The organism is Pseudoclavibacter sp. 13-3 (genome assembly GCF_021168475.1).
GTDB lineage: Bacteria > Actinomycetota > Actinomycetes > Actinomycetales > Microbacteriaceae > Pseudoclavibacter_A.
Genome location: NZ_JAJOZT010000002.1, coordinates 56,928 through 114,598, shown reverse-complemented (window position 1 = coordinate 114,598; position 57,671 = coordinate 56,928). Strand labels below are relative to the sequence as shown.

The following is a 57,671-nucleotide window of genomic DNA, read 5'->3' as shown; positions in this document are numbered from 1 at the left end:
TCTGGCTCCCAGCTCCATCGCGGGACGACAGGTCAAACGAGACTCACACGGTGCCGAAGGACGCTGGGCTCATCTGTTCGACCCGATTCAATCGGGAGCTGTCATTCCCGTGGAGACCTTGGACGCTGTTGGCCCCTTCGATGAGGGCCTGGTCATCGATGGCGTCGATACAGACTTCAACTACCGGTGCCTCGAGCAGGGTCGTTCCCTACTCGCCGTAGACGGGACCGATCTCTCTCATGCGATCGGCGAGCCGACTCCCCTTGAGGTGTTTGGGCGCCCCGTGCGCATATTTGGGCACCAAGTCACCGTGGCCCGGCACAACCCACTCCGCATGTACTACATCACTCGGAACTCGATACTCGTCGCCCGGACGCACAAGCGCGGCATCGGCTGGCGGCGAGTCCTGCGGCGGCAATTCATGGATATTCCCTCAGTGATCTTGTCAGTCACGGTTGACAAGAACAGATCTGCGAACCGTCTGGCGGTTCGAGCCGCGCTTCGGGACGCCAGGCAAGGAGTCAAAGGACAACGCCCAGCAGAGACGACGCAGTGATCCTCACTCACGACCACGAGCTTTGGGCTGCAGCCGACTGAGCAGGCGATATGCACGAGAGGTGATGTGCCAACGTGCGGCCTGCTGCGCCCTGCGCCATCCCTGAGCGGCGAACTTTTGCTCGAACTCTCGGAACAGCTCCTCTTCCTCAGTGAATCTGCCGCCTTCACGGGCAAGCTCAGATGAGACAGACTTCTTGTGTCTGCGATAGGTGAAGCAGACTTCGTCGCTGATTATCATGCTGCCGCCGTCACCTATGACGCTCAAGAGCAGCCGCAGGTCAAGAGCTGTTTCCATGCCCGAGTCAAAGCCAAACCCTTGTACGCTGGCGGTTTTCCAGGCGATGGAGGGGAAGTACGCCCAGTCGCCTCGGAGCAGACTCACGGCAAGGGTCTCTCCCGACAGTATGCGCTCTGTTCCGCCTTTCAGGCGTGGCCTGATCGCCGCTTTCACTCGGTCTACGAGGGGTCTGACTTCTTGCCCGGTTTGATCGATCACGCTGACTCCGGGCTGCACAATGTCAGCATCAGGGGCGATACCCGTCAGCCGATCGAGTTCCTCGATGTAGTTCGGCAACAGCACATCGTCAGAGCCCAGCAAGATCGTGTACGTCCCGGCAGAGAGCTCCAACGCCTTCTGGAAGTTCAGGGCCAACCCCAAGTTTTTCGGGTTACGGATGTATGTGATTCGCGGATCGTTCAGACCCTTCGCCCAACGGCCTGCAGATTCGTCAGGATATGCGTCGTCAAGAATGGTGAGCGACCACCCAGTGGCTGTCTGCTGACGAAGCACGCTCTGCACGGCCTGCTGGAGAAGCGCCTTCGGGCCATAGTAGGGCAGCATGATGGCGAACTTGATGTCACTCATGAGCGTCGTACCCTGCCTGGCCCTTCCTGCGGAACAAGGGCGCAAGAGCCCGGCTGACCGTCAATTCACGCACCGATCCAACGTCCAGAAACCCTTCCTGCTGCTCATGCTGGAGCCACTTCGAATACTCGATGAGGCCATCTCGCAGGAAATGCTGCTGGGCTTCCAAGAGCTGTGGAGAATAGCTCGAAAGACGCTCGCTCAGCGTGCCCACCATAAGGTCGCGCCAGCCGGTACCCATTCGAAAGACTGCTCGCGTCATAGCTACAGGAGAGCCCGATCGTTCATACTTGCGGGCGATGCCCCGGAGTATGCCCAGAGTCTTCAACGGATCACTGCGTCGCTCTTGGAGGCTTTGCTCTCCGATGACGTTGCCACCATGCTGAACATAGTCTTGAAGCGTCTCGTCGATGACCGCCACGGAGCCCAGTGCACCGGCACAGGCCGCAACCCAGTGATCATGTACCTCTGAACGTGAAGACAGACCCGGGAATGGGAGTGCAAGTGTTCGGGCCTCTGGGCAAAAGAGCATCATCGCACCGGAGAACTGATTGATCAGGAGAAACTCAGACAGCGACACCGCCCGACGGTCGGTCTTCTCCTTGATAACTCTGCCGCTCGGATACTGGACGATTCGGGCTTGTCCGGACACCAGCGAGTGCTGGTCGAGAGCAGGAATGAGCTTCTCAAGCTTTTCAGGGTACCAATAGTCGTCCTGATCGCTGAAGCCGTACCAATCTGCGTCATCTGGACAAGCTCGCAGCGCTCTCTCGAAGTTGCGATAGAACCCCACGCGCTCGTCAGACCCTGATACAGAGAAGCGCGAGTCATTGTCAGTGGACTCGCGGACGAGCTCAAGAACTTGATCAGGTTCGCCGTCTGCAGATATGACACAGACAAAATCCTCAACAGACTGTGCCTGCAGAGATCGAAGCTGACGAGCGAACAGCTCTGGATCAGGTTTGTATGCTGCTAGGGCAATCGCGCCTGTCATGCCTCACCATCCCTCTTCTCGTTCGGTACTCCGAATCGGCGTTCCCTCTTCAGCTCGATCATCGCGCTCGGTGCGAGAATCGAGAAAACAGCAATCTCGCTGACCACGAATCCTAAGGCTACTCCCAGCGCTCCCCACAGATGCCCCCCAACGAGCATGGCCGGGACAGAGCAGATCGCGGCAGAGGCCGTTGCAACCAACACGGTCGAGGTCTTGCCTGCAGGGATCAGAACATTGCGATTCAGCGGGGTAGAAACAGAAATGAGCAGAAAGACTACACCATAGGCCATGAGTACTGGTCCCGATACCGCTACCTCGGTGCCGAAGGCAACGCGGGTGAGCCACGGCCCGAGCAGTGTCAGACCGAGGAATCCCACGATTCCGAGAATCAGATGAGCCGCTATGCCCATCCATTGTCTGCGCAGACGAGTGCCCCGCTGGTCGGTTTCGAGCACCCAGCTCTGCAACGTGTTGCCAAGCACCATGACCGCCATCGTCGCCAACCTGTAGAGCTTGTCAGCAGAAGTCATCTCTGCAGTTGCCGCGACACCGGCTGCAATAGCTGCCGCCGTCACAGGTGCCGCAGTGTAGAGCCCACCGGCCAGCTCGATGAGCGCAGGCTGTCCGTTCACCCTGAACGCGTGACGAACATCTCGGAACGCCGAGTCAACTCTCGGTAGACCACGCCCCAAGACGTGTCGGTGGAACAAAAGCAGCCCGATCAATGGCCCAGATGCTATCCCGATCGGATACCACAGCAGGTTCCCCGTGAGGATTATGACGACAGCCGACACGATCATGCAGACAACGGTGGGGATCGTCTCGAATCTCAGAATGAGTGAAGGTTTCCCTTCCCCCACCGCGAACCAGGCGAAGGACATGCCGGTGATCATCGCTGCCACCGTCATCATAAGACAGAGAGTTGTGACCTGGGCATCCATGTCGAGGGTCAGCGACAGAGCGACACAGCTCACGATGGATAGAAGCACCAGCAGTGCAGGACGAGTGAGCAGACTCTCCTGATAGATTCTCAGCCTGTCTGCAGACGATTTCGCCAAGGCGATTCTCGCACCGCCCACAGTATTCCAGCCGTAGCTCACCGCGATGCCGCAGAACGACCCCACTGCCTGTCCAAGACCAATAGCGGCCCACCCATCGACACCGGCCATGCGCGAGACGACAGGGAGAAGAACAAGCGAGCTGAGGGAGCCAATCAGCGGGAGTGTGCTGAATCCAAAGAACCTCTGCAGCAACTTCCCTCTGGAGTCCCCTCGTCGCTCAGCCATCAGCAACCTTCAATGCGCAGCAGCCTTGCACTCCCCATTTGATAGAGCGTCTGAAAATCAGATGATGTGAGATCTTCGAAGCCTTCATAGCCATTGGCGAATGTTGTATTCAGCGTGTTCCCATTCCCAAAGTCTAAGACGTAATAGGCCTGCAAACTCCGGACGGCCTGGCACACGGCAGGCATACTATCGATATCGTCGAGCGAACGGCGAAGAACTTGCTCCTGCTCAGTGGGAATATTCAAGATTGCTGACTCCGTCACTCTGCGATCGGCAAGCGCATACGCAAAGGCAGCACCCGTGCCCGGATTCACAATAATCGTTGCACCTTGTGGTACCAGGTCGCCGACTTTCTCGAGTACCGCTCTCTCATCCCCTGTCAAGATCTCTGCGTCTCCAGTGTTGCGGAAGAAGGGAGTTACCTTACCCGCCGTGGCTTGAACAACGTGGATCTGCGTCAGCCCGACGGTGAGAATGGCGAGAATCGTCAGCGCCAGCGCCTTCACCGCTGCAGGACGAATCCAATCAAGAAGCACCGCGATTTTGGTCGACCAGGTAGTCACAGCATCGAAGCAAGAGACCAGTCCAAGTATGGCCAGCGGGACCGCTGTTATCGCAGTCAAAGCGGCCACGCGATACTGATCCGTATAGAACCCTCCGGTGAGAATCTCACGAATGACCTGCTGCAGGCCCGGATCGAAAGAGGCTGTGAACACATACATGACACCCGTTGCGGCCCACCAGAGAACCAATACCCTCCTGTGAAGCGTCCAGGCCTTCCACCCTCCCCACAGCACGGCGAAGCTGACGACCAGGGCAAAAGCATGCCCTACGGGTGCGTTGCCCAGCCACTCTCCGAAGCCCTGCGCCATCGTCACTCTGCCTTGATGCCGGGATGAGTCAGCAACTGGAGTCCGCAATTTCCACCAGAGAAGGGAGAAGAGCAGGACAATTGTCACCGCTGCGAAAGCGTGAACCCATTTCTGTCTCAGGTCTAATCCGGGGTAGCGTCGAAAGAGGCTGAAAACCCCTGCAATCGACATCAGCAGAGCACTGAACAGCAGCGCACTTGGATGGACTAAGGCGAGTCCAGGAACGCTCAGTAGGAGAAGGGTCAATGCGATTCTCCGAGGCCCTAGCTGTACCCGAGTCAAACCGCAAATGACCAGTGTCAAAGCCATGACAGCCGGCATGAAGCTGAATCCGTATAGGTTGGGGTAGAGCGTCCCCCACTCGAGGAAGAACAATGGAAAAGCCGAAAAAGCCGCAGCAGCTATCCCACTGCAAATTCCCACAACGAGCCGAGGTCCAGCCACGACCTGGCCAAGAAAGACCACACCTCCAGCCCACACCAGCCCACAGATCAAGATTGTCGCCACATTCACTGCGGCGGGAATTGATACTCCCGACGACGCGCTGACGAGCAGGGCAACAAGTGCGTGCCAGCCCGAAGGATAGAACCCCGGTGGAGTATCACCGGAAACGAGCGTCCCGATCCATAATGGCGAAGCGTCGCCAGTGTCGAGAATGTATCGGATCGCATTCAGGTGAAAGATGTTGTCAAAACGTTGTGCAAAATTCTCTGGATCACCGATCACCCGGCCGACCGTCAGACCGATTACTCCAGCGCCGAGTACGAGCCCCGGGAAAGTGTCCATCCACCGTGTTCGTGTTCTCGTCGAGGGGAGCCGTAGCCGGCCCCAACGCGAGCGTCGGAAGAAGAGCCCCCATGCTCCAACAGCGGCGATAAGACAGCCAGCCCACACCAGGAGAAGTCCCTTGAACCCCCAAGAGACTCCAAAGGCCGGTAGAGCTGTGGCGGCACCAGCAATAAGACCAGCGCTGACGACCGGGCTGCACATCCACGTGAGACGGCCACGGGCACCGGCCAACCAGACAAACGGCATACCCAAGCCCCATATGAGGAAGATTGCAAGGAGAAAAGTCGGCCACAGAGCGAGCCAAGCGCCAAGTGTTTGAATCACCTTCCGACTTTCTCCACCGGTTCATCTTCTGCCAGTGTTCGTCGCCAGCTGTCAGCAGACATCAACAGGTCGCTCTGGTCGCGATACAGTCTCGCAATTCGTGCCCAATTTCGGTACAGCTTCACATGCAGCTTGATGCTTCTCTTGAGCTGTGATGTGAACGTCGCGCGATCACGTACGTACCATGATGCACCCGTACCATCCGAGCTCGAGACGAGCGCTGAGTCCAAATTGGCCAAATGCCACCACTGCGATTCAATGGCCAGCACGCGTGCCTGCGGATGCTCGCTCGCCGCCTTCTTCGGGCTAGGCGAAAGCTGTCGAAGGGTAGCGAGGGCAGCCTTCATCCAGAAGTCAAGGTGGCCTTTTGGTGCCTGTGGGACACCTCGACGTTCTCCAGCTACCTCCGGGTAATCACTGGGAAGGTTCAACTGGCGACCGTCCGGAAAGTTCTTGCGCAGCTGACGCATCTCGGGCATTTTCGTTGCCAGCACCTTCGGGAGTTCCGCAGGCCCCTTGAGCACATCTTCCAATGCACGCAATCGCAACTCGACTGCGGCGTACTGCATGGAAACAAGATGTTTGACGTCGCTGGCGAAGCTCTGTTTTGCCAGGATGCCACCATGCGCATAGGGAGAATGCAGCAATGCCGCAACCCACCGGTTGCGCTGATGGAAGTATGCCTGCCAGTCGAGCCGGTCATCTTTGGCGGTCCACGGCATGTGCCAGACAGCGACCCCCGGCAGAGTCACTGTTCGGTAACCGTGTTCTTTGGCGCGAATACCGTACTCCACGTCATCCCATTTGATGAAGAGCGGGAGCGACAGGCCAATCTTCTTGATGGTCTCAACGGGGATCAGACACATCCACCACGCGTTGTAGTCAACGTCAACACGTGGGTGCAGCCAAGCGTTGACACGCAATCCGTCTCGAGCATAGTCAACGTTGTTGATGCGAGAGTTCGATGAGGAGTAGTTAAAGCCCTCCATGTTGACCTGCTCACCAAAGGTGAACATGCGTGAGCGCTCGTAGAGGTTGAGCATCTGCCCGCCTACCAGCATCGGCTTGTGTGTGTAGTCAGCGAAATTCAGTGCCCGCAGAATGCACTCTGTCTCCACATCAACATCATCGTCGAGCAGCATCACGTAGGTGGTATCGGGATTTGCCGCACCCTCAAGCTGCCCACGTGCAAAGCCCCCCGAACCTCCAAGGTTACCTTGCTGAATGAGACGGAACTGTTTACCCAGACGTTCTCTGACCTCAGTGAAACCGTCTGCTGCTTCGACGTGTTTCGTGCCCTGATCGGTGATCATCAGCTGGTCAAGACGTTCAAGCAGCTCAGGTGAGTCGGCAAACCGACGCATCTGCACGATGCAGTCGTCAGGGCGGTTGTATGTGGTGATCGCCACGCTGAGCTTGCTGTCCTCGTCGGCTCGGCGGAATTCCGAGCAAACCGACCAATCAGCAGACTTGAGTCTGACCGGGCCCTGATCGGCTTCGATCTCGAACCACAGCCATCCTCCGTCACCGAAGTGCTTGAGCTCAAGGTCGAAGGCGAGGGTACCATCTTCGTGAACTGCGCCGTCGACACGCTGATACGTGCCCCGCGCATCCGAACGAATGACATCGACCAAGCCTCTGCCTTCGAGCTGCAGGGTGAGTCTCACAGAATCAGCGTTCGTCCACTGACGCCAATAGGCTGCCGGAAAGGCATTGAAGTACGTTGCAAACGATGCACGTTCAGTCGCCGGGATCGTCGCTGCACGTCTCTCGACGTCGATCAGTCGGGTCTTCGGCAGCTCGGCATCGTCAAGGCGCTTGTCGAGTGCGAGAGCCGTCAAGACTTCACCACGCATGCGACTGCCCGTGAAATCGTCCATGGTGATCCCACGCGGTGAGATCACCACACCCCAGTCCACGTAGAGCGGCAGAAGCGTCGGATCTTCACTGGTCGGGAAGACAACCCGATGCACTGTTTCGTAGGCATGGGCCGGAGGTGCAGCCTTGGAAGCTGTTGTCGATTTCGTAGTCATGTGCGATCCTTCCAGGCCTTTCGGCCGGTCTGCAGCCTAGGCGAACCATCCGCGCACGACGTTGTCGAACCTGCTCAACGCGGATCCGATCGCCATGTGCATGTCGAGGTACTGATAGGTTCCGAGTCGTCCGCCGAAGAGAACCTGGGGTTCATTGTCAGCCAGCTCACGATACCCCTGCAGCTTCTCTCGGTCCTCTGGGGTGTTCACCGGGTAGTACGGTTCATCACCCTCTCCGGCGAAACGGGAGTACTCGCGCATAATCAGCGTTTTCTCCGACTGATAGTCACGCTCCGGGTGGAAGTGACGGAACTCGTGGATGCGAGTGAATGGCACATCCTGATCTGCATAGTTCATCACCGGCGTGCCCTGGTAGTCGCCGGTGGGCTTGACCTCTTTCTCGAAGTCCAGGGTGCGCCACGACAGGGAGCCCAATTGGTCGTCAAAGTAGGCGTCGAGCGGCCCCGTGTAGACGATCGGCACCTTGCCGACGAGTGCCTTCTTGTTCAGAGGCTGCGACTCATCGAAAAAATCGGTATTGAGCTTCACCTCAATGTTGGGGTGATCGGCCATGCGCTCCAGCCACGGAGTATATCCATCAACCGGCAGACCCTCATGGGTGTCCTTGAAATAGTGGTTGTCGTATGTGTACCGCACGGGCAGACGGTTAATGATGCCTGGGCTCAGCTTCTTGGGGTCAGTCTGCCACTGCTTGGCTGTATACCCCTTGATGAAGGCTTCATAGAGGGGACGCCCGATCAGCGAGATGGCCTTCTCCTCCAAGTTCTCCGGCTCTTTCCCCTTGAGCTCAGCAGCCTGCTCGGCGACGAGCGCGCGCGCCTCGTCAGGGCTGTATGCTGCGCTGAAGAACTGGTTGATCGTGCCAAGGTTGATCGGCAGCGGGTAGACCACGCCCTTATAGTTGGCATAGACATGATGCTGATAGTCGGTGAACTTAGTGAACCGATTCACATACTCCCACACATGCTCGTTGGAAGTATGGAAGAGGTGTGCTCCGTACTTGTGATACTCGATGCCCGTCTCGGGATCAATCTCGCTGTACGCATTACCACCGATATGGCCGCGGCGCTCGATAATAGTGACCTTGAGTCCGAGCTGGGTCGCCGCACGCTCGGCGATGGTGAGCCCGAAGAAGCCGGAGCCGACGATGAGCAGATCCACTGAGTGCGTTCCAATCTTCTATATGATTGCTGGAGTCTGGATCACCTGACCGCAGACATACGCTCCCATTGTACGTGCCTTGACGAGTGAAGCCACCTGCTCCAGCAGTGGCGTGCACGTGCACCCGACTGCGGGGGAGCTCCACGACCATATCTGAAGGCTTGAATGAGCGTACGACAAACCCAGCTTCGGTTCCTCTTGATCGGGGGAATGAATACCCTGATCGATTTCGGGCTGCTGTTCGCTCTCGTCGCACTCGGGGTCCATACAATCCCAGCGAACATCATTTCGACAGGTATCGCATTCGTGGTGAGCTTCTTCGCCAATCGCAGCTACACGTTCAAGGCGTGCCAGGGATCCCTGCCCCGCCAGATGGCACTTTTCGTGCTGGTCACTCTCTTTGCGCTCTGGGTCTTGCAGCCCCTCGTCATCACGCTGGTTTCCCCAGTCATCGCGAATCTCTCCGGTCATCGGCTCAACGACGGCGCTGTTCTGCTCATTGCGAAACTCCTGGCCACAGGGGTTTCCATGATGTGGAACTATATCCTGTACGCCAAAGTGGTCTTCCCCGCCTCAGCAAGGTCCTCCGACCAGAGACCCCGCTGATCACAAGCATCTGAAGCAACTCGCGGATCACACGCCGATCACCGCACCGATCCCGGCCGAGCGGCTGCCAGCCGCGCTCTTGCTGGAGGCTAGAACGCTTCCGGTAGCATTGGTCAGTCATGCCTTCACCCAAGTACCGCAACGATATTCAGGGCCTGCGCGCCGTAGCCGCTCTGCTTGTCGCCATCTATCACATCTGGTTCCATCGAGTTTCTGGCGCGGTCGATCTCTTCTTTTTCATCTCGGCCTACTTCATGACCGCTTCACTGATGCGTCGTCTCGCTGGAGAGACGGCCGGTGATCAGTGGAGCCAAGTGCGTCGGTTCTGGACCAACCTCCTGAAGCGCATGCTTCCCCAAGCGTGGACGGTCTTAGTCGTCACCGCTCTGCTGACGTGGATCATCATGCCGATCACGTGGTGGCGGCAAATCATCAGTGAGGTCATCGCTGCCGCCACGTTCGTGGTGAACTGGGTGCTCGCAGCGCACGGCAATGACTACCTGCACGCAGGCGATGTGCCTTCCCCCTTGCAGCATTACTGGGCCATGGCCGTACAGCTGCAGGTGTATCTCATCTGGCCGATGATCATATGGGGCACCATCCGGGTGGCACGCCGCTTGGGCGTGTCGTCTCGCAGATCAGTCTTCATCGCACTGTGCGGATTGGGTTTGATCTCGCTCGGCTATTCGGTCTTTCTCACCAGCGTCAACCAGCCCCTCGCCTATTACGACACCTTCACTCGGTTCTGGGAGTTCGCAGCCGGCGGCATTTTCGCCATCGTGCTGCCATACCTGCGCATTCCACGCATACTGCGTCTGCTCTCAGGCTGGGTCGGGCTCGTGGGCCTGCTGTGCTTCGGCATGTTGGTCAATGTCTCTGCAAGCTTCCCGGGTTTCATCGCTGCGGTGCCATTGGCATTCGCCGCGCTCATCTTCATCTCGACCGAGACCGGCAGCAAGTTCAGCACCGAGTATCTGCTCTCGCGGCGGCCCGTCACCTGGCTCGGCGCCAACTCCTATGGCCTGTACCTGTGGCACTGGCCTATTCTGACCCTCTGGCTTGCTCGCAACGGGCAAGACCAGCTGTCATTCGCTCAGGGCGTGGTGGCGATCGAACTGGCAATCGCGCTAGCCTGGCTGACGACCAAGTTCGTCGAGGCCCCTCTGCGCCGAGCCGCGCCTTCGACAGCGCCGCGCAGACGTTCGCTCCAGCCGACGAGACGCACCATCGTCGTGCCAAGCAAAGCCTTGCAGGGCATTGGGGCCATTGGGTTGTGCCTGGTCTTGGTGATGACTCTCTGGGCCACCCACATCCGTCAGCTCACCAAGGTTGCCAACGGCTCCGACAATCCGGGTGCGGCAGTGCTGCAGCCGGGATACGATGGCCCTCAACTCTTCGATACCCTGCAGCCTTCACTGGCATCGCTCTCGTCGCAATGGCCAGAATGGTCTCCAACGTGCGAAACTCACGCTGCCTACGGGCAGGAGATCAGCGAATGCACCTATGACGGGCGCCCCGCAGACGCAGCTGACGCGCACCCAACCGTTTTTGTCACAGGCAGCTCTCACGTTGATACTTGGATGACAGCCTTGGCTCCGCTGGCACAAAGGCACCAGTGGCGCATCAAGTCAATCGTGGGCCCCGGCTGTGATATGCACGCGTACAGCGATGATCAGGCCGAGCTGACTGCGGATACGACGGATACGTGTGCCGCCCAGAACCAGATCGCGCTCGATCGTATCCGAGAAGAACGACCCGATGCGATCTTCACCACAGGCAATCGCTCTGTGCCCGGCAGCCCCGAACTCACCGTCGATTCGCGATTCATATCACGTGTCGAACAGCTGCGTCAGCTCGATATCCCGATCATTGTGCTCCGTGACAACCCGAGGTTCGCCGCCGATCCCAACACATGCATCGCCGAACAACGGGACTACCAGGTCGGTGTAGAGAAGTGCTCTGTCAACCGCGATGATGTGCTGGCTCCGGCAGCCTACGACGAAGCTTTCCCCGAACCGCTTTTCAGCGACCCAAGTGTTGTCACCATGGATCTGTCCGATCAGTTCTGCACGGACACCCGGTGTCCACCAGCAATTGGTGGGGTACTCATCTACCTGGACAAGAGTCACCCCACCAAGACCTACGTGCGCACGATGATTCCGGCCTTCGATCAAGCTTTCACCTCTGCCCTCACACAGGCGATGCGAGACGAAGGCCAATACCCCATCGTCTAACCTGTACAGACGATGAACAACAAGCAAACGAACGGATACAGAACCGACATCCAGGGCCTGCGAGCACTCGCCGCCCTGCTGGTTGCCGCCTACCACATCTGGTTTCACCGGGTCTCAGGCGCCGTCGACCTGTTCTTCTTCATCTCGGCCTACTTCATGACCGCGTCTCTGCTTCGTCGTTTCACCACCGCCTCACCGAGCGAGGGCCTGCGAGAGCTGCGCCGCTTCTGGGGCAATCAGTTCAAACGCCTGCTGCCCCAAGCCTGGACGGTGCTCGCGGCCACCGCCATCGCCAGCATCCTGATCACCCCGATGGCATGGTGGCGACAGATCGTCGACGAGCTCACCTCGGCGGCGATGTTCACAGTCAACTGGGTGCTCGCCACAAACAACGTCTCGTACATTCACAACGACGACATCGCGAGCCCCGTGCAGCACTTCTGGGCCATGGCCGTGCAGATGCAGGTCTTTCTCGCCTGGCCGCTGCTGATCGGCCTCGCCGTGCTCGTCGCTCGCCTCCTGCACCGCCGACCCACCCCGTTCGTCGCCGGAGCTCTGCTGCTCGTCGGTGCAGCATCCCTCGCATACTCGATCATCACCACCGGCACCCGCCAACCCTTCGCCTACTACGACACCCTTGCGCGAGTCTGGGAGTTCGCCGCCGGCGGCCTCTTCGCCATGGTGCTGCCCCACCTGCGTGTCGCGCGCCCGATGCGACTCGCGGCCGGCTGGCTGGGCGTGCTCGGCCTGCTGGTCTTCGGCCAGATTGCGGATGTCTCCTCGAGTTTTCCGGGAGCCATCGCCGCCGTGCCCCTCGCCTTCGCCGCACTGATCTTCATCTCGACGAACACCGGCCGCGAGCCCGGTACCAGCAGCCGGTTCGGCACCGACCGCCTGCTCGCGAGCCGGCCGCTCACCTGGCTCGGCGGCATCTCGTACGGCATCTATCTCTGGCACTGGCCGCTGATGACCCTCTGGCAGGCGAGCACCCGCTCGACAGCGCTCACCGCCTGGCAGGGCGTCGTGGTCATCGTGGCTGCGATCGGTCTGGCCTGGCTGACGACGACCTTCATCGAGAAGCCGATTCGCGCCCCGCGCCCACCCACTGCGAGCGCGACAGCACGTGCCCCGTTCCTCACACGGCATCCGCACATCGCGCGCACCCTTCGCGTCAGCCGCCGCCCAACCATCCGGGTCGTGGGCATCGCCGTCGTCCTCGGCATGGTGGTCGTCGGTTGGCAGGCCGACATCAACCGCATCACCGGGCGCAGTGCGAACGCCGACAATCCCGGCGCCAGCATCCTCACTGCCGATTATCAGGGGCCACAACTCTTCACGACGCTGCAGCCCGCCGTCACCGGGCTCGACAACGAGTGGGCCGACTGGTCGTCGCAGTGCGACCCGCTCAACGCGCACGGCAGTGAGCTGATCACCTGCGTCAACCAACCGGCCGACGACCCAGCCATGGCCGACGACGAGACCGACCCGACGACACTGCCCCACCGCACGATCTTCGTGGCCGGCGACTCGCACATCGACACCTGGATGACCCTGCTCGCCCCGCTCGCCGACCGCAACAACTGGACGCTGCGCACGTTCATTCTCGGCGGCTGCCCGGTGCAGTCTGAGGGCACTGGCAAATACTGGCCCGACGAGACCCAGCGCATCGCCGACTGCCAGGCCATGAACGACACCATGCTCGACGCGGTTGCGACACAGCACCCAGATGCCGTGTTCACCGTCGGCAACGTGTCGGTCGCCGACTCGCCTGATGTGCATTTCGAGGATGCGCTGGTCACCCAAGTGCAACGCATCACGCAGCTGGGCACCCCGGTCGTGCTCATGCGCGACAACCCCCGTTTCTCGACAGCACCGAGCCTGTGCGTGTCTCAGGCACAGGATACGATTCTGGCCGTTGACCAGTGTGCGGTGCCCAGAGAACAGGTGCTCGCCGACGTCAACCTGGCCGACTCACTACCCGGAGCACTGGCGAACGACCCCGGCGTGCTCACACTGGATCTGGCCGACTTGTTCTGCACTGCTGACAGCTGCCCGCCTGCCATCGGCGGTCGACTGATCTACATCGACGACAATCATCCGACGAAGAGCTACGTGCAGACACTCGGTCGGTGGTTCGACCCGGCATTCACAGATGTGTTGGAGCGGGCCGTGCAGCACCGTCAGGGCATCGCGCATCTGGCGGCATAAGCGGCGCCAAGTTCTCGACAAACAGTGACGGCGCCTATCTGCTGTGCACCACAACCAGATGTTTCACGTGAAACACAGTTGTGCCTCACCCGATCAAAGGCTTCAGCGCAGTCTGTTCTTCATCGGTCAGCACCTGCTCGTAGTAGCGAAAGATGTTCCCGGTCATCAGTCGACGGGCTTCAGCGGGTTCTCCCTGTCTGATCGCCTCAAGCAGACGCCCTGCGTCTTTGGCCGACTGCTGCACCACACGCTGACGGTCACCCGGCTCCGTGAGTCGGCTCTGCGCAATGTGCGTCAACGCGTCACTCATGGCGGCACCGCTCACTTCGATGAGACGGTTCTTTGCGGCTGCCCGAATCGCCTGATGAAAGCGTTTGAGCCACGGCCCGAAGGTCTCGGGGCCGACCTGACCGGATTCGAGGAGCTGATGGATCTCATCAGTCAGCCGTGCGATCTCGCCGATCGCCTCGTCATCGTGATGTGCGGCAGCAAGCAGGGCCGCCTCACCATCGATGATAAAACGAAACTGCAGCAGCTCGACTCTGGTGGTACCTGCTTGGGCGGCCATTCGCTGCAGAGGCCCGTCGAGCACCTCGGCAGTGAACGGCATCACGACGGGGCCACGCGGGTCACCTGGCCGAGAGTCGACCAGGCCTGTCGCGTGCAGTACTCGCATAGCCTCTCGCACGGTCGATCGGCTGACCGAGAAGGTCTCGACGAGCTTGCGTTCCCCTGGAAGCCGATCGCCGGCCTGCAGCTCGCCCGAGATCACCGCCTGCTCGATCTGCTCGACGATCTGCTCATACGCGTTCACTCGTCGAACCGGGTTGAACTCCATGCTGCCTCCCTACATTGGTGTGGCATCTCAGCCAGCGTGGGCAACTCTGGCGCTGCAACTCTCTTCTGACGACAAGGCGGAGTGCGAGAACAGCAGCCAGAGCTGGCCTGACCAGTAGTCTACGCGTTCGCCGACAACAGCACCCGACCTCAGCTGACGGCGCGATCCAAGCGGGGAATGGCCGCCAGTAGACGCTCTGTATAGTCATGCTTCGGCGAGTCGAACACAGCGTCGACGGGGCCGGCCTCAACGATCTGCCCAGCTCGCATCACGGCAACCGTCTCACACGAGTGACGCACGACATGCAGATCATGCGACACGAAGACCATGGTCAGGTTCTCTTCGTGCACCAACTCGTCGAGAAGGTTCAGTACCTCGGCCCGCACCGACACGTCCAACGCCGACACCGCTTCATCAGCGATCAGCACCTTCGGCTTCATGATCAGGGCCCGCGCGATGGCGATGCGCTGCCGCTGACCGCCCGAGAACTGATGCGGAAAGCGATCAGCGGCCTCTGCGGCCAGCCCCACCCGTTTCAGCAGAGCGACGACCCGTTCACGGCGCTCCTCGGTCGAGACTCCGCGCAGACCCTCTGAGACGATGTCGAGCACACGCATCTTGGGGTCGAGCGACCCCATCGGGTCTTGAAAGACGATCTGCACCGACTCACGCAGCCACCGCAGACGTGACTCTCTCGTCGATTCGATCTGATTGCCCAGAATCGACACCGAGCCAGACGTGGCGTTGTCGAGCCCGGTGAGCAGACGCAGCAGCGTCGATTTGCCACACCCTGACTCTCCGACGATGCCGAATCGCTCACCGCGACGAACATCGAACGAAATGCCGCGCAGCGCTTCGACCGTACGTTTTCGGCCCAGAGGGCCGCTCGAGGTTCGATAGGTCATCACCAGATCGCGCACCCGCAGAATCGGCTCGGGCTGTGATGCGGCAACGGCATTGAAGACCTTGTCGGTCGCCGGTTCGCCAGAGGGCTCGAGCCAGGTGTGTGCGGCCGGTGTCAGCTGCGGCCTGGTCGTGCTCGAATCTCTGACAGCGGCCGTCACCTGGGCGGCGCGGTCACGAGCCTGCGAGAGATCGACCACTGTTGCGAGACGCCCGTCTGCACGTGTGCGCAGCTGTGACGCCGCCAGCAGCGCGCGCGTGTAGTGATGCTGAGGCTGGGTGAACACCCGATCGATCGGCCCGGTCTCGACCACGTCTCCTCGCTGCATGATGACGACGCGATCGCAAAGCGACGCAACGACGCCCAAGTCGTGAGTGATGAACAGCAGCGAGGCGTCATGCTGCCGCACCTGTCGACGCATCAGCTCCAGCACCTGTGCCTGCACCGTCGCATCGAGCGCCGTCGTCGGCTCGTCGGCCAGAAGCAGATCGGGGCGATTCGCCATGGCCATCGCCAGCATCACGCGCTGGCGCTGCCCTCCTGACAGTTCGTGAGGGAACGCGGTCGCGGCGCGCGCAGGGTCTGGCAGCTGCACCTCGTCGAGAAGCTCGACCGCGCGGCTTCTGCACGCCGTGCGCGGCAGAGACGAGTGGAGACCGATGATCTCGGCGACCTGATCGCCGACTTTCATCAGCGGGTTGAGCGCGGTCATAGGCTCTTGAAAGACCATCGAGAGACGATCTCCACGCACCTTCGACCACTCCCCCTCGTCCAGCTGCGACAGGTCTCCGACGCCGTCAAGCGCGATCGTGCCAGTCGAGGTCAGCGGATCGGGCAGCAGCCCGATGATCGACAGGCAGGTCAGCGACTTGCCTGATCCCGACTCTCCGATCAGGCCGATGCGCTCACCGCGCTGAATCGTCAGATCCAGCCCGTGTACCAGCTCTTTGCGACCGGCGTTGACACGCAGCCCATCTATCGTCAACAGGGTGTTCATCGTGTTGCCTCCATTCGCGGGTCAAAACGATCGCGCAGGCCATCGCCCAGCAGGTTGAAGCCCAGCACAGTCACCGCGATGGCGAGACCTGGCCAGACGAGAGTGAGCGGCTGCACGTAGAGAAAGCTTTGTGCCTCTTGCAGCATGCGCCCCCACGAAGGTGTCGGGGCCGGTGTGCCGGCACCAAGGTATGACAGCGCTGCCTCGGCCAGAATGGCCACGGCAAAGCCGACTGAAGCCTGCACGATGAGCATGCCCCGGATGTTGGGCAGCACATGCCGGAAGGCACTGAAGATCGGGCCACGGCCCGCAGCACGAGCGGCCATCGAGTATTCGCGACTCAGCACCTGCAGGGTTCCGGAGCGCACGAGCCGGGCGACACCCGGTGCCGCACCGATACCCAGGGCGATCATGGCCACTGTCGTGCTGCCGCCGAACACGGCAGCCAGAATGATGGCGAGCAGCAGCGGAGGGAACGCCTGAACGATGTCGTTCCACCGCATCATGACGCCGCCGATACGTCTGCCTGACATCGCCGACGTGATGCCGAAAGGCACTCCTAGCACGAGAGAGATGCAGACCGTCACCGCTCCGACCATCAGCGGCGGCCGAGCGCCGGCCATGATCTGACTGGCGATGTCTCGGCCGAGGCCGTCGGTTCCGAGCAGATGAACGGCACTCGGGCCTTCCAGACGATGGGTGGGGTCTGTCGCCAGCGGATCCATCGGAGTCCAGACCAGCGAGACCAGTGCGAGCAGCACCATTAGAGCCACCAGGATGGCACCGACGATCAGCGAGCCGTTCAGCCGCGAACTCTGTCGGCGCACCGCGGCCAGAGAGAGAGCTACGGTATTGACACTCATTCGACACTCCTCAGACGTGGGTCAACCAGCGTGTGGATGACATCGACGATTAGGTTCACCAGCAGCACCAGCATGACGATCACCATCACGATGCCCTGCACCTGGATGAGATCTCGGTTGGCCACCGAGCGCAGCAGCAGGCTGCCCATGCCCGGCACGACGAACACCGTCTCGATGACGACCGCCCCAATGATCAGTGCGGGAAACTCGACCCCGGTGACCGTGATCACCGGCACGATCGCGTTACGCAGACCATGTCGACGCATGGCCTGCCAGGGCTTGAGCCCCTTCGCCCTCGCGGTGCGCATGAAGTCTTCTCGCAGCACATCGAGAACCGATCCGCGCATGTATCTCGAGAGGATCGATCCGCGCACCAAACCGAGTGCGAGCGCCGGAAGGATGAGATGCTGCAGAAACCCGACGAAATCCTCACCCGGCGCCGTCCACCCGCCAGAGGGCAGCCAGCCGAGCATCACGGCGAAGACCGTGACCAGAATCAGGCCCGCCAGAAAGCTGGGAATCGAGATGCCGACTTGGCTCACCGCCGAGTAGAAGACTCCATCAGCATGCTTGCGACGAACCGCTGCCAGCGTGCCGAGGGGCAATGCGATGATCAGGGCGACGATGATGCCTGAGAGCACAAGAATCAGAGAGACCTGCAGGGCGTCGAAGATCTGCGGGCCCACCGCGGTGTGACTGGCATATGAGGTACCGAGGTCACCCCGCAGGAAACCGCCGATCCACTCGAAATAGCGCACGATCAGCGGACGATCAAGACCGAGCTGCTGCTGCAGCCGCTCGACATCGGCTTCAGTGGCGTCGGTGCCCAGCTGAGCTCTGGCCGGATCACCGGGCATGACGCTGAGCAGCAGGAACACCACGACCGAAGCCACGATCACCGACGCCACGAACGACAGGATTTTTCGTGACAGGGACACAAGCATGTTGTTCAGTCCTTTCCGACCGAGTCAGAGAGAGGTCAGGTTGCCGGATGGCGGGCAGTCGGGCGCACAGGCCCAGGCTGCCCGCCATCCGAGCGCGACTACTTGCTGACGGTGACCTGCGAGAAGTCGATGCCCGCTCCGTAGTAGTCTGTGGGAAGACCCGACACCGAGGCCTTGGTCGCCACGATGTTCGGAGTGTTGTACAGCCACACTGCCGCCGCATCGTCGACGATCTGCTGCTGGGCTTTCTTCATGGCGGCTGTCTTCGCAGAGTCGTCAGTGGCGGCCTTCGCCTCAGCGAACGCCGACTGCACGTCGGCATTGTCGTATGACCAGTAGTACTTCGGGTTGCCGAAGTTCGTCATGTTGTGCGCCTCGATGTGGTTGGTCACCGTGAGGTCGTAGTTCTTGCCAGTCATCGTCTTCTCAACCCAGACAGCAGGAAACTCCTGCACCTCGAGGTTCACCTTAATGCCGACCTCCGAGAGATCCGACTGAATGACCTGAGCAGCTGCCTGTGCATAGGGGCGGTTCGGCACGGTGAAGGTCAGCGACAGGTCAGACACCCCAGCCTCTCGCAGCAGCTGCTCAGCCTGATCCTTATCGTGCTTTCCGGCTTCACCGAACTCCTCGAACCAAGCGTCAGTGGGCGCTGACGGGCCGTTGAGCACGGTGCCGTGACCGCTGGTGGCCGCGGCGAGCACGGCATCCTTGTCGATCGCGTGTGTGATTGCCTGGCGCACGCGAACATCTTTCAACGCCGGGTTCGCCTCGTTCATCGGCATCACGACGACCGATTGCGTCGACCCTTCAGTCACCGTGTACTTCGAATCGGATTTCAGCGCATCGATCTGGTCGTATGCCTCAGCCTGGAAGAGCGCGTCGGTCTCGCCGGTGCGCAGCGAGTTCGCTGCGGCCGAGGCATCTGCGTAGTAAGCCAAGTCAACCTCGGCGTTCTTCGCCGGCGTGCCCCAGTAACTGTCGTTGCGTTTCAGCTTCATCTTGACCCCGGGCTCATACGATACGAACGTATATGGACCAGTGCCGTTCGCCGTGGTCGACATGGTCGACGCCGAGTTGGGCGCGATCATCGATCCCAGCACCGTCGTGAGCCAGAACAGCAGATCTGAGTCCGGCTTCGACAGCACCACGTCGGCCTGAGCGGGCGAGACGACTTCGACGTGGTCGATCGCAGCGAGGTTCGACGGAGTATTCGCCTTCCACTGCGGCACCCGCTCAAGCGAAGCCTTCACCACGTCAGCGTCGAATGCAGTACCGTCGTGAAACTTGACGCCGTCACGCAGAGTGAACGAGTATCGCAGGCCGTCGTCGCTCACCTTCCAGTCGGTTGCCAGCAGCGGCTGAATCTGGCCCCTGTCATCCAGCTTGACCAGGCCTTCATAAACGTTGCCCGCGAGTGCCTGGAAGATGGCTGCGCCGCCGCTGGTGGTGAAGTCCAGGCCGGCCGGTGACGCGGCCATCCCCACAGTGACCGTGGCCGCATCGTCGGCCGTGCCAGAACCTCCAGAGCCACTGCCCCCGGCCGAGCAGGCCGAGAGAGAAATGGCGACTGCTGTCGCGACGAGACCTGCGCCGATGCGGCGCAGAGAAAGTGATCTGTTGACTGACATGCTTGCTCCTCAGGGTTATGCAGGGGTTTACGGTTCGACTATGCAGAGTTCAGAATCGGTGGTCGTGCAGATGGATCAGGCTGAGAGAGTCGGCCAGGGGCGCTCGGCGCTTGCAGGTCGCTCGCTCTCGAAGAAGTGCGCGGCCGCCAGCGCGAGACGATCTTCGTATCGAGCCGCAGCGATCTGCACACCGACCGGGCTGCCGGCCTCGGTGAACCCTCCGTTGACGCTGACCGCTGGCTGTCCCGACATGTTGTAGGTTACGCAGAATCCAATATGAGACATTGGATCATTCACGTCGTTGCTCGGCATCGGCCATTCTGCAGGGAACGCCGCACCGGGTGAGACCGGCGAGAGAATCACATCCACGTTTGCAGTCGCAGCGATCGTGCGACGTGCGACGTCCAACTGCGCATCATGCGAGCGCAAGGCATCCTCACCGCTGATGCCATGGCCTCCACGACACCACTCGGCGATGAACGGCAGCAGCAGCTTGCGGCGCTCGGGATCCATCCCGCAGTAGTCGTTCCAGTGGCCGATGCGCCAGAAGAGATCGATGAGGTCGATCGTTCCCCTCTCAAGAAAGGGCGGTATCTCAACGATGGTCGCTCCGGCCCGCTCGAAGACATCTGCAGCCTGTCGCACGACATCACGCACCTCGGGGTCGACCGCAGCTCCGTCGCCGACGTCAAGCAAGAGGCCGATGCGTCGACCTGCCGGGTCGAATGTGAGATCAGCCCAGTCGATACGCTGTTTCGGCAGACTGTAGGGGTCACGGTCGTCGGGCCCGGCAAGTGCACCGGTGGCCAACGCGAGGTCGGCGACGCTGCGCCCCATCGGCCCGATGTGCCGACCAAAGTAGGGCGGGTCGACTGCAATACGACCGAACGTGGGTTTGAATCCTGCGACTCCGCACCACGACGCGGGCAGCCGCACCGAACCACCGATGTCTGATCCCAGGTTGATCGGGGCGTAGCCGATCGCCGCCGCCGCGCCGCCGCCGCTGCTCGAGCCGCCTGGGCTCCAGGCCAGGTTCCACGGGTTGCGCACCGTCTCGTGCAGCGATGAGACGCCCGATGAAAGCATTCCGAGCTCTGGCATCGTCGTGCGACCCAGAATGATGGCGCCTTCGCTCTGCAGCCGGTCGATGACGGGAGCGTTCGCCTCAGCGGGAACCGGGGTCGTGGCGGCCGAGCCCCATGGTGTGGGTCGGCCTTTGACCTTCTGATTCTCTTTCAGCGTGACAGGCACACCGTCAAGCGGCCCAAGAGCGCGGCCGCTGGCCCAGCGTCTCGCCGACTCCTGCGCCGCCTTGAGCGCCTCTTCGGGAAAGCTGTCGTATATGGCGTGCAGCGCAGGTTCGCTCTTCTCGATCAGCTCGAAGCTGGCCGAGACGACAGCCTGCGGCTCGAGATCGCCCTCTTTGTAGCTGGCCACCAGTTCGGCAGCCGAAAGCCCGGTCAGGTTGGTACCGCCGGCCTCTGCAGCCGGGTCATGTGTTGTCGAAGCAGACATCTTTGCGATCAACTCCTCGGTTGTGATGAGTCCATCGTCGGGGTCGTTTGTTACCAGGCAGTGTCAGACAACAGCCAAGTGTGTTACTGATCAGACCAGTAGCACGAGTCGACTGCTTGCCAGCGTGCTCACACGCTGCCTTCTGTGCGACCTCTGCCCGCGCACAATGGCACGCAGGAGCACACTCTGCACAGACAATGCGGGCTGCCTGCCTCCTGTAAGCGAAGACCAAGCAGCCCGCATGCGTGGGTTTTCAGCCCATGTGTCTATCGATGCAGCGCACGCCTCCGCGTTGCAAGACCGACCAGTACGCCACCGGCAGCGAGCAGGGCCAGACCTGCCGCAATGCCCGATGTCGGCGCCCCGGTCTGTGCCAAAGCCTGCTGATCAGAGCGGCTGTCGGTCGACTGCTCCGCTGAAGCAGGCGATTCGGTTACCGCTGGTGACGTCGGGTCAGTCGGTGCCGGTGCTGACGGTGTCTGAGTGTCGCCCTCCGGGTCGATCGGGGTGACGGGGTCAACCGGATCCACCGGGTCAACCGGAGTCACCGCGTGGTCTACCAGCTGATAGTCGTAGACGGCCTTGGCGACCTGCTGCACCTGTGTGTTCGCCGTGGCGAACGCTGTGTCCCAGTTTGCAAAGTCGCTGGGTGCGAACGACGTCATCACCGAGATCGCGACCTCTTTGCCTGGTACCAGAATGTACCCGGTGTCGTGACTCACGTCGGTGTTCTCGCCGGTCTTGTTCGCCAAGACATCCCGGGGCACCACAGCGCCGAACTTTGTGTTCACCTTCTGGGCTCGCATCCACGCAATCACCTGCTGAGCAGACTGCTGCGAGATGATGCCCGGGGTGGTCGGCCCGGCTTCGGCCGCCTGATAGATCTGGGTCAGCAACTTGGCATCTTCGTCAGAGCTGATCCAGTTCTCCTGCTCAGCCGTGTGAGGCAGAATCATCTTGCGACCGAGGTGAAAGCCGGAATCCTGCAACCCGATCGACTGCGTGTAGGCATTGACAGCGTCAAATCCACCCGCCACATCGATCAGCCGATTCGTGGCCGTGTTGTCACTGACGGTGATCATCAGTTCGATGAGCTGCGCGAGGGTGAAGTCTTTCGGCAAAGCCGCTGGGTTGCTCTGAATCGTTCCGCTGCCCCCGACGACGTCAGACGGTTGAATGGTGATTGGGGTATCAAGCGACAGTTTTCCTTGATCGACCTGGTGCATGAGTGAAGCCGTGAGGCCCAGTTTGATTGTGCTGGCCGCTTTGAACGGTGCGTCGTGTGCGCCCGCTGTCAGCACGGCGTCACCGTAGGTGCCAGAAAGATCTTGCACCGTCACTGCGACCTTCACATGCTGTGCGTCTGCCGCGGCGACCAGATGGTCGAGTGTCGCCTGCAGATCGTCGACGGGTTGGGCGGCAGCAGCGTTTGCGCTGGCGAACGGAATGACCGCCACCAGCGCGGCAGTTGCTAGCGCCACGAGAGATTTGCTTACGGGGGATGGCAATTTCACGAGGACCCTTCAGTCTCATTTGCGCCGATCTGGCACCCGCACACCGTAAGATTCAGGTGTTTCTGACACATTTCACTTGAGTTTCGGGCAGCGGCCCCTCGTTCAGCCGACTCAGACGTCGCTTCGAACAGGCTCCTCTTCACAATCACCCACGATGGTCAGAACCACCCGTGCAAGCGCTGTATCGTACGTATATGGCTTCTGTCTCAGTGATCGTGCCCGCCAGCGGGCAGGCTGCACGGCTGCGTCACGTGCTCAAAGACCTCGAGGCGCAGACGCTGCGCCCCATGGAGGTCATCGTCGTGACCTCATCGAATCAGACTGACCTCGAGCATCAGCTCGATCTCGCCAATCTGCAGGCTCGCGTCATCGGCGTCGCGCAGGCAGCCGATGAAGCAGATGCCCTCAACGTGGGAGTCAGCTCATCGCACGGCGATCTCGTCGTCGTGCACCCCGAGAACGTGTCATGGGTGCCGACCGTGCTCGAATCGGCGACCGACTGGCTGCAGTCGCACCCGACGATGGATGCCGTGGGCGTCTCCGCCCCGGCCGGCGAGGCCTCGTTGACAGGCTCCGTTCCCGCGCTCGTGTATCGACGAACGTCGCACGCTGTGCTCGGCTACTACCGTGCTCCCGAGCGCAGCGGCGAGACCGCCGAGCAGAACTGGCTTCGTCGCCTGAGCAGCCGCGGCCCCGTATACGCGCTGCCGAACACCGTCACCGGGGGCGCCGCGCCGCGACTGCTGCTCGCCGGCGACGCGCCGTCTGCAGAAAGTGCAGTGCGCATTGCGAAGCAGGGCTACGCCCGTGTGCGAGACTTCGTCGCCAAGGCTGCGACTGCCCCCGAAGAGCAGCAGGTCGCTCTGCACCAAGCCGTGCGCATCGGAGCGGTCGCGCTCGGCGTGGTCGCCATCGCCGCGATTGCCCTCACCAGCCGTCGCCGCTAGACGTTTGGCCGGCTGCGTTTCTTTCTTTTGGGGAAACGTGGCCCCGCGCCGTATTTCACAGCAGTGTCTCGCGTCTGTTCGGACACTCGTAGCAAGATCTCACGCCCGACGAGATCTCTCAAGATGTCACGTGCCTTAGAGCCGTGGGTCAAGATATTCTGTGGAGTCACACCGGCGACTAGCAGACCAGGCTACTTGATGGCCAGAGCCTCAGGTGAGTGTTCCACTTGAATCAGTCGGAGCGTGCGCAGATCTCCATGAATCAAGGCATTGATTAGCGCTTCGCGGATAGCCTCGTGGGGAAAATCTTGGACGACGACTTGTTGACCTCTGTGCGTAGTGAGCAGTCGCGCTCAGATCTGGCTGTGGACGGCCACTCGATTTCTGACTCCAATCGACTCCTCGTCGTTCGTCAGAGAGGCGTGATACGGCTGAAGAAGTGAGTGGAACGCAGTTCGAACTGTCAGCGCCGGTTCGTACCCCCGCGCCGCTCGAGCAGCGCGTGCACGACCAGCCCGGCCACGAGCGCCCAAAACGCCACACCCACGCCGAACGCGCCGATCAGCGCCAGACCGGCAACCGCCTCGATCAAGCCCTCAGGCGCTGCGGCGACGACGACAAACTCGCCGACGGCCGCTGACCATGCGGCGGGGTCTGCACCGGGGGATGCGCCGGCGAGGGTCGAGGGCGGGGCGCCGGCAGCAGGCGCTATCCGCCGATGCGACGCCGCAGCAGCATGACCGAGAGTCCGATCGTCAGGGCAAGGCCTGCGGCACCGATGCAGGCCCATACCCACTGCCCGTTCTCGCCGGTGTGCGCCAACGCGCCGTCTGACGTGTCGCCTGCCGTCTCAGACGGCGCCGCATCGTCGCCCGCGTCGGCCGCATCATTCGGGGGCGTCTGCGCCGGATTCGTGGGCGCTGGATCTGTGGGTCCCGGTTCGACCGGCGTCGGGTCGACCGGCACGGCCGCAGACCCGACCCTGAGCGACACCACACGCACGGATGGCCTGGTGCCATCCCAGGTGAAGAGCGCAGGGGCGCCGATTGCGAACTGCACCGTGGTGCCCTGTTGGTCAGGGTTCTGGGTGAGGTCTGCGAACGACCTGCCGAGATGCTCACCTGCGCCGGTGCCCATGATCACCGCAGCCCCGGCGACCGCTCCGTCGGCGTTCGCAAGATCGGCGGTATTCAGCACACCGGTCGCCGAGGTCGGCAGGCTGCCCGTCACCAGTGCGCGCGAATCGAGCGCGACCGCGTAGCCGGCGCTGTCCAGGTCTGCGCTGGGCGACCCGTCCATACCGCCGATCAGAAGCATCGACCAGTCCTTCATGCGTGCGGCGCCGACCGCATGGCCGAAGTGATCGTCAGAGGCGATGCCGTTGACCCACCAGCCGCGCTGAGTCTGAACGCCCGAGACGTCAGCCGTGCGCACACTGAATCCCTCAGTCGCATCGGGGTCGGTCGTGACTGAGGCGTTGGAGTCTGACCCGAGCACGACGACGGCGCTGCCGGTCTTCGGCGCGTCGGAGTCGCCGCCGAGCATCACATCGTCGAAGCCGTCGCCGTTGATGTCTCCGATGGAAACGGCCGATCCGCCCAACAGGTCATAGCCACGACCGGGCCCTTCGATGCGATAGCCGGGCACCGCGCCTGCCCCCACCTGCACAGACTGTCGAACGTCGGTCAGCACCCAGTTCACCCCGGTCGCGAACCCCTGCGCACCGGGCATCGACCACGAGGCCGACCCGACCAGCAGATCGTCACGGCCATCACCGTTCGCGTCACCGGCTGACACGGCCGAGACGAGATCGATGCTGTCGGGATTGCCCGAAATGACCGGGTCATCCAGCTCGTCGAGTGCACTGGTCTGCGCCAGATGATCGGCGCTGAGCACAGTGATGTGCCCATGCGTATCTGTGACGCCGATTTCGTCGATCCCGTCACCATCGACATCGCCCACGCCGATCGCGCGAGTGATCGATCCGGTGACGGTTCGGCCACGTTCACCGAGACTGCCAAGTGTCACGTCTCCGAAATCTGCTGCGCCGAAGACGATGCTGAGCGACTTGCCCTGCTGCACCACGGCGAGATCGTCATAGCCGTCGCCGTTGACATCGCCGGCGCAGCGAAGATCTGATCCGGTGCCCAAGTCGGCATCGCTGTCAGTGATGCGCACGGGGTGGAGGTCGGTGACCGATACGCCGCTCTGCGCGACGCTCGCCGTGCCGTCGAGCAGCACGTATGCGGCGTTGGGCTCGCCATCGTCGTAGCCGAACATTGCGAGGTTGCCGATGCCCAGATCTGGCTGACCGTTGCCGTTGACGTCGCATCGAACCTGCGACATCGTCGAGCCGAATCCAGTGGATTCAGTGCTGAGAATCGTCGTGTCGTGGGTCACCTCGGCAGCTGATGTCGCGGCGTATGCCACCTGCGGCATGCTTGCGGGCACGGCGATGCCGAGTGCCGCCGCAAGTGCGGCACACGTGAGCGTTCGAGCACGAGAACGTGCTGGGCTAATGGACGTCTTCGTCATTGGGCTGCTCTCTACGGGGGTTCGAGATCTCGCGTACAGGTTGTGCGCACGCAGGGGCACAACCGTGAAAGATTAGCATGACCTTGGCAAGGGCGAACTCTTTATCAGCAGGTAATTCTCCGCAGGTGTCGTGACCAGACTGCGTGCATGACCTCCCGCCCGACCGGCGCCCCGCGGGCCCATGCGACGAAGACACGCATGACTCCTGCGTCAGGTGGGGCGTCGCAGCAGAGCGGTGAACCAGCAGCAGCCGTTCGGCCAGACCTCGCAGCAGTCGGCCAGCGCAGCCGGGCGACCACGGCACCCAGCCCCAGAGATGTCTGGGGCCAACGGTCCAGTGCTCTCCGGTCAATCGCCTTCTTCGGCAAACGACACTCTGCACTGGCAGAGTGACTCATGCGCGGCGACAATAGAGACATGACCTCACCAGTCAATGACGACCTCGCACGCGCCAGGTCTCGTTTTCTGCGCGACCGACGTGCCGCCGCCGAATTCGGCCGCACTGTGCCGCTGCCGATCGCGGGTTCGTGGCGCCGTTCCGCACAGGCCGGGGTCGACGCCACCGGTGACGACACCCGGCAGGTCACCATCACCAGCGACACCGTGCTCTCGCGGTGCGCCCGAGACCCGATGAACCAGCTCGTGCGCTCCCTGGGCAGCCTCGACGTCGGCATCGTGCTCTCTGACGAGCACTCGCATGTGCTGGCCCGCGCCGACTGCGGACGCGCCGCGACCACCCTGCTCAACGGCATCGACCTCGCGCCGGGCTTCGACTTCAGCGAGGGTTTCGTCGGCACCAACGGGGTCGGCACGGTCATCCAGACCCGCATGCCGATCTATGTCGAAGGGGCGGCGCACTTTCAAGAGCGCTTTCTGCGCTATGTCTGCGCCGGCGCGCCCATCCTGCACCCGATCACCAAGCGCCTCGAAGGGGTGCTCGATCTCACCTGCGACGTGCGCGACGCCAGCCAGATGATGCAGACGGTCGCGGTGCAGACAGCACACGCAATCGAGCAGGAGCTGCTGCGGGCCGCATCGCCAGTCGAACGCGGGCTCTTCGACGCCTTCGAAGAAGCCGTCCGCAGCATCCCGTCTGGCTCTCGAGCCGCCGTGCTCGCCGCGACCGACCTGATGACGGCGCACAGCGACCAGGCTCGCACTCTGCTGACCGCAGCCCAGCGCACAGAGCTGTGCGCAGCGGCGTTCCGCGCGACCGAGGCCCATGGGCGAGCACGCTTCGTCTTCGACGTCGGCGGATGCGACAGGCCGTCCCAGCGCTCCCCTGCGTCGCCTGCGCCTGCCGTGGGCACCGTGCGCACCAGCACCACGCTGCGCATCAGCACGGTGCGCTTCGAGCGCGAGGCGGCGCACGGCGTGCTGATCTGGGCGGAGCCGATGGGCGCGGCCGCGAACGGCGGGGACCTGCCCGATGCTCAGACTTCAGCCGAGGCAGGCAGGCACCTGTCGAGACCACCGACTCGAGCGTCGCAGAAGAACGGGCAGCAGACGGCAGGGCTGACCCATACCGCGGCCTCGAGCCGGGCTCCGCGGCGTCGCGGGCTGTCGCAGGCGAGACCGACACAGACTCCCGCCCTCGTCGACGATGTGAGTCTGAGCCGCGGCAGCCGGTCGAACGCCTGGCAGCTCGCCCGCCGCGAGCTCGGCAGCAGCCTGCGCAAGGGCGAGGCCACCCTGCTGCTCGGAGAGATCGGCGTCGGCAAGGTCTCACTGGTGAACGAGGTCGCCCATGCGCACCGTCTGCACGTGCACGTGGTGAGTGCCGAGACGATCGAACACTGCACCGACCTGCCCGCCATGCTCAACGCGCTCACGCACGGCGGCCAGAACCCGCTGGGCGACCCCGTGATCGTGCTGCGCAACGTGCATCTGCTGCCAGCGCATTCGCGCACACAGCTCGAGAGGTTCCTGCGAGCGCCTCGCGTGCACGGTGACCCGGGACGCATCGTGCTGACCGCTGAGCGGGTCACGGGCGACGACCCCTCTCCCCTCTCGGCGCTGTTGCCGTTCATCGCGCGCACAGTCATCGTGCCCGCGCTCCGCGAGCGTCGCGGCGACATCCCGTCGATCGCCCAGAGCCTGCTCGATGCGCTGCAGCCAGGCAGAGGGAGGCGACTGTCGGCGACCGCGCTGCAGACGCTGGCCGACGGGCATTGGCCGGGCAACATCCATCAGCTCTCTGACGCGCTGCGGTACGCCGTCGAACATCGGCCAGCTGGTCTGCTCACGACCGACGATCTGCCGCCCCATGCGTTCAGCGCGGCGCTGCGCCCACTCACCGAGTTGGCGCGGCAGGAGCGCATCGCGATCATCACCATGCTGTACCGCACCGGCGGCAACCGCTCTGCCGCAGCCCGCGAGCTCGGCATCTCGCGCGCGACGATCTATCGCAGGCTCGCGGAGTACGGGCTCAGCTGAGGATTCCCACGGACACTGTCTCAGGTTGAGACAGCGCCCGTCAGAAGGCGCCTCGAAGGCCGCCCGGCGACTGCCAGCATGAGATCGCAAGGGCGGCGATCCCGTCCGGTGCCGCATCCCCGCGGCACGAATGATCTCGAGGAGGAAATCATGAAGGGTCTTGTCTACGGCGGTCCGGGTGTGCGCGAGTGGAAGGATGTGCCGGATCCGGTCATCGAGAAACCCACCGACGTGATCGTGAAGATGGAGGCGACCACGATCTGCGGCAGCGACCTGCACGTGTTGAAGGGCGATGTGCCCGAGACCCCTGCGGGCACCGTGCTCGGACACGAGGGCGTCGGCGTGGTCACCGAGGTCGGCGACGGCGTGAGCGGCATCGCGGTCGGCGATCGGCTGCTGCTCAGCTGCATGACCACCTGTGGGCACTGCGCGAACTGCCGCAAGGGTCTGCTCAGCCACTGCCTCGGCGACGAAGGGGCGGTGGGCGACGCCTGGGCGTTCGGGCACTACATCAATGGAACGCAGGCCGAGTATGTGCGCGTGCCATACGCCGAGACGTCGTCGTACAAGATTCCCGCCGGCGTGAGCGATCGCGCTGCGATTCTGCTCAGCGACATTCTGCCCACCGGCTTCGAGATCGGGGTGCAGAACGGGCAGGTGAAGCCCGGTGACACCGTCGCCATCATCGGTGCGGGCCCGGTCGGCCTCGCCGCCGTCGCGACCGCGGGTCTGCAGGGCGCTGCGAAGATCATCTCAGTCGACCTCGACGACAACCGTCTGGCCCGGGCGAAGGAGTTCGGCGCCACCGCAGGCGTGAACTCCGGGGCCGCCGACTGGAAGGAGCAGCTGCTGGCCTTCACCGACGGTGAGGGCGTCGACGTGGCCATGGAGGCCGTGGGCATTCCCCCGACTCTGCAGATGGCGACCGAGATCGTGCGCCCCGGCGGCCACGTTGCGAACATCGGCGTGCACGGCAAGCCGGTCGAGATCGCGATGGAGAAGCTCTGGACGAAGAACATCGGCATCACGATGGGTCTGGTCAACACCACCTCGCTCGAGATGCTGCTCAACCTCGTCGCCGCCGGCAAGCTCGACGTCGAGAACTTCGTCACCCACGAGTTCTCATTCGACGAGTTCGAGAAGGCCTACGACGTCTTCGCGAACGCCGCCGAGACCAAGGCCCTCAAGGTGCTCATTCACTGACCCCTGGCGCAGGCATCCCCCCGCCCGCTCCGCCCGGCTCGGGCGGGCGGGCGGGGATACCTGCATTCGGCAGCCATCGTCTTCGCGCGCCGGCGAGAGAAGCGACCGCAGGGGCAGGGGCGACGCAGGGGCAGAGGCAGGGGCCCGCTCCTACCCCTGCCCCAACCCGCGCCTACTCCTGGTGCTGACCGAGAAAGCGCTTCGGCACCTCGGGCTCGCCGAGCCCCAGCATCAGCCGGTTCGCCCAGTTGAAGAACGCGGCACCGTTGATGATGTCGATCACCTGCAGGTCGTCGAGGCCCGCCGATCGCAGCGCGTCGACATCGGCCTCGCCGAACTCGAGCGGGCTCAGCGTCAGCACCGCAGACGCACGCTCGATGGCGTTCCAGAGGTCGTCGCCCAGGTCGGTGGCCGCTCCCCCGTTCAGCGCACCGGCACCGACACCTCGATCGAGCAGACGCTGCACGTCTTCCCGGCGCGAATTCCCGGCGGCCTCTGACTCTTTGCTGGCACGCGCCGAGTGCACCGAAGCGCAGTAGACGCAGCCGTTCACCCGTGAGGTCACCGTTGCCGAGAGCTCACGTTCGGCCCGGCCGATGCCGTCGTCGACGTTGAAGAAGATGTCCATATCGGTCAGGGTGCGTGCCTCGAGTGCATCCGGGTCACGCACCAAGAGCCGAAAGTATGGGTTCTTCGCGCGGATCTCCTCGACCAGCGCCTCACGGTGCCGATCGGTGAGCTCGTCTTCGGCGAGCGGCTCGAGCCAGGGCACCCAGCCGAGCGAGTGCTGCACGAAGTGCGTCGGGCGGGCGAGCTCCGGGTAGATGTGCACTGGTGTGCCCACCGTGCCCAGCGTGTCTGCAGGCAGCGGGGCGGGCTCGCCTGTGGCATCCACCGCTGCGGCGTGCGCCTCGTCGGCGAGCGCGATCACGTCGGCGTTCTCGTCGGTCGCGACCGACCCTGCCGGCGCCGCGTCGGGCGCGATGGCGGATGCCGGTGCCGGAACAGTGCCGGCCAGCGCCCGCAGCCCCCATGCGCTGCGCAGCTGGAACGCGAGAAAGGCGATGAGCTGCTCCAGGCTGACCAGGTCGGTGGTCGACCATCCGGCCTCACTGAGCGGCACCAGCATCTCGGGGCGCGAGTCACGCGGGTGCAGCACGAGAATCTGGGCAAGCTCGAAGGCCGCCGACAGACGCGCGCCGAGGGCGTCACGCTGCTCGTCGGTCAGACGCAGGTCAGGGCCGGGGCGATTCTCGTTCGCCAGCTGCGGCTCGCGGTAGATGCCGAACGGCCCCTGCACCCGATTGCTCGTCACGACCTCGTCGATGATGCTCGACAGCCGCTTGACCGCGGTCTCATCGTCGATCGCATCAGAGAGCAGATCGCGATAGAACCTGCTGGCTTCGTCGAAACCGTGCAGTCCGGCGACCAGGGTCGCGACCGCATAGCGCTCGTCGTAGCCGAACGTGCCGGGCTGCTCGGGCTCGAGCAGAGCCGAAAAGCTGCGCTGCGCATTGTCACGGGCCTGCTGCCGGTGTCTGCGCAGCTCATCGAGGTCGCTGCCCGGGGTGATGCCGGCCAGCTGATCGATGATGTCGACGTTCGGTTCAGTCATGATCGTTCCTTGTCTCGGGGGATGCTGCGGTGCCTGTGCGATGAGATCACACGCTGGCCTGGTGCCGTGTCATGTTGTGGCGCGCTCTGGCCGAACCGCGTCAGTCACACGGCGATGCTCAGTCGAGTGTTTCACGTGAAACGCTCTTCGTGAAGGGCAGGCGGCGCCCCGGGATCGCCGCGATGAGCTGCTGCGTGTACTCGGTCTCGGGGTGCGCGAAGATGCGCTCGGTGGTGCCGACTTCGACCTGCCGCCCATGACTGAGCACGCTCACGGTGTCAGAGATCTGCTGCACGACGGCGAGGTCGTGCGAGATGAACACATACGTGAGGGCCAGCTCGCGCTGCAGCTTGGTGAGCAGGCGCAGAATCTGGGCCTGCACCGTCACGTCGAGTGCCGACACCGCCTCGTCGAGCACGATCAGCTTCGGTTCGAGCACGAGCGCCCGCGCGATCGCGACACGTTGCAGCTGCCCACCGCTGAGCTCACGCGGTCGGCGTTCGAGGGCATCCTGTGGCAACGCCACCAGGTCGAGCTGCTCGACTGCGCTGCGCCGACGGGCGGCTTTGTCTCCCACGCCGAAGTTGGCCAGCGGCTCAGCGATGATGTCACCGATCGTCTGCTTCGGGTCGAGCGAGCTGTACGGGTTCTGGTAGACGAGCTGGATGTCGCGGCGCAGCTGGCGGCGCGCCTTGCGATCGAGCCCGAGGATGTCAGCCCCGTCGAAGAGGATGCTGCCCGAGGTCGGCGCGTTGAATCCCGCGATGCTGCGGCCGGTCGTGGTCTTGCCTGAACCGGACTCCCCCACGAGCGCATGCGTGGTGCCTGCCCGCACGGCGAACGAGACGTCGTCGACGGCGATGAAGGGCTCTTTGCCGCGACCACGATCGAACTCCTGCCGCAGGTGCTCGACGCGCAGCAGCGGCGCATCCGCCGCGGCACCTGCCGCGGAATCGACCGGCGACGCGACCGGGCGCTTCCAGTGCGCCGCCTCGCTGATGTGCGCGAACGACGGCGCGTCATCGAGCAGCTGCCGGGTGTAGGCGTGCCGAGGGTTCGAGAGCACCTGCACGGCCGTGCCGTGCTCGCGCACCTCGCCGTGCTGCATCACGACGACCTGGTCGGCACGATCACCCGCGACGGCGAGGTCGTGCGTGATGAAGAGGATGCCGGTGCCGTCTTGCGACCGCAGCTCGTCGAGCAGATCGAGAATGCGCTGCTGCACAGTCACATCGAGTGCGCTGGTCGGCTCGTCGGCGATGATCAGGCGCGGCTGCAGCGCGATGGCGGCGGCGATCAGCACACGCTGCTTCATGCCGCCGCTCAGCTCGTGCGGGTACTGCTTCGCACGTAGATCGGGCTCGTCGATGCCCACTCGCTCGAGCAGCTCGAACACGCGCCGGTTGCGAGCGTCGCGATCCTTCCAGCGGTGAATGCGCAGGGCCTCTGAGACCGTCTCGCCAATGCGCTTGACCGGGTTCAGCGAATTGTTCGGATCCTGCGGAATCAGGCCGATCTGGCGACCGCGCACGGCACGCCACTCTCTCGGCCCGAGACCGGTCAGCACTGAAGACTGCGCCCGCACCTCGGCGCCGTCCTCGGGTTTGTCCATGCTCACCTGATCACCCACCCGCAGATCTGGGCCCAAGGTGATCTCGCCGCGCACCAGCTCGGCATTCGTCGGCAGCAGCCCCATCACAGCCTGCGCTGTGGTCGACTTGCCCGAGCCTGACTCGCCGACGACGGCAGTCACCTCGCCGGCGCGCACGCTGAGGTCGATGCCGTGCAGGGCGTCGATGTGCCCGCTGCGGGTGCGGTAGCGCACCGCGAGGTCAGAGATGTTCAGCAGGTCGCTCATTGATCCGCTCCCTTCTGAATGGCTTGGCTCAGACGGTTGGTGGCGAGCACGACCAGCAGCACCACGAGGCCGGGCAGCACGGTGAGCCACCAGGCGGTGGCGACGTAGTTGCGACCCTCGGCGATCAGCAGCCCCCACTCAGGCGTGGGCGGCGGAGCGCCGTAGCCCAAGAAGCCCAGAGTCGAGATCTGCAGAATCGCGCTGCCGAACTGCAGCGCTGCCAGGGCCAGCACCGGGGCCAGCGAGTTCGGCAGGATGTGCCTGAGCAGCACGGTGCCGAAGGTGCCGCCGCTGCCGTAGGCCGCCTCGACGTATTCGCTCGCGCGCACCTGCATCACCTGCGAGCGCGCCAGCCGCGCGAAAGTCGCCACCGAGGTGACGCCGACGGCGATGGCGGCGTTGGTCGTGCCGAACCCCAGCAGAATGATCACGCTGAGCGACAGCAGCAGACCGGGAATCGACAGCAGCACGTCGACGACGCGCATGAGCACCGCATCCACCGCCCCGCCGCGGGCACCCGCGAACAGGCCGATCAGACTGCCGACCACGAGGCCGACCAGCACGGCGATCAGTGCGCCGCTGAGCGACTGCACCGCGCCGTGCACGACGCGCGTGTAGAGGTCGCGGCCGGTCTGGTCGGTGCCGAACCAGTGCTGTGCGCTGGGGGCCTGCAGCGAGACGCCGGATGCGACGGTCGGGTCACCGGGGGCGAAGAGACCGGGCATGACGGCCCAGAGCACCGCGATGACCAGCGCCAGCAGCGAGAGCAGCACCGTGGGTGTGCGCCAGATGCGTGTCATGACCGCACCTCCTTGCGCAGACGGGCGTCGAAGACCGGGTAGAGCAGGTCGACGATCAGGTTGATGATGACGAACACGGCGGCCGAGATGATGACCACTGCCATCAGCACCGGAGTGTCGCGGTTGGCGACCGCCTGGGCGGTGATCTGGCCGATGCCCGCGCGGCCGAAGACGGTCTCGGTGACCACCGCGCCGCCGATCAGCTCGCCGAAGAGCAGGCCGGCGATGGTCATGGTCGGCAGCAGCGCGTTCTTCGCGACGTTGCGCCAGAGCACCCAGCTGGTGCTCGCGCCGCGAGCGCGCACCACGGTGACGAAGGGCTGCACCCTGACCTCGTCGATGCTGCGAATGAGCACCTGTGCGAGCGGCGCGGCGATCGGAATCGACAGCGTGATCACCGGCATCACCAGCGCCTGCGGGCCGCTCGCGCCGATCAGCGGAATCAGCTTGAGCTGGAACGAGAGCACCTGGATGAGGATGATGCCGATCCAGAACACCGGCACCGAGACGAACAGCGGTGGCAGGGTGCGAAAGATGCGGCGCAGCCAGGCGAACGCGCCGAAGGTCGAGGTGAAGGCGATCGTCACGGCCAGCAGCACGGCAAGGGCGAACCCCAGCACCGCGAGCACCAGCGTCGAGGGCAGCGCCTCTGAGAGCATCGTCGTCACCGCCGAACCCGTCTGCACCGAATAGCCGAGCTGACCGGTCAGAAACCCGCCGAGCGAGGTCAGATAGCGCAGCCAGACGGGCTGGTCCGCGCCGTACGATCCCCGGATGTCAGCCAACTGCTCGGGCGAGAGGCCGAGCTCCGGGCTGGCGTAGCGGGCCACCACGGCGTCGCCGGGCAGCGCGGCGAGCAGCACGAATGCCACTGTGTATGCGGCCAGCAGCACCAGCAGCGACTGCCCGGCGCGACGCAGAATGTAACTCATATGAGGTGGTTCGCCCCTTGTCTGTGTTCAGCTCTACTTGTTCAGCCAGGTGCCGTAGAAGTCGGGACGGCCCACGGCCTCGGTCTTGAAGCCCTGCACGTACGACTGCAGGCCGAAGACCTGTGGCTCTTCGAAGATGGGCAGCACGTAGGCCTGCTCGCTGAGGTAGTCCTGCACCGCCTCGCTGGCTGCCTGACGCTCGGGGGCCGTGGGCTTCGACGCGACATCCTGCAGCAGCTGCTCGAGGTGGGCGTCGCCGTAGCTGCCGTCGCTCTTGTTCAGGTTCAGCAGCGTGTTGCGGTTCTCGCCGGCGAACTGGCTCTTGATCACGTCGTAGTCGGCACGACCGACCATCGAGTGGTACACCTGCACGGTGTCCTGATCGAGCGACGCAGCGGTCTGCGCGGCCTGATCACCCTGATAGAGACTGACCTCGATGCCGATCTGTTTGAGCTGCTCCTGAATCTTGGTCACGACCTCTTTCGAGCGAGGCTGCGGCAGCGCCTCGTTGAAGGTCAGCGACAGACGCTGGCCGTCTTTGGTGCGGATGCCATCAGCGCCCGGCACCCAGCCGGCCTCGTCGAGCAGCTGCTTCGCCTTGTCCTGGTCGTACACGTAGTACGACGACTGATCTTTGTAGCCGGCAGCGGTCTTCGCCAGTGACGAGGTGGCCAACGGGTACGATCCGGTGAACAGCGAGTCGACGATGTCCTGCCGGTCGATGCCGGCGATGATCGCCTGGCGCACGCGGATGTCGCTCAGTCTCGAATCACGGAATCGGAAGTTCAGCCCGTTGTTGACACCATTTGTGCTGGCGGCCACGAGCTGCAGCCCGGCGCCAGTGATCTGCGCCTCATCGGGGGCTTCGATCTGACGAGCGACATCTGCCTGTCCGGCGACAACCGAGCCGACTCGCACGCTGTCTTCGCCGGCGAGCACGAAGTTGATCTGATCGAGGTACGCACGCCCCTGGTGCTCTGCCGACGGCGGGGCCCAGTTGTAGTCATCACGGGCCTTCAAGGTGAGCTGGGTGCCCACCTGCTCGTCCGAGACCACGAAGGGGCCGGAGGTGATGATGTCGGCGGCGTGTCCGGGGCCGAAATCCTCATTCGACTTGTCGAGCGTGGCGTTGGCCAGCAGCCCCGCGTTCAGCGTCGATGTGGCCTGCTCGAAGCCCGGTGCCGGCGCGGTGAAGTGGAACTTCACGGTGTGCGCGTCGACGACCTCACCGTGATCGTAGTTGTTGATCTGCTCTGAAGCCGTCAGTTTGCGCGCCTTGTCGCCCTTGCCGAACAGATCGAAGTTCTTGACCACGTTCGCAGCATCGAGCGGCGTGCCGTCGGAGTAGGTCACCCCCTCACGCAGTTTGAACGTGTATTCGGTGGCGTCGGCGTTGATCTCGGGAAGCTCTGTGGCGATCCACGGCTTCAGCTCGAGCGTCTGGGGATCCTGATAGAGCAGACGGTCAGTGATGTTGTTGACGATGCCGCCGTTGGGGTAGAAGCCGGCTGCCGGTGGGTAGAGGCCTGTGAACGTCTGCGGCTCGAGATAAGTCAGCGTGCCACCGGTCTTGGGGTCGCCGACCGGCTGCGACGAGCCGGAGCCGCTGGAGCATCCGGCCAAGAGGGCGACGGATGAGGCGACTGCAGCTGATGCGAGCAGTGCGCGACGCAGGCGAGAGGTGCGCATGGTGACTCCTTTGAGATCGGGGGAACCAACACAGTTCACCCGACGGCGTTCGATCGCGCCACCTTTCGCGTCACAAACTGAAACAGTGCGACGCGCAGCGTCGACGCGTGCGTATTGTTTTTCAGTGCTCACCACGAATTCCCCCTCCCCTGTGACGCCTGTCGAGACCAGGCCGACCGCCACCTCTCGCAGCTCCATCGCCATCATCGGCGTCGGGCCGCGTGGCGTCTCGCTGATCGAGCGCCTGGGCGCGGCGCTCGGCGTCGCACAGAGCGCACACCCCGCGCATTCACCCGCCCCGATCGATCTGCATCTCATCGACGACCAGCAGCTGGGCGCCGGTCGCATCTGGCGCACTGATCAGACCCGCACGCTCTGCATGAACACGCTCGCGGGCGCCGTGACGCTCTTCACCGAGCCCGGCGCGACCGTCGAGGGGCAGGTTCGCGAGGGGCCCACCATGTACGAGTGGGTGCTGCTCGCGCTCGACGCCGCACGCCGCGCGGGCATTGCCGCGACCGGGAGCGCCACCTCGGCCGACCCCTTCGCGTCGGCGGATGCTGCGGTCGGGTTCGCAGCGCACGCGCATGATGCCGGCGGGGCGGGCACCGCATCACTGGCGCAGTCGACGCACGCACTGCAGCGCGAACAGCTCGCACAGATCGCTGAAGCGCATCGTCGCGTCTGGGTGGAGCATCCAGCCGATCTGACCGCGCTGTCGCCGGTGCTCGACGAGATGGCCCGCACGCGCCCCGAGTCGAACCCGACGCGCGCACTCTACGGCGAGTACATTCGCTGGTGCCTGGGCGTCGCCCTCGCCTGGCTGCCCGGCAACGTGCAGGTGCACCGTCATCATGCGCGCGTCGTTGGGCTCGTCGCTGCAGACGCAGGTGACGATGCCGGTGCAGATGCAGACGTTCTCACACTCAGCGACGGCGAGCGCATCCGCGCCACGGCGACCGTGATCGCGGGCGGCTGGCTGCGCAACGCGCCCACCGTCGAGGAAGCAGCCCTGCGAGAGGCGACGCACCGGCACCCCGAGCTGACCTGGATCGCCCCGGACAACCCGATCGACCAGCCGCTCGAGACCGTGCCGGCCGGCGAGACCGCCCTCGTGCGAGGCACGGGCATGGGATTCTTCGACGCCATGGCACTGCTGACGATCGAACGCGGCGGGCGCTTCGACGTGACGCCCGAGACCCGTTCCGGGCTCACCTACCGGCCCAGCGGCGCAGAGCCGAAGCTCGTGGTGTCGTCGACCCGCGGCTATCCTTTTCTGCCGAAGTCGGAGTACCACTCGCTGCCGCCCAAGGCCGACCTGCATCGGCTGGGTGCCGTCGTCCGTCGCCTCGAGAGCGAAGCCGCGGCCGAGACGCAGAGCGACCGCCTCATCGGCAGCATCGACTTCGACGCTGAGGTGTGGCCAGCGATCGTGCGCGACGCCTATGAGGCTCACGCCCGCACGCTCGCTCGGGTGCGCCCCGGCGCCCTGCTCGTCGACCTCACCGAGATCACCCAGCTGATCGACACCACCCCGGCCGAGTTCGCCGCGCTCGACGCTGCGCTGGCGCCCGTGATTCCCGCCGAGGCCGATCGGTTCCATCCTGATCGTCTGATCGCACCGCTGGCCGACGCCACCCAGGTCGACCAAGGCGATGTCGCATCCGCCGTCGAGGCGCTCACGCAGCTGATCGGCGACCGCCTCGTCGGCGATCTGCACGAGGCGGGGCTCGGCCTGGACAGCCCGATCAAGGCGGGCCTGTGGGCGTTCAGCGCCGCACGCAAACCCTCGTCGGTGCTCGGTCGCGGGGGGCGCTTCACGTGGGAGTCGCGCTGCGGCCGCTATCACGACCTGATGAGCTTCGGCGGCATGATCGGGTCGGGCCCGCCCGCGTTCCGCAGCCGGCAGCTGCTCGCACTGATCGACGCCGGTCTGGTGCACTTCGTCGGGGCGCACCCCGCGCTGACGATCGACGACGGGCACGATGAGCCGGGCCCCGCATTCGAGCTGCGCTCACCCACCACTGGTGGCAGGCCCCTGCGCGCCCGCACCCTGATCGATGCGTGGATGCACTCCCCTGACGTGCGCATCTCGGCAGACCCGCTGCTCGCCGGCCTGCGGGCGGATGCTCGCGTGCGCCCGCACGAGCTGCGCCGTGCCGACGGCACTCGTCTCGCGGGCGTCGCCCCCGAAGTCGACGTGGCGACCGGCCTGGTCGTGCATGCCGACGGCGCGCTCGATGCGCGTGTGCACGTGGCGGGCATCCCGCTCAATGAGCTGCTCGGCGACGCGGTGATCAGCCCGATGCCCGGCACTGACCCGACGATGCTGCGCGAGACCGACCGCGTCGCCCGCAGTCTGGTGGCGCAGGGGCTCTAGAGGTCGGGGCTCAGGCGTCGAAGGCGTCTGATCTGCGATCAGCGAGCTCGATGCGCGGTCGCACGTCGACATTCGTGATCTGCGTGGTGGGCCCGGCGTCGACGACGAAGCGCACGGCGCGAGCGATCTCGACCGGGTCGATGATCTCGTAGGCGGGCTTCGCCGCAGCCAAAGGGGTCTGCGCAGCTTCGGCGTCATGGTTCATCAGGTGCAGCATCGGCGTATCGGTCGGGCCCGGGCTCACCGTGGCCACACGCACGCCGGTGTTCGCCTCTTCTTTGCGCAGAGAGTCCACGACGCCGAAGAGCGCATGTTTCGACATGGCATAGACGGCGTTGCCCGGCTGCGGATTCGACCCCGCCCCCGAGTTGATGAACACGGCGACTCCGTGACTCGTCCTGAGTTTTGGCAGCAGTGCCGCAGTGAGCGCCGCCGGTGCGCCGACGTTCAGAGAGAAATGCCGCTGCCACTCTGCGGCCGGCGCGTCAGCCACCGAGTTGCGGCGCGCGATGGCTGCGGCGTGCACCACGACATCCACCCGATCGACGACGGTCGCCAGCTCAGCGATCGCGTCGCGTTCACCTCTCATGCTCTCGCTGCCGCTGCCGGTCGCCTCGGCGCTGGCCGCATCCTCAGATCGGTCTGATGCGCCGGTGGCCTCTCTGGCAGTCGCACCGTCTGCAACATCACGCATCTCGGCTGCGGCTCTCGCATCGAAGGCTGCGGCGAGGTCGGCGGTGAACGGCTCGGCCCCAAGCTCATCGGCGAGCCGTCGCAGGATGCCCTGGTCACGCCCGACCGCGATCACACGATGATCTCGAGCCAAGTCAGCGACGATGAGTTGCCCCATGCCGCCTGTCGCACCAGTGACGATCGCGACAGGCCGGTCACCGGCGCCTGGAGCACCCGTGCGGCGGGGTGCCCTGCCACCGATCTGTGAACGGCTGTTGTGCGCGCTGCTGTCTGCGGTCTCTGGGCTGCCGGTCGTCTCTGCGCTGCTGGTCATCACTCACCCTGCGTCTCGTCGCCTGACCGAGGTGCGCCATCACGGCGCTCACCCCCATCACGGCGTGCGCTGTCACGCTGCACGCTGTGCCGCTGTGCGGCCGCGCGATTGCGCGCCTCATCGAGGCTCTGGGCGGCGCGCTGCTCGGCCTGCCCCTCGCGCACGGCATCCTGCGTGAGCAGCGCCGTGCGAATCTCGTCGCCGAGCTGCGAGACGCCGCCCGGCGTGCCGGGCAGCAGCACCGTGGTCGCCCCGTTGCGGCCGAGCGTGGTCAGCGTGTCGAAGTACTGCGTCAGCAGAATGAGGTTGATCACGTCAGACTCTTCGATGCCCTCGTGCCGCAGCTCGGCGATCGAGGCGTGCAGGCCGTCGATGATCGCCTTGCGCTGATTCGCGATGCCCTCACCCTGCAGCTGCTTCGCCTCGGCCTCGGCGCGCGCCTCGGTGACCACACGGATGCGATCGGCTTCGGCGAGATCCTGTGCCGCCACACGTTCGCGCTGCGCGGCGTTGATGCGGTTCATCGCCGACTTGACGCTGGCATCGGGGTTGATGTCGGTGACCAGCGTCTTGATGATCTGGTAGCCGAACTCCCCCATCTCACCGGCGAGCGCCTCGCCGACGGTCTGCGCGATGTCGTCTTTTCGCTCGAACGCCTCGTCGAGCTGCAGGTTCGGCACGGTGGCCCGCACGGCATCGAAGACGTAGCTCTTGATCTGCGCCTCGGGGTCGTCGAGGCGGTACCAGGCGTCTGCCACCCGCTGCGGCAGCACGGCATACTGCACCGAAACCAGCACCAGCACGAACACATTGTCTTTGGTCTTGGTCTCGACCTGCAGATCCAGCTGCTGCACGCGCAGCGAGACCACGCCGGCCTTCTTCTCGATGATGGGAATCTTCACGTTGAGGCCGGGCTTGGCGATGCGCACGAACCGCCCGAATCGCTCGATGATGGTGTTGCTCTGCGTCTGCACGGTGAAGAACGTGCCGAAGGCGAGCAGAATCAGAATGACGATGACGACGGCGAGAACGATGATTCCCATGAGATCACTTGCCCTTCAGGCTTGGGTGATGACTGGCCTCGCGCCGAGACGCGGCAGACCACGGTTGCGCACATTGTATCGAAGCCCGGTGACACCGCACCCGGGGTCTCGCCGATGGTGCACTCTCCCCATCGTGCGCGCCCATCGGCACCCGGTAAGCTGAACGCAGATCGCAGGCCAGCATCCGCCGCATGAGCTCACCAGTCGGCGACGCGTGGTGTTTCACGTGAAACATCTGCTGACCGCTCGTCGTCGATTACGGGGGATGTCATGGAGATGGATGCGGAACAGGTGCGACGACTGATGGTCACGGCACGAGACCCACGAACCTCGGCCGCAGACCTGCAACGAGTCGCGCAGTACGCAACGACCGTGCCCTCTCTGATTCCCGCCCTGCTGTCGCACCAGAATATGTACCCCGGTCTGGCACACTGGCTCCAGACGCTGCCCGGCGCATCGGCAGTGCTCTCAGGCGCGGGTCGCATCGACGCCGTTCACGACGACGAGCCGCGACCGTCTTCGGCATATCTGGTGGCCGGCGGCGCAAGCGCGGCCTCCGCTGCGGGAGCGGCTGCCCTCGGCCTCGCCGGGGGTGGGACGGAAGCGGCCGCCATCAGCGCAAGCGGCGGTGCTGGTGCCGTCGGCGCCTCAACGACAGGAACGGCCAAAGCCGGTGTGGTGAAAGCCGGCCTCGCCAAGGCCACGCTGGTGAAGATCGGCGCGGGCGTGGTCGGCCTCGCAGTCGTCGGGTCTGCCGCCGGGATGTATGTCGCGAATCAGGGTCTGCCGTGGGCGCCGAAGAGTGACACGGCGAACGTGGCCGCGCCGCCGGAGAACGTGCACGCCGATGCCACTGCTCCTGACTCCTCCGCTCAGCCATCACAGGCCTCGAAGCTCAGCGATCAACAGCTGCTCGCACTGCTGCCCACCGCACCTGTCGGCGAGGCAGAACGCGACTACCTCACACACATGGCTCCGCTCACCGGTGGGGCGGCAGCAGTGCCCGCCAATTACAGCGCCTCGACCATTTCAACTGGGACCAACGGGGGTATTCGCGTCGTCAACGACGGCAGGCTGATCACGACCAGCACCTTTCCCGGCCTCTCGGGCTACTCGACGACCAGGTCTCAGCAGCCGGTGATCAGAGACGTCGATGGCGACGGCACCGACGACATCGTGACGATTGTCACCAACCCCGTGCCGAAGAGCGGCATCAGCACCGGTGGGTCGTCTGAGGGATTGGCCGCGCTGACGGTCTACTCCCCGACCGACGACGGTGCCGCGCTCACCATACGCAGCCAGATGGTCATCTTCGATGAGTGGAAGGGTGTCGTGCAGTCGGAGCAGACCGGCTCTCACGGGGCCGACCCCGCGCTCGACCAGCAGTACCGCAGCGGCGGCGGCAAGCACACCAGCACACGAATGCCAGGTGGGTACACAGCCCTTTCACTGAGCACAGACGGCACCCAGGTCACGGTTCGCCGTTCGAACTACTGGGGCAGCGAGTGGATGGATCTCGACCCCGACGAAGGCGCAGACACCGTGACCTACCCGATCGTCTGGACCAACGGCGGCGTGAGCGTCGGCCCCGCGGCGCAGATCACCTCGAGTCGGTGACGGCTCACAGCCCAAGGGGCCGACAGGCTCTCGCGCTACAGTGATCGCATGACTGCTGAAACCCCCGCTTCCACATCTGCCATCACCTTCTACGGTGCCGCCTGGTGCGGCGACTGCCGACGGGCCAAGGCCCTGCTCGACGACCTCCATGTCTCCTATGACTATGTCGACCTCGTCGCGACCCCCGAACGCGCAGATGATGCGAAGCGCATCAGCGGACGCACCAACATCCCCGTCATCGCGTTCGCTGACGGCACTCATCAGGTCGAGCCGTCGAACCCCGAACTCGAAGCCAAGGTTCGCGAGCTCGGCGTCGTGCCCGAGTAGGCTCAGCACATGACGAAGAAACCCGCCGCACAGGTCACCGCATCCTCATCGACACGATCTGCCACGGGACGTGGCCGCGAGATCGCCGTCACCGTCATCGGCATCACGCAGATCGCTCTGGCGGCCGTTGCGGCTGCAGATCTGTCGCACCGGCGCTCAGACGAGGTGCGTGGGCCGAAGATCGTGTGGTCGATCGCTCTGAACATTCCGTGGGCCGGCCCGCTCTCGTACTTCACCCTGGGCCGCAGAGATTCCACGTCACTGCCTCGCATCAAATGATGAGATGAGCCGCTGACTCGTGCCTCCACGGGGAATGCTCCCCATCGGCCAGGTCAGTGGCCTCGGCTACTGTTGTCAGCAGAACAACGCCGCACCATGAGGCCACAACGACTCGGCTTCACCGGCACCTGGGGGGGGCAAGATCCATGCACAGTCAGACAGACGACGCGTTCTTCCGGGCACTCTTGGCGGGTGCTCACGATCCACGCACCACACCTGCGCAACTCCAGGCGATCGCACAGTATGCCACGCACATGCCCCAGCTGATTCCGGGCCTGTTGGCACATCCGAACATGTATCCGGCACTGGCCCAGTGGCTGCGGGCGCTGCCCGGCGTCGCGACTGGCGCGACGCACACCGCGAGCCCTGACGACGCAGATGACGATGAGACAGTGCTCGCCTCGACCATTCTGCCCGGCGCTGCAGCAGCGGTGAGTGCGGGTGGCGTCACCGCGGCCGGGCTGGCAGGCACGACCGGCGCAGGTGCCGCGACCGAGGCAGCAGGCCTCACCGTCTCGGCACCTCTCGCAGCCGGCCACGTCGCCGCAGCAGCACCAGCAGGGTCAGCAGGAGCAGCAGGCGCCGGCACAGCCACCGCATCCGGGGCAGCGGCCGGCGCCAAGATCGCCGCAGGTGTCGCAGCAGCAGCCGTCGCCACAGGCGGCGGCACCATCGGGTACATCGCCTGGCAGAACAACCAGGCAGAGACCACCACGGACACCGTCGCAGCAGCACCAGCACACGCGTCCCTCAGTGACACCGCACTGCGTGAACTGCTCAAGACGGCACCGGTAAGCGACTCAGACCGTGCACTGCTCGGCTACAAGACAGATGATCCGTCCAGTCTGCACTACACCGAGTCGTGGTTGGCGCCTGCCATCAGCCGTGAGAATTTTCTGGGAGTCACCATCGACGGCACCTTCCGTCTGCAAGCCGATCAGGCTCAGATCGATCCGAGTCGCACGACTTCGCAGAAACCGTTCATTCACGATGTCAACGCTGACGGCGCGGCTGACGTCGTGAGCATCAGTCTCATGCAGACGCCGTACTACGACGGTGCGTGGACGCTTGCCAACGTGGTGGCGTACACGCCGAATGCAGATGGCTCTGCACTCGAGATTCTTGACGAGCTGCCACTCGTCGATTCCCGCTCAGGGCGGCCCTCCCCCGAGCTCGAGAAGGTGTACACGGGGTCGGTGGCTGCCGTTCCAGATTTGACGTCATACATCTGCCCCTACAACACCGCAACGGCTAATGCATGCGACGTCTTCAGTACGTCAGACGATAATCTGCTCATGACGCTCAACCGTGGAGAGCACACTCTTGAAAGCCCTTCCGAAGAGATCACCTTCCGGCTGGATTGGGTTGACGGAGCACTGGCTCCACAGCTGCTCAGTATCAGATGAACCGGTCTGCTACTGAACACCCGACCCAACAGGCTCGTACGCACATCCGATAAAATCATCTCATCAGACGCCGAGATCGCTAGCATGCAGAGGCACGCTCATGCCACGGGGGGGGCAAGATCCATGCACAGTCAGACAGACGACGCGTTCTTCCGGGCACTCATGGCGGGTGCTCACGATCCACGCACCACACCTGCGCAACTCCAGGCGATCGCACAGTATGCCACGCACATGCCCCAGCTCATCCCAGCTCTTCTGGTGCACCCTCATCTTTACCCCGCTCTCGACCAATGGCTGCGCAATGTCGCAGCTGACCATGCGCCCGACAACCGCCAGAGGCGCCCGGCGCTCTTGATCCCCGCGGCCGGTTCTGCCGCGAGCGCAGCGACCGCGACGGCAACCGGCTTGGCCATGACCGAAGGGGCCACAGGCGTTGGCGCGGCCAGCAGCACAGCAACCGCCGGCACCACTACCGCAGCATCGACGGTCACTCCGGTCGTGGTGCCCACAGCCACGTCAGCGTCGGCGGCCGCGCCCGCAACGACTGCAGCCACCACTGTGAAAGCCGGCAGCATCGGCATCATCGGCAAGATCGGCATCGGCGCGGCTGCTGTCGCCCTCGCCGCTGGCGGGGGCACCACGACGTACGTTGCCGCCCAGCACAGCGATGCAGCACCCGTTGAGACCACCGAAGCAGCACCGGCACACGCATCACTCAGCGACGATGCCCTGCGCAAACTGCTCAAGACTGCCCCGCTGACTGATGCAGACCGCCGTCAGTTGACCGACGGCACGAACCGCGACGTGCCGAGCAGCGTACAGAACTTCACCAACTCGGTGGCAACCGGCGAGAATTGGACTGCCCCGACACCAGATGCCTCCGGCTGGACCCCGTACTACCTCGACGAGCCGCCGAAAGTTCAAGTGGGCCTCGCAAGCAACAGAGACCAACCAGACTCGTCATACAACGAAGCCCCCAAAGAGTATCCGATCGAAGAGAACACGGCGATCAGTGACGTGAATGGCGACGGAAGCAACGATATTCTGGCATTCGTCACCGATGACTCCCCTCACGGTGGCACCGACACCGCTGGCGAATGGTATCTGGGGCTCACGGCCTACACGCCGAACCAAGACGGCACTGCGCTCGACGTTCTCGACCAGATCGTTCTGGTCAAAGACCTCGCGGCGACACCGACGCTCAACGAGAAGAACACCGGCGGCTTCAGGTCATCCCCGCCGGGTGATGATCCAAGCTATTGGTTCGAACGGTTCGGCCCCTCGTCTCAGGTGAAGGTTGGTGCCGACGGTGTCGAAGCATCTGTCTATCGGTATACCTACTCGGGTGGGAGCGATCTCAGCGCAGGCACACTGCACTTTCCCGTCATCTGGAAGGACGATCATCTTGAACTCGGTGATCTGAGAGACGACCGGCAGGTGGCACTCGACACTCCGTGACCAGTGCTGCATCGTACCCCGGACCGTCACCTGGCATCTGCCAGTGAGACCCACAATGCAGCGCAGTGCGCCACAATAGACGCATGACCACTGCCGCAGCCACTCCGACTCCTCATGACGATCAATCTCATCGCCCGGCCGACCCGTCAAACGCCGACACCGACGCGACACCCGGCTCCATCGGCACGCCCCTGTCGCCTGGTGCGACACGCGCAATGCTGCTGGGCTCCGGCGAGCTCGGCAAAGAGGTGGTGATCGAGCTGCAGCGCCTCGGCATCGAGACCGTTGCCGTCGATCGGTATGAGAATGCTCCGGCCCACCAAGTGGCACACCGGGCCCATGTCGTCGACATGCAAGACCCTGTTGCACTGCGAGCCGTGCTCGACAGTGAACGTCCTGACGTGGTGATTCCTGAGATCGAGGCAATCGCCACGAGCGTGCTCGCCGAGATCGAGGCTGAGCAGCCATGGCCGGTGCGCATCGTGCCGACGGCCCGCGCAACGGTGCTCACCATGGACCGCGAAGGCATCCGTCGCCTCGCGGCCGAGACGCTCGGTCTGCCCACCAGCCCGTATCGTTTCGTCGACTCTGCCGCTGCGCTTCGCGAAGCCGTCGAGCAGCTGGGCCTGCCGGCCGTGATCAAGCCAGTGATGTCGTCATCTGGTCACGGTCAATCAGTGCTGCGGTCGCTCGACGATGTCGCTCCAGCGTGGCGCAGTGCACAGACAGGCTCGCGTGGCCATGCAGCCGACGGCCACGCCGTGCGGTGCATCGTCGAGGGCTTCGTCGACTTCGACGACGAGATCACCCAGCTCACGGTGCGCCACACCGGCGGCACCACATTCCTCGACCCGATTCATCACCTGCAGGTCGATGGCGACTACGCCGAGTCATGGCAGATGTCGCATTCAGACCACCCAGACATGCCACTTTCCATGCCTCGATCTGCAGACGAGACAATTCCCATGCCTCGATCAGCAGCGCACATCGGGAACCGCCCCAGCCACGATGACGGGGTCGGCCTCAGCGAGACGATCGTAGAGAAAGCCCGCGACATCGCTCGCCGCATCACCGATGCACTCGGCGGCTGGGGGCTCTTCGGCGTCGAGCTGTTCGTCAAAGGCGACGAGGTCATCTTCAGCGAGGTGTCTCCCCGACCGCACGACACCGGTTTGGTCACGCTCGTGAGTCAGGATCTCAGCGAGTTCGCCCTGCACACCCGCGCTGTGCTCGGTCTGCCGGTCTCCGAGCCGGAACGGTTTCCGGGCGCAGCCGCCAGCGTGCCCGTGAAGGTCGCCGGCAGCGGCGTTCCGGTGTTCCATCATGTGGATGCCGCACTCGCCGCCGCCCCCACCGCTCAGCTTCGCCTGTTCGGCAAGCCGCGAGTCGACGGTGAGCGCCGTGTGGCGGTCGCCCTCGCCCGCGGAGCGAGCGTCGCCGAGGCACGAGCGCGGGCTCACGCAATCGCTGACGCGCTCGTCGTCGAACTGCGCTGACCACAGATCAAGGGCCGGCCCCAGAATCACCAGGGCACGTCACCAGGCTCGCAGCGAACAGTGCGAACACCACCGATCGCCAAAGCCGAACGTGGAGTGTTTCACGTGAAACATCAGATTTGTCTCACGCGAAACACTCCACGGGATCGCTCCATCAGCTCAGCGCTGAGACAGGTCACTTTCCGCAGTCTCCGCATGCAGGCCCTCGTCAAGCCCCTGACTCTCAACGGCTGCCGTGACGCGAATGCCCATCGTCTTCTTCATCACCCAGGCGATCAGGGCAGTCATCAAGAATGAATAACCGACGCAGGCGGCGATTGCGACGAATTCTCTCCAGATGATCGACGGGTCGCCGCCGAACAGCACGCCGGTCACCCCGGCAGGTGCCGCCGATGACCCGATCAGAATCACACAGACGGTTCCGGCAAGACCGCCGACGCCGTGCACGGCGAATGCATCAAGGCTGTCATCGATGCCCCACTTCGACTTCCACGTCACCGCCCAAGCCACAAGTGCCCCTGATGCGATGCCCACGATGATCGAACCGATCGCATCCACAGCATCTGCCGAGGGCGTGATGCCGACAAGCCCCGCGATCATGCCCGTGATGGTGCCAAAAGCCGTGACTGAGCCGGTGCGCAGCTTCTCCACGATCATGTAGCCGATCATGCCCGCACACCCGGCCAGCAGAGTCGTCATGAACACGTACTGAGCCAAGAAGTTCGCACCCGCGGCAGAACCGCCGTTGAAGCCGAACCAGCCGAACCAGAGAATGCCCCCACCGAGCGCGAGCATGGGAATGTTGTGTGGGCGAGGGTCCATCTCTTTGCGAGGCCCCAGCACCCAGGCCAACGCCAGTGCGGCGACGCCTGCGTTCATGTGCACCGCAGTGCCCCCGGCGAAGTCGTGCAGTTCAATGACGTTTCGCAGCCAGCCTCCTGTTGTGCCGGCCTCATCATCAGAGATCGCGAAGACCCAGTGTGCCAGCGGTGCATACACCAGCACGAGCCAGACCGGCACGAACACGAGCCACGCGCTGAATTTCAAGCGCCCGACTGCACCACTCGCGATGATCGCCACCGTGATCGCCGCAAAGAGCAGATAGAACGACCCCCAGAAGGCATCCTCAGCACCCCCCGTGCCCAAGTCGGTGGTGAATGACGCCCAGCCCGCATAGTCAAACGGGTTGCCGATCAGACCCAGGCCCGCGACCGAGTCGCCGAGCACAAGACCATGCAGAAAGAGCACGTAGATGACGACGGTCATCGCCAGAGCGCTGAACACCATGAGCATGGTGTTCAAGACATTCTTTCGACCGACTGTTCCCCCATAGTAGATCGCGAGACCGGGGAACATCAGCATGACGAGACCGAACGCGGCCAAGCTCCACGCAAGATCCGCTTGTGGAACAGTTTCCATAAAGAATTCTCCTCAGTGAGATGAGCACTTCGGGCAGATTGTGAATACAGTTCAGCCAACGAATGCAGGTGCTTTCGAGCGCGGTATCAAGAGGGCCCAGAGGCGAGAGACTGAACACGCCCCACAAGATCAAGAGTGTCGAACGGGGATGAGGCGACTCTGAGGCGATCGCTTCGAAAGCATCGTCAACGCCACCGACCGATCGTCAGATCGCCGCCGGTCCACGCTCCCCTGTGCGCACACGAACCACGTTGTGCACGGGAACAGTCCAGAGTTTGCCGTCACCGATACTGCCGGTGCGGGCAGCTGCGACGATGGCCTCGATGACCGCGTCGACGTTCTCGTCAGCCACGAGAACGTCGATGCGCTTCTTCGGCACGAAATCGATGCGCACCTCAGCGCCTCGATAGACCTCAGAATGCCCGCCCTGTGCCCCATAGCCGGCGGCATCAGTGACGGTCAGGCCATGAACATCGACTGCTTTGAGCGCATCTTTCACGATCTGCAGACGATGTGGTTGAATCACACCGCTGATGAGTTGCATGAGGCGACTCCTTCATGGGGGTCAGGAACATGTGGTCATGTTCCCTATTCAAAAGCAGTCATGTTTCACTCACATTATCTCGTGGTTACGACCTGAATCAGATGCCAGAAGACACCGATTCACACCGTGTTCTTCTGCTCTCAGCAGCAGGCTGCAACCGCCCGATCACACCTCACGCGTGGCCGTATCACTCAGATGTCGTCACGCCCAAAGGTCGACAGGCCATACTTCGGAGCAACACTCGCGTTCCAGCTGTTCGTGAACGTCTCTTTGGCTGTCGTCGCTGTCTGAGAGTGCCCATTGGCATCGGCAAACGCCGATCTTCCGGCGCCGCATCCCTGACTCAGCACCGCGTCTGCCCACTGCTCATAGCTGAGGTCGGCATCGAGTGATGCCTGCAGAGCGGCACGCAGCTGAGCGACGAGCCCATCACCATTGTCGATCTGGTCGACCGGGGAAGAACTGATCGCTGCAAGCAGATCTTGCCGGTTCTGCGTCACAACGCGCAGCGTCGAGCGAGGCCCGGAGAGACCCGACCCGCAAGCGCTGATGGCAGTCACGGCCGGTTGCAGAGACTGGCGTGCGCTGCGCGACTTCTCGAGCACGTCGACGAGGTACCTCGCCTGGTCGGCGCCCGTCGTGCCCGGGGCCTGCACGCCATACGCTCCGCCGCCATCACCTGACTGGCCGCGCTGCCATACCTGGGCCACGCCGTTCTGTGACCGCGCTGAGGGCGTGTCGAGCACAAGGGTTCCCGGTGTGCTCGTGAAGCAGATGCTCCCCCCGGCAATCGAGCCGCAGATTGAGCCGTCCTGCAGGTGCACGTCAGTGGCCGTGCGATCCCCACCACCGAAGCCGTTCAGACGCAGCGTCGCGGGTCTGCCGTCGCGTTCACCGCAGGAGAGCACCCAGTCGCCGCCGTTTGACCCCCAGCCGACCAGACTCGTGCCGACTTCGCACGAGGGCACCCCGTCAGGCACGTCGGCCCCCTGGCCGAGACCGCTCGCACCGTTGCCCGTGAACCATCCGGTCTGTGTCGGAATCATCTCAGCATCGCCCGAGCGTGGATGATAGGTGACCATTCCGTCTCGGAAGTCTGAGCACGCATCGGCTTCGCCGAGACTGCCGCAGAAACGCGTCCAGTGGTCGTTCACCTTGAGATTGTCGCCAGACAGCGTTCTGCCGTCAGATGCGCGCATCTGCACCTGCGGGCGTTTGCCGTCAGAGTCAGCGCATGCGGTGAACCATCCGTCAGACCATTTGCTCCACGAGAGCAGCACGCGCCCATCGGCGCACCCTGGCACCCCGTTCTGCTCGCTCGCTGCGGTGGATGCGCCATGCCAGCCATTCCCATCGGCGTAGGTTCCCAGGGCGGTCACCGATGTGGCATTCCCAGTCGCCACGAGCGGCCCACCCGTCTCGAGCGCGCTGCGGCCGTCATTGAGCGACATCGACCACAGTTGAGTGCCATCGCTGAGCGAACGTGCCGCCAGCGTGTCATGGTCGGCGACGGCCACAGCCTGGTCGAGGCCCGTCGTGAGCACCGTCTGGTCTGCGGGAAGCGTCGCAGACCACCGCTTGGCTCCCGACTGGGCCTCATAGGCGGTGATCGAGTCACCGCGACCGCTGTCGCGCAGACGAACGCCAAGGGCCTGGGTCGGTGAGATGTCCTGTTCGACGTCGGCCGCAGAAGTACTCTGCGCCATCGTGTTCACGGTGAGGCCGTCACCCGTGTATTCGAGCGAGTTCTCGCTCTTCAACAGGGCAGCGCCCGGCCCCGCAGCTTTCAGCTCGCCGGTGCTGATGGCGAAGACGCCAAATGAGCCGGCACCGTCGGTGTTGATCATCAATGAGTCGCCGAATGGTGTTCGCATGACGAGCGAATCCCACTGCCGGCCATCGCCACCGGCAGCGGGGTGGTCTGTCTTCCACTGCACCTCACCGTCGCTGCCGAGTCGCGACACGGTGAAGTCTGTGGCGCCCGACCCTGCGGCGACAGACTCGCCCACAACCAGAATCGCACTTGACTGCGGGTCGACCGAGACGCCATTGGCGTCGATTCGATAGTCATCATGCCCGAAGAGATCAGAGGCCTCGACCCGAGCGCGCACGTCGCCGCTCTTCTCGTCGAACAGCGTCATACCCCCACCGGTGCTGCAGGCGAACACATCGTCGACGACACTCAGGCCGCACGTCGGCACCGCAGAACCGTCAGTGCCGTCATCGGCAGAGAACAGGTGCGACCAGCGGTATTCGCCCGTTGCACGGTCAAAGGCGGCCACCCCCGTCGAAGCCTTCGTCACGTCAGCGCTCCACACGTCGCCATACTGCTGATGTTCATACGACGCCGTCGAGAAGTTGATGAGCACGTTACTGTCACCGACTGCGAGCGCTGAGGCCCCGACACCTGGAACGCCTTGCCCATATGTGTTCGGCATGAAGGCCGTCGCCTTCAGATCAGCAGGCAGGTCTGCGACCTTCGCCGTCCATTTCTCCACCGGCTGCGTGAGGTATGAGTCAGAACCGGCAGGCAGCGCACCCAGGGTCTTGGTGGCGTCAGAAGCGACCGCCGACGACACAGACGACCTCGCCCACGGTGTCGGCACCACCCCGCTCAGCACCAGCGCTCCGACGACGAGCACGGCAACGGCCCCGCCTGCGATCGCAACCAGTCTCCCCATTCGCCTGGGCGGTTTCGTCGGCGCCTCCGTCGAGAACGCCTGCGTCGAGAACGCCTGCGCCGCTGAAGGCGAAGGCACTGTGTTCGCCGCGTCGCACCACTGGCCTGACTGCCACGCAGGGCCTGGCTGCGACTGCTGCATGGGCCCAGCACTCTGCCCTGGGGTCGAATGCCCCTGACCGCCTGGCATCTGGATTGGCGCGGCCGCGGTCGTCTGGTCAGGGGCGAAAGACTGCCCCGCCACAAGAGTCGGCGCGTCAGAGAACTCATCGCCCACAGCGGTGGTCGAAACGGTCGCCTCGGTGTCGGGCAACGCTCTGATCCAGCCGCGCAGCGGTTCGTCAGCCGCCGGATTCCGCAGGATGACCTGCCGAAGATCTGGTCGGCTCATCGCGATCTGAGCGAGCACCTCTCGATCTGCCTGCGGATGCTGTGCGTACGCCAGCATCTCGTCGTATGCGCTCGATCGGCCGTCAGACATGTCTCCCCCTCTGCAGGCGTCGCGACAGCATCTGTCATGGCGCTTCCTCCTTCGCCAATCATAGGATGCCCCTGCGACACAGGTGATGGTGCGCATTCCCCATGCCGGTGCAATGTTTCACGTGAAACAACGACCTCTGTTACCAACGTGTTTCACGCGAAACTTATGAATCGTATGTGGACTAGACTCGCGCTCCATGAGCAAACCAACACTCGAACGCAACCTACAGAACAGGCACCTGCAGCTCATCGCCATCGGCGGTGCCATCGGCACGGGCCTGTTCATGGGCAGCGGAAAGACCATCTCACTGGCAGGCCCGAGCATCCTGCTCGTCTACGCGATCATCGGAACAATGCTGTTCTTCGTGATGCGCGCACTCGGCGAGCTGCTGCTCTCGAACCTGAACTATCGGTCGTTCGCCGACTTCGCCGGTGACCTCTTGGGGCCATGGGCGACCTTCTTCACCGGCTGGACCTACTGGCTGTGCTGGGTCGTCACCGGCGTCGCCGACGTCATCGCGATCACCGGCTACACCCGTTTCTGGTTCCCGAACATCCCGCTCTGGGTGCCTGCGATCCTGCTGATCGCCCTGCTTCTGGCCCTCAATCTGCCGACAGTGCGCAACTTCGGTGAGATCGAGTTCTGGTTCGCGCTGATCAAGATCATCGCCATCGCCGCACTCGTCGTCGTCGGTGTCATCATGCTGCTGACGCAGTTCCAGACGCCATCGGGCGACACCGCCTCGATCACGCACCTGTGGGACGAGGGCGGCTTCTTCCCGACCGGCTTCTGGGGCTTCGTCGCCGGATTCCAGATCGCCGTGTTCGCCTTCGTGGGCATCGAGCTGGTCGGCACCGCGGCAGCTGAGACCCAGAACCCGCAGAAGACGCTGCCGAAGGCCATCAACTCGATTCCCTGGCGCATCGTGCTGTTCTACCTGGGCTCGCTGTTCGTGATTCTGACGGTGAACCCGTGGAACAAGATCGACCCGTCCCAGTCGCCCTTCGTCAACATGTTCGCGATGGCCGGCATCGGCATCGCCGCACACGTCGTCAACCTGGTCGTGCTCACCTCGGCCGCGTCATCGGCGAACAGCGGCATCTACTCCACCTCGCGCATGGTCTACGGCCTCGCCACTCAGGGTCACGCCCCCTTCTGGCTCAGCGCCCTGAGCAAGCGTCATGTGCCGAGGAACGCGCTCTTCTTCTCATGCACCTTCCTGCTCGCAGGCATCGTGCTGCTCTACGCAGGCGACTCGGTCATCGGTGCGTTCACGATGATCACGACCATCTCGTCAGTGCTCTTCATCTTCGTCTGGACGATCATCATGTGCAGCTATCTCGCCTACCGGCGCAAGCGCCCCGAGCTGCACGAGAAGTCGACGTACAGGCTGCCTGGCGGCATCGTCAGCGTGATCGCCGTGTTCGTCTTCTTCGTGTTCCTGATCTGGGCCCTGACGCAGGAGCAGGACACGCTCCAGGCGCTCATCGTCACCCCGATCTGGTTCGTGCTGCTCGCGGTCGTCTACCTCTTCATGCGCAACCGCATCAGCGGCAACAAGACCGAACTGGCCGAGGCGGGCATCGACATCACGCCTCGCACCGAGCGGGTGCCCGGCACGAACAACGACGTGCCCGCCGACCAGGCCGACACGTCGACGAGGCGCGACTGAGGCATCCCCCGACGCGGCCAGACCCGCACCACGCAGCGTGGCCACAGCAGGCGCGCCACGAAGGTGACAGAATCGTCGACATGACCGCATACCAGCCTCAATCGGGGCATGTCACGATGTTCACCACGCCATGGTGCGGGTACTGCCGCAACCTCAAGACGCAGCTGCAGCGCGCCGAGGTGCCGTTCGAAGAGGTCGACATCGAGCAGCACCCCGACGCGGCCGAGATCGTCAGCAGAGTGAACGGCGGCGACCAGACCGTGCCGACACTGCTCTTCGCCGACGGCACCGCGGCGACGAATCCCTCGCTCGCCCAGGTGCGCGAGCGGCTGGGCGCCGCATAACCGGTCTCGCTCTGCGGCGGATGCCGTGGTCGCCCCCGCCTTGCGCGGCCAATTCGTGCTGCCCGATCGCGCGACGTAAGATCGTCACTGGACCGCCTCGCCGACGCCGGTCCGTCTGAGCCAGAAGATATTGACGCAAAGGAGCTCATATGGCCGCCAAGAAGGCTGACCTTTCCAGCATCGAACTTCCCGAGGAGTTCTCGGGCATCAGCGTGCAGAAGCTGCAGGACGTCAGCGACGCACTGCAGAAGGCCGCCGACGCCGCCCTGCTCGCCGCCGAGACCGGCACCGAGCCTGCGCAGTGGCGCCGTCTCTCGGTATCAACGCTGACCTCGACGATCTCGCGCACCGCGATCGAGACGATCATGCGCGTGACCAACATTCACCCCGCCACGCTGCGCGCCCAGCTCGACGCCGCCGCTGCGATCAACGCCGAGCAGATCGCTCGCGGTGCCGAGCTCGACGCCGACGAGATCAAGACCTCTGTGGCCGCCTCAGAAGAGGCCGTGCGCCTGCTCGAGGCCGCCATCCAGCACCTCACCGAAGTCATCGGCGACTGAGCCTTCGCTTCGACACAGTAGAAGGCCCTGCGGCTGCTGCCCCACCGCGCGATGCGGTTCGGCGGCAGCCGCAGGGCCTTCTCACCTGCACACCACGGCGCTGAGACTCAGCTCTGCTGCTCGGCCCACCAGGCCAGCAGCCGCTTCGTGGCCTCGTCGACGCCCAAAGGCCCTTCGTCGAGGCGCAGGTCGAGCAGAAACTTATAGGCCTTGCCCACGACAGGTCCCGGCTCGACGCCCAACACGTTCATGATCTGCTCGCCGTCGAGCTCCGGGCGTACGGCTGCGAGCTCCTCCTGCTCAGTCAGGTACTCGATGCGCCACTCCAGCTCGTCGTAGGCCGCTCGCAGCCGAGCCGCCTTGCGCTGGTTGCGCGTGGTCATGTCGGCTCGTGTCAGACAGTGCAGACGCTGCAGCAGCGGGCCGGCGTCGCGGACGTAGCGCCGCACCGCGGCATCCGACCACTCCTGCTCGCCGTAGCCGAAGAAGCGCATGTGCAGCTCGATCAGCCGAGCGACCGGCTTGATCACGTCTTTCTCGAAGCGCAGCGCCTTGAGACGCTTGGTCGCCAGACGCGCACCCACCAGATCGTGGTTGTGAAAGGTCACCACGCCACCGGGCTCGAGGCGACGCGTCGCCGGCTTGCCGATGTCGTGCAGCAGCGCCGCGATGCGCAGCACCAGGTCGGGCTGATCGCCTTCGAGGTCGATGGCCTGACGCAGCACGGTGAGCGAGTGCTCGTAGACGTCTTTGTGGTGATGGTGCTCGTCAGTCTCAAGGCGCAGAGCCGGCAGCTCGGGCAGCACATGGTCGGCGACCCCGGTGTCGACCAGCAGGCGCAGTCCGCTGATCGGGTCTTGCGAGAGCATCAGCTTGACCAGCTCGTCGCGCACGCGCTCGGTAGAGATCATCGTGATCGTGGCCGAGCGCTCGGCTGCAGCGTCATAGGTCTCGGGATCGACGGTGAACCCCAGCTGGGCCACGAAGCGGGCCAGCCGCATGATGCGCAGCGGATCGTCTGCGAATGAGACGGCCGCGGGGCCGGGAGTGCGCAGCACGCCGGCGAGCAGATCGCTCACGCCACCGAAGGGATCGACCACGGCTCGTGCCGGCAGACGCACCGCGATCGCGTTGACGGTGAAGTCTCGCCGTTTCAGATCGTCTTCGAGGTTGTCGCCGAACTCCACGGTCGGCTTGCGGGTCTGGTGATCATAGGAGTCGGCCCGGTAGGTGGTGACCTCGACCTGCTGACCGTCGATGCGCGCCCCCACCGTGCCGAAGGCCCGGCCGATGTCCCAGTGCGCCGTCGCGAGCGGCTTCAGCACGGCGAGCGCCTCGTCCGGGCTCGCGCTCGTGGTGAAGTCGAGATCGACTCCATGATGGCCGAGCAGCGCGTCACGCACGGAGCCGCCGACCAGTGAGAGCTCGAAGCCGGCTCTGTCGAAGGCGCGCCCGAGACGCTCGAGCGTCGGAGAGTCGAGCACCCGATGCATCGATCCCATCGCCTCGACGATGCTCTTCGGCTGCTGTGCTGACTCGGCCTGCTCGTTCTCGTTCATATCCTGACAATCTTCCCACAGCCCGCCCGGAATCGGCCCGGCGCTCGCGCCGGTAGAGTAGACACGCACAATTCGAAGGGTACTCATGCACGCAGAACGTCACAGCCGCTCGGCTGGTGGACCCTCTGCGCTCCACCGGTCGACGCCGATGACACCGTGCGCGCGTCGCCTGAGCGCCGCGGGCGGCATCCTGCTCTCCGGCGCCCTCCTGTTCGCGACGACCGCGCC

The 57,671-nt window shown here is 63.9% G+C and carries 44 protein-coding genes (2 of these 44 cut by a window edge); 18 read left to right on the top strand and 26 right to left on the bottom strand.

Annotated features, from left to right (window positions below):
• Positions 1-556: the 3' portion of a glycosyltransferase gene (locus LRX77_RS04120; protein WP_231831648.1), read on the top strand. The gene continues 383 nt to the left of window position 1, outside the view; only the last 556 of its 939 coding nucleotides appear in the window; its start codon lies off the left edge, out of view; its stop codon occupies positions 554-556.
• Between the two features lie 3 nt (positions 557-559).
• Here the strand turns inward: LRX77_RS04120 and LRX77_RS04115 are convergent, their stop codons facing one another.
• From LRX77_RS04115 to glf, 6 genes are read right to left on the bottom strand one after another with little or no spacing between them, the layout of a single operon-like run.
• Entirely contained in the window at positions 560-1,423 is an 864-nt protein-coding gene (locus LRX77_RS04115) for a glycosyltransferase family 2 protein (RefSeq protein ID WP_231831646.1), read from the bottom strand.
• Positions 1,416-2,417 (bottom strand): glycosyltransferase, encoded by a 1,002-nt coding sequence (locus LRX77_RS04110; protein WP_231831645.1) that lies wholly within the window; start codon positions 2,415-2,417, stop codon positions 1,416-1,418. Before LRX77_RS04110 ends, LRX77_RS04115 begins: the two co-directional genes overlap by 8 nt.
• Positions 2,414-3,703: a lipopolysaccharide biosynthesis protein gene (locus LRX77_RS04105; RefSeq protein ID WP_231831643.1), complete on the bottom strand. Its 1,290-nt coding sequence runs from the start codon at positions 3,701-3,703 to the stop codon at positions 2,414-2,416. Before LRX77_RS04105 ends, LRX77_RS04110 begins: the two co-directional genes overlap by 4 nt.
• Entirely contained in the window at positions 3,703-5,688 is a 1,986-nt protein-coding gene (locus tag LRX77_RS04100) for a DUF6541 family protein (protein WP_331716131.1), read from the bottom strand. The genes LRX77_RS04105 and LRX77_RS04100 overlap by 1 nt, the downstream gene beginning before the upstream one ends.
• A complete protein-coding gene (locus LRX77_RS04095; RefSeq protein WP_231831639.1) occupies positions 5,685-7,721 on the bottom strand; it encodes a glycosyltransferase in 2,037 nt (678 codons plus the stop codon). The genes LRX77_RS04100 and LRX77_RS04095 overlap by 4 nt, the downstream gene beginning before the upstream one ends.
• A gap of 36 nt (positions 7,722-7,757) precedes the next feature.
• A complete protein-coding gene (gene glf / locus LRX77_RS04090) occupies positions 7,758-8,903 on the bottom strand; it encodes a UDP-galactopyranose mutase (RefSeq protein WP_231831637.1) in 1,146 nt (381 codons plus the stop codon).
• Between the two features lie 165 nt (positions 8,904-9,068).
• Between glf and LRX77_RS04085 the strand changes: the two genes are divergently transcribed.
• From LRX77_RS04085 to LRX77_RS04075, 3 genes are all read left to right on the top strand, one after another.
• The gene (locus LRX77_RS04085) at positions 9,069-9,509 is read left to right on the top strand and encodes a GtrA family protein (RefSeq protein ID WP_231831635.1); all 441 of its coding nucleotides are present in this window, start codon (positions 9,069-9,071) and stop codon (positions 9,507-9,509) included.
• A 119-nt stretch (positions 9,510-9,628) separates the two neighbouring features.
• Complete coding sequence (locus tag LRX77_RS04080; protein WP_231831633.1) at positions 9,629-11,743, top strand: acyltransferase family protein; 2,115 nt, start codon at positions 9,629-9,631, stop codon at positions 11,741-11,743.
• Positions 11,744-11,755: 12 nt separating this feature from the next.
• Positions 11,756-13,951 carry an acyltransferase family protein gene (locus tag LRX77_RS04075; protein ID WP_231831631.1) on the top strand — a complete coding sequence of 732 codons (2,196 nt, stop codon included), beginning with the start codon at positions 11,756-11,758 and terminating at the stop codon, positions 13,949-13,951.
• An 85-nt stretch (positions 13,952-14,036) separates the two neighbouring features.
• Here LRX77_RS04075 and LRX77_RS04070 read toward each other — a convergent pair whose 3' ends face one another.
• The 7 genes from LRX77_RS04070 to LRX77_RS04040 form a co-directional block, all read right to left on the bottom strand.
• Positions 14,037-14,789, bottom strand: a complete 753-nt coding sequence (locus tag LRX77_RS04070) for a FadR/GntR family transcriptional regulator (protein WP_231831629.1) — start codon at positions 14,787-14,789, stop codon at positions 14,037-14,039.
• A gap of 149 nt (positions 14,790-14,938) precedes the next feature.
• Positions 14,939-16,690 carry a dipeptide ABC transporter ATP-binding protein gene (locus tag LRX77_RS04065; RefSeq protein ID WP_231831621.1) on the bottom strand — a complete coding sequence of 584 codons (1,752 nt, stop codon included), beginning with the start codon at positions 16,688-16,690 and terminating at the stop codon, positions 14,939-14,941.
• A complete protein-coding gene (locus LRX77_RS04060) occupies positions 16,687-17,553 on the bottom strand; it encodes an ABC transporter permease (RefSeq protein ID WP_158030474.1) in 867 nt (288 codons plus the stop codon). The genes LRX77_RS04065 and LRX77_RS04060 overlap by 4 nt, the downstream gene beginning before the upstream one ends.
• A complete protein-coding gene (locus LRX77_RS04055; protein ID WP_231831619.1) occupies positions 17,550-18,497 on the bottom strand; it encodes an ABC transporter permease in 948 nt (315 codons plus the stop codon). Before LRX77_RS04055 ends, LRX77_RS04060 begins: the two co-directional genes overlap by 4 nt.
• Positions 18,498-18,595: 98 nt before the next feature.
• Positions 18,596-20,128 (bottom strand): ABC transporter substrate-binding protein, encoded by a 1,533-nt coding sequence (locus LRX77_RS04050; protein WP_231831617.1) that lies wholly within the window; start codon positions 20,126-20,128, stop codon positions 18,596-18,598.
• Positions 20,129-20,203: 75 nt separating this feature from the next.
• Positions 20,204-21,643, bottom strand: a complete 1,440-nt coding sequence (locus tag LRX77_RS04045; protein ID WP_231831615.1) for an amidase — start codon at positions 21,641-21,643, stop codon at positions 20,204-20,206.
• Between the two features lie 266 nt (positions 21,644-21,909).
• Positions 21,910-23,124 (bottom strand): serine hydrolase, encoded by a 1,215-nt coding sequence (locus LRX77_RS04040; RefSeq protein WP_231831614.1) that lies wholly within the window; start codon positions 23,122-23,124, stop codon positions 21,910-21,912.
• Between the two features lie 227 nt (positions 23,125-23,351).
• Here LRX77_RS04040 and LRX77_RS04035 point away from each other — a divergent pair, with 227 nt between their 5' ends.
• Positions 23,352-24,104 carry a glycosyltransferase family A protein gene (locus LRX77_RS04035; protein ID WP_231831612.1) on the top strand — a complete coding sequence of 251 codons (753 nt, stop codon included), beginning with the start codon at positions 23,352-23,354 and terminating at the stop codon, positions 24,102-24,104.
• A 463-nt stretch (positions 24,105-24,567) separates the two neighbouring features.
• Here the strand turns inward: LRX77_RS04035 and LRX77_RS10345 are convergent, their stop codons facing one another.
• Both LRX77_RS10345 and LRX77_RS04030 read right to left on the bottom strand, forming a co-directional pair.
• Positions 24,568-24,696: a hypothetical protein gene (locus LRX77_RS10345; protein WP_269453690.1), complete on the bottom strand. Its 129-nt coding sequence runs from the start codon at positions 24,694-24,696 to the stop codon at positions 24,568-24,570.
• Positions 24,697-24,812: 116 nt separating this feature from the next.
• Complete coding sequence (locus LRX77_RS04030) at positions 24,813-26,639, bottom strand: VCBS repeat-containing protein (protein ID WP_231831610.1); 1,827 nt, start codon at positions 26,637-26,639, stop codon at positions 24,813-24,815.
• Between the two features lie 417 nt (positions 26,640-27,056).
• On the opposite strand from LRX77_RS04030, the gene LRX77_RS04025 reads away from it, so the two are divergent.
• Together LRX77_RS04025 and LRX77_RS04020 are read left to right on the top strand one after the other, a co-directional pair.
• Positions 27,057-29,075 (top strand): sigma-54-dependent Fis family transcriptional regulator, encoded by a 2,019-nt coding sequence (locus tag LRX77_RS04025; protein WP_231831609.1) that lies wholly within the window; start codon positions 27,057-27,059, stop codon positions 29,073-29,075.
• A gap of 150 nt (positions 29,076-29,225) precedes the next feature.
• Positions 29,226-30,278 (top strand): zinc-dependent alcohol dehydrogenase family protein, encoded by a 1,053-nt coding sequence (locus LRX77_RS04020; RefSeq protein ID WP_231831607.1) that lies wholly within the window; start codon positions 29,226-29,228, stop codon positions 30,276-30,278.
• Between the two features lie 172 nt (positions 30,279-30,450).
• On the opposite strand, the gene LRX77_RS10485 is transcribed toward LRX77_RS04020, so the two are convergent.
• The 5 genes from LRX77_RS10485 to LRX77_RS03990 form a co-directional block, all read right to left on the bottom strand.
• Complete coding sequence (locus LRX77_RS10485; RefSeq protein WP_331716130.1) at positions 30,451-31,893, bottom strand: alkylhydroperoxidase domain protein; 1,443 nt, start codon at positions 31,891-31,893, stop codon at positions 30,451-30,453.
• Between the two features lie 118 nt (positions 31,894-32,011).
• Positions 32,012-33,751 (bottom strand): dipeptide ABC transporter ATP-binding protein, encoded by a 1,740-nt coding sequence (locus tag LRX77_RS04005; RefSeq protein ID WP_231831605.1) that lies wholly within the window; start codon positions 33,749-33,751, stop codon positions 32,012-32,014.
• Positions 33,748-34,551, bottom strand: coding sequence for an ABC transporter permease (locus LRX77_RS04000; protein ID WP_231831603.1), 804 nt, complete (start codon positions 34,549-34,551; stop codon positions 33,748-33,750). Before LRX77_RS04000 ends, LRX77_RS04005 begins: the two co-directional genes overlap by 4 nt.
• Positions 34,548-35,483 (bottom strand): ABC transporter permease, encoded by a 936-nt coding sequence (locus tag LRX77_RS03995; RefSeq protein WP_231831601.1) that lies wholly within the window; start codon positions 35,481-35,483, stop codon positions 34,548-34,550. The genes LRX77_RS04000 and LRX77_RS03995 overlap by 4 nt, the downstream gene beginning before the upstream one ends.
• A gap of 33 nt (positions 35,484-35,516) precedes the next feature.
• Positions 35,517-37,172, bottom strand: coding sequence for a TIGR04028 family ABC transporter substrate-binding protein (locus tag LRX77_RS03990; protein ID WP_231831599.1), 1,656 nt, complete (start codon positions 37,170-37,172; stop codon positions 35,517-35,519).
• Between the two features lie 124 nt (positions 37,173-37,296).
• Here LRX77_RS03990 and LRX77_RS03985 point away from each other — a divergent pair, with 124 nt between their 5' ends.
• Entirely contained in the window at positions 37,297-39,552 is a 2,256-nt protein-coding gene (locus tag LRX77_RS03985; RefSeq protein ID WP_231831597.1) for an FAD/NAD(P)-binding protein, read from the top strand.
• 10 nt (positions 39,553-39,562) lie between these two features.
• Here LRX77_RS03985 and LRX77_RS03980 read toward each other — a convergent pair whose 3' ends face one another.
• Together LRX77_RS03980 and LRX77_RS03975 are read right to left on the bottom strand one after the other, a co-directional pair.
• Complete coding sequence (locus LRX77_RS03980; protein WP_231831595.1) at positions 39,563-40,558, bottom strand: SDR family NAD(P)-dependent oxidoreductase; 996 nt, start codon at positions 40,556-40,558, stop codon at positions 39,563-39,565.
• Complete coding sequence (locus LRX77_RS03975) at positions 40,558-41,601, bottom strand: SPFH domain-containing protein (protein ID WP_231831594.1); 1,044 nt, start codon at positions 41,599-41,601, stop codon at positions 40,558-40,560. Before LRX77_RS03975 ends, LRX77_RS03980 begins: the two co-directional genes overlap by 1 nt.
• 270 nt (positions 41,602-41,871) lie before the next feature.
• On the opposite strand from LRX77_RS03975, the gene LRX77_RS03970 reads away from it, so the two are divergent.
• The 6 genes from LRX77_RS03970 (at position 41,872) to purT (ending at position 48,184) form a co-directional block, all read left to right on the top strand.
• Entirely contained in the window at positions 41,872-43,218 is a 1,347-nt protein-coding gene (locus LRX77_RS03970; RefSeq protein WP_231831592.1) for a variant leucine-rich repeat-containing protein, read from the top strand.
• Positions 43,219-43,266: 48 nt separating this feature from the next.
• Positions 43,267-43,545: a glutaredoxin family protein gene (locus LRX77_RS03965; RefSeq protein ID WP_231831591.1), complete on the top strand. Its 279-nt coding sequence runs from the start codon at positions 43,267-43,269 to the stop codon at positions 43,543-43,545.
• Positions 43,546-43,554: 9 nt separating this feature from the next.
• Positions 43,555-43,824 carry a PLDc N-terminal domain-containing protein gene (locus LRX77_RS03960; RefSeq protein WP_231831589.1) on the top strand — a complete coding sequence of 90 codons (270 nt, stop codon included), beginning with the start codon at positions 43,555-43,557 and terminating at the stop codon, positions 43,822-43,824.
• A gap of 146 nt (positions 43,825-43,970) precedes the next feature.
• Positions 43,971-45,230 (top strand): variant leucine-rich repeat-containing protein, encoded by a 1,260-nt coding sequence (locus LRX77_RS03955; protein WP_231831587.1) that lies wholly within the window; start codon positions 43,971-43,973, stop codon positions 45,228-45,230.
• Positions 45,231-45,353: 123 nt separating this feature from the next.
• Positions 45,354-46,688: a variant leucine-rich repeat-containing protein gene (locus LRX77_RS03950; protein ID WP_231831585.1), complete on the top strand. Its 1,335-nt coding sequence runs from the start codon at positions 45,354-45,356 to the stop codon at positions 46,686-46,688.
• An 83-nt stretch (positions 46,689-46,771) separates the two neighbouring features.
• On the top strand, positions 46,772-48,184 hold the full coding sequence (purT, locus tag LRX77_RS03945) for a formate-dependent phosphoribosylglycinamide formyltransferase (protein ID WP_231831583.1): 1,413 nt from the start codon (positions 46,772-46,774) through the stop codon (positions 48,182-48,184).
• A 159-nt stretch (positions 48,185-48,343) separates the two neighbouring features.
• Here purT and LRX77_RS03940 read toward each other — a convergent pair whose 3' ends face one another.
• The 3 genes from LRX77_RS03940 to LRX77_RS03930 form a co-directional block, all read right to left on the bottom strand.
• Positions 48,344-49,603: an ammonium transporter gene (locus tag LRX77_RS03940; RefSeq protein ID WP_231831582.1), complete on the bottom strand. Its 1,260-nt coding sequence runs from the start codon at positions 49,601-49,603 to the stop codon at positions 48,344-48,346.
• Positions 49,604-49,808: 205 nt separating this feature from the next.
• Positions 49,809-50,147 (bottom strand): P-II family nitrogen regulator, encoded by a 339-nt coding sequence (locus tag LRX77_RS03935; protein WP_231831580.1) that lies wholly within the window; start codon positions 50,145-50,147, stop codon positions 49,809-49,811.
• A 191-nt stretch (positions 50,148-50,338) separates the two neighbouring features.
• On the bottom strand, positions 50,339-53,308 hold the full coding sequence (locus LRX77_RS03930) for a variant leucine-rich repeat-containing protein (protein WP_231831578.1): 2,970 nt from the start codon (positions 53,306-53,308) through the stop codon (positions 50,339-50,341).
• Positions 53,309-53,504: 196 nt separating this feature from the next.
• Between LRX77_RS03930 and LRX77_RS03925 the strand changes: the two genes are divergently transcribed.
• The 3 genes from LRX77_RS03925 (at position 53,505) to LRX77_RS03915 (ending at position 55,884) form a co-directional block, all read left to right on the top strand.
• Positions 53,505-54,980, top strand: coding sequence for an amino acid permease (locus tag LRX77_RS03925; RefSeq protein ID WP_231831576.1), 1,476 nt, complete (start codon positions 53,505-53,507; stop codon positions 54,978-54,980).
• A gap of 80 nt (positions 54,981-55,060) precedes the next feature.
• The gene (locus tag LRX77_RS03920) at positions 55,061-55,324 is read left to right on the top strand and encodes a mycoredoxin (RefSeq protein WP_231831574.1); all 264 of its coding nucleotides are present in this window, start codon (positions 55,061-55,063) and stop codon (positions 55,322-55,324) included.
• 149 nt (positions 55,325-55,473) lie between these two features.
• Positions 55,474-55,884 (top strand): hypothetical protein, encoded by a 411-nt coding sequence (locus tag LRX77_RS03915; RefSeq protein WP_231831573.1) that lies wholly within the window; start codon positions 55,474-55,476, stop codon positions 55,882-55,884.
• Between the two features lie 107 nt (positions 55,885-55,991).
• Here LRX77_RS03915 and LRX77_RS03910 read toward each other — a convergent pair whose 3' ends face one another.
• Positions 55,992-57,443, bottom strand: a complete 1,452-nt coding sequence (locus LRX77_RS03910; RefSeq protein ID WP_442961605.1) for a CCA tRNA nucleotidyltransferase — start codon at positions 57,441-57,443, stop codon at positions 55,992-55,994.
• A gap of 148 nt (positions 57,444-57,591) precedes the next feature.
• Here LRX77_RS03910 and LRX77_RS03905 point away from each other — a divergent pair, with 148 nt between their 5' ends.
• Positions 57,592-57,671, top strand: the beginning of a protein-coding gene (locus LRX77_RS03905; protein WP_231831572.1) for a DUF6049 family protein. Its footprint extends 2,020 nt past the window's final position; 80 of the gene's 2,100 nt are visible here — the first part of the coding sequence; it begins with the start codon at positions 57,592-57,594; its stop codon lies beyond the right edge, outside the window.

Excerpts from the sequence above, each read along its gene's own strand:
- LRX77_RS04115 (WP_231831646.1), bottom strand. The coding sequence starts at position 1,423 with ATGAGTGACATCAAGTTCGCCATCATGCTGCCCTACTATGGCCCGAAG.
- LRX77_RS04110 (WP_231831645.1), bottom strand. The coding sequence starts at position 2,417 with ATGACAGGCGCGATTGCCCTAGCAGCATACAAACCTGATCCAGAGCTG.
- LRX77_RS04105 (WP_231831643.1), bottom strand. The coding sequence starts at position 3,703 with ATGGCTGAGCGACGAGGGGACTCCAGAGGGAAGTTGCTGCAGAGGTTC.
- LRX77_RS04095 (WP_231831639.1), bottom strand. The coding sequence starts at position 7,721 with ATGACTACGAAATCGACAACAGCTTCCAAGGCTGCACCTCCGGCCCAT.
- LRX77_RS04085 (WP_231831635.1), top strand. The coding sequence starts at position 9,069 with ATGAGCGTACGACAAACCCAGCTTCGGTTCCTCTTGATCGGGGGAATG.
- LRX77_RS04080 (WP_231831633.1), top strand. The coding sequence starts at position 9,629 with ATGCCTTCACCCAAGTACCGCAACGATATTCAGGGCCTGCGCGCCGTA.
- LRX77_RS04075 (WP_231831631.1), top strand. The coding sequence starts at position 11,756 with ATGAACAACAAGCAAACGAACGGATACAGAACCGACATCCAGGGCCTG.
- LRX77_RS04070 (WP_231831629.1), bottom strand. The coding sequence starts at position 14,789 with ATGGAGTTCAACCCGGTTCGACGAGTGAACGCGTATGAGCAGATCGTC.
- LRX77_RS04065 (WP_231831621.1), bottom strand. The coding sequence starts at position 16,690 with ATGAACACCCTGTTGACGATAGATGGGCTGCGTGTCAACGCCGGTCGC.
- LRX77_RS04060 (WP_158030474.1), bottom strand. The coding sequence starts at position 17,553 with ATGAGTGTCAATACCGTAGCTCTCTCTCTGGCCGCGGTGCGCCGACAG.
- LRX77_RS04055 (WP_231831619.1), bottom strand. The coding sequence starts at position 18,497 with ATGCTTGTGTCCCTGTCACGAAAAATCCTGTCGTTCGTGGCGTCGGTG.
- LRX77_RS04050 (WP_231831617.1), bottom strand. The coding sequence starts at position 20,128 with ATGTCAGTCAACAGATCACTTTCTCTGCGCCGCATCGGCGCAGGTCTC.
- LRX77_RS04045 (WP_231831615.1), bottom strand. The coding sequence starts at position 21,643 with ATGTCTGCTTCGACAACACATGACCCGGCTGCAGAGGCCGGCGGTACC.
- LRX77_RS04035 (WP_231831612.1), top strand. The coding sequence starts at position 23,352 with ATGGCTTCTGTCTCAGTGATCGTGCCCGCCAGCGGGCAGGCTGCACGG.
- LRX77_RS04030 (WP_231831610.1), bottom strand. The coding sequence starts at position 26,639 with ATGACGAAGACGTCCATTAGCCCAGCACGTTCTCGTGCTCGAACGCTC.
- LRX77_RS04025 (WP_231831609.1), top strand. The coding sequence starts at position 27,057 with ATGACCTCACCAGTCAATGACGACCTCGCACGCGCCAGGTCTCGTTTT.
- LRX77_RS04020 (WP_231831607.1), top strand. The coding sequence starts at position 29,226 with ATGAAGGGTCTTGTCTACGGCGGTCCGGGTGTGCGCGAGTGGAAGGAT.
- LRX77_RS10485 (WP_331716130.1), bottom strand. The coding sequence starts at position 31,893 with ATGACTGAACCGAACGTCGACATCATCGATCAGCTGGCCGGCATCACC.
- LRX77_RS04005 (WP_231831605.1), bottom strand. The coding sequence starts at position 33,751 with ATGAGCGACCTGCTGAACATCTCTGACCTCGCGGTGCGCTACCGCACC.
- LRX77_RS04000 (WP_231831603.1), bottom strand. The coding sequence starts at position 34,551 with ATGACACGCATCTGGCGCACACCCACGGTGCTGCTCTCGCTGCTGGCG.
- LRX77_RS03995 (WP_231831601.1), bottom strand. The coding sequence starts at position 35,483 with ATGAGTTACATTCTGCGTCGCGCCGGGCAGTCGCTGCTGGTGCTGCTG.
- LRX77_RS03990 (WP_231831599.1), bottom strand. The coding sequence starts at position 37,172 with ATGCGCACCTCTCGCCTGCGTCGCGCACTGCTCGCATCAGCTGCAGTC.
- LRX77_RS03980 (WP_231831595.1), bottom strand. The coding sequence starts at position 40,558 with ATGACCAGCAGCGCAGAGACGACCGGCAGCCCAGAGACCGCAGACAGC.
- LRX77_RS03975 (WP_231831594.1), bottom strand. The coding sequence starts at position 41,601 with ATGGGAATCATCGTTCTCGCCGTCGTCATCGTCATTCTGATTCTGCTC.
- LRX77_RS03970 (WP_231831592.1), top strand. The coding sequence starts at position 41,872 with ATGGAGATGGATGCGGAACAGGTGCGACGACTGATGGTCACGGCACGA.
- LRX77_RS03965 (WP_231831591.1), top strand. The coding sequence starts at position 43,267 with ATGACTGCTGAAACCCCCGCTTCCACATCTGCCATCACCTTCTACGGT.
- LRX77_RS03960 (WP_231831589.1), top strand. The coding sequence starts at position 43,555 with ATGACGAAGAAACCCGCCGCACAGGTCACCGCATCCTCATCGACACGA.
- LRX77_RS03955 (WP_231831587.1), top strand. The coding sequence starts at position 43,971 with ATGCACAGTCAGACAGACGACGCGTTCTTCCGGGCACTCTTGGCGGGT.
- LRX77_RS03950 (WP_231831585.1), top strand. The coding sequence starts at position 45,354 with ATGCACAGTCAGACAGACGACGCGTTCTTCCGGGCACTCATGGCGGGT.
- purT (WP_231831583.1), top strand. The coding sequence starts at position 46,772 with ATGACCACTGCCGCAGCCACTCCGACTCCTCATGACGATCAATCTCAT.
- LRX77_RS03940 (WP_231831582.1), bottom strand. The coding sequence starts at position 49,603 with ATGGAAACTGTTCCACAAGCGGATCTTGCGTGGAGCTTGGCCGCGTTC.
- LRX77_RS03935 (WP_231831580.1), bottom strand. The coding sequence starts at position 50,147 with ATGCAACTCATCAGCGGTGTGATTCAACCACATCGTCTGCAGATCGTG.
- LRX77_RS03930 (WP_231831578.1), bottom strand. The coding sequence starts at position 53,308 with ATGTCTGACGGCCGATCGAGCGCATACGACGAGATGCTGGCGTACGCA.
- LRX77_RS03925 (WP_231831576.1), top strand. The coding sequence starts at position 53,505 with ATGAGCAAACCAACACTCGAACGCAACCTACAGAACAGGCACCTGCAG.
- LRX77_RS03920 (WP_231831574.1), top strand. The coding sequence starts at position 55,061 with ATGACCGCATACCAGCCTCAATCGGGGCATGTCACGATGTTCACCACG.
- LRX77_RS03915 (WP_231831573.1), top strand. The coding sequence starts at position 55,474 with ATGGCCGCCAAGAAGGCTGACCTTTCCAGCATCGAACTTCCCGAGGAG.
- LRX77_RS03910 (WP_442961605.1), bottom strand. The coding sequence starts at position 57,443 with ATGAACGAGAACGAGCAGGCCGAGTCAGCACAGCAGCCGAAGAGCATC.